The following is a 57671-nucleotide window of genomic DNA, read 5'->3' as shown; positions in this document are numbered from 1 at the left end:
TCGGACCGCACCATCGACGTGCCCTTCGTCCACCGCCCGGCTCCGGCGCACGAAGCGTCCGGGGCCGCAGGGGCCGGGACGCTGCGGGAGGTGGCGGTCTACTACCGGCGGTTGCGGCCGGGGCGGATGGTGGTGACCGGCGCGCCGGGGGCGGGGAAGACGGTGCTGGCGGTGCATCTGATGCTGCTGCTCCTGCAAGACCGCGCGCCGGGTGATGCGGTGCCGGTGCGGCTGCCGCTGACTGGCTTCGACCCCGGCCGTCACAAGCCGGAGCACACTCTGGAGGAGTGGATCGCCGCTCACCTGACCGCCACCTACCAGCTGCGGCGGCGCGCGGCTACAGCCCTGGTGGCCGCGCGGAAGATCCTGCCCGTGCTGGACGGTCTGGATGAGATGGACGCCGACCCCGAACCCGGGTTCGCATCCCGGGCGGCGCGGGCGCTGGAGGCGGTCAACGCCTACCAGCAGGGCACCACCAAGGGCGGAATCGTCCTCACTTGCCGCACCATGGCGTACTCCGCGCTGGAAGCGTTGCGGGTGTGGGCCCAGGACGCCGCCCGGATCGAGCTCCAGTCCCTGGACGCCGCGACCGCCTGGGACTTCCTGACCAGCCGCGTCACCGACACTGTCCGCTGGGAAGGCGTCCTGGACGCGCTCGTCGCCAACCCCGCCGGGGCCCTGGCGCGGGGGTTGTCGACGCCGTGGCGGCTGACGCTGGCCGCCACCGTTTACGAACAACGCGACCCCGACACCGGCACCCACCCTCGCCACCCCGACGAGCTGCTCGACCCCGCCCTGAACACCCCCGAGAAGGTCCGCGACCACCTCCTGGGCCTGTTCATCCCGTCTGCCGCCCGTGCCGCGGCTGGCAGCCGCGGCCATGACCCGGCCTCCGTGCGGGCCTGGCTGACGACGCTGGCCCGCTACCTGGACCACAACGCCACCACCGGCCGCACTCTGGGCGGTCAGGCGCTGCCAAGCACCGACATACGGCTCGACCAGCTGTGGCCCCTTGCCGACTACCGCTGGATACGTGTTGCCGTCACCGCCCTCACCGTACCCGTGACACTTGCCGTTACCATCGTCGGGCTGGTGTGGAATCCACCGTTTCCGCCACTGTTGGTCCTCCTGATCGCGCCAGCGGTCCTTGCGCTGAGAGCATGGGTGAGACCGCAGATAAAGAGATCGTCTCCGATGGCGGCCCCTCACCGGCTGGCCCTCGGAGTCGCCCGCGACGTCGCGGACTCATTCATGTGGAGTTTCGTGTTTTTCGCGTTTCTCGCGCTCCTGGGGGGATTCCTGGCCGGGCTCAACGCCCAGAGTGAACTCCTTCACGGGATCGCGATAGGTTTCCTGTTCGCACCCGTCGGTGTCTATTTCAGTATCTTGGCCGAGGCCCGGTTTTGGGTCCGAGTTGTGGCCGGAACCGTGACCGGGTGCGCATTCGGTCTCTATGCCTGGCTCGGCAGCTTCTTCGAGCTGCCCGCGAACGGGCTGGGGAGCGGGCTGCGGATCGGTGTGGAGCTCGGCCTTCAGGCGGGGGTCATGGCGGGGGTCGCGTTCGGGGCCATTGCATTGTTCGTATCCGGGGAGGCCGGCCTGTGGTACGTGGCCCTGCTGCTGTCCACAAGACAGGGCTCGGGCCGGTGGTTGCCGTGGCGGCTGGCGGGATTCCTGGACTGGTGCTGCAACGCCGGGCTGATGCGGCCAGCGGGGATCGCCTACCAGTTCCGGCACCGTGAGCTCCAGGACTTTCTCGCCCGCACCGTCCCCTGATTCCACCCCCGCCCCTCGGCGTGCCGCCGCCTGGCTTCGTACACGGCAAGGAACAGCGTTTCGACAGCAGTTCGGGCGGCACCTCGGCCGCCGCTGAGACCGTCATCGAGCTGGCGCGCACCGACCTGATCCTCTGCACCGGCTGGTACAAGGACCACCCGCTCTACGACGGCCGCGCCCTGGAGCGGTTCGCCGACCGGGCCGCACTGGAACGGGCGCAGGCCGCCGGCCGCCTCTTCATCCGGGACCAGGCGGCGGAGTACCTGGCGGTCAGGGTCTGCGATTTTACCGACCGGGTCGTAGGCGATGACTCGTCCCAGCGGAGCTGATCCACTTCACCGAATCCGTGCCTGAACCGTTTTCACCCGTCGCAGACAGTCATGGGCCGATTGTGCCAACGCGTTACATGGCTCCGCGGGTTCAGGCTGTGTCGGTCTTGAGGTTGTGGAAGACGGAGACGGCACGGGTGGTGCCGTTGGCCCCTTCCCGAAACCGGTCACCCCACAGCGACGCACCGCGCCCCCAGGGCCGGTACAGCTCTGGGGGCGCGGCGCGGTGAACTGTCTCAGCCTTCGAGCGAGACGGTGAACTTCTCCGTGTCCAGGACACGCTCGGCCTTGACGAAGTTGCCGTACTTCCCTCCGGCCTTCTCGTTTTTCGCCAGCGGGACATGGCCGCGCACGCAGGGCTCGTTGCCTGTGGGCTGGCGCCCGGCGAAGTAGTAGAGCTTCCAGCCGCCCTGCTCGAACTTCGGAAGGATCTCTGCGCACAATCCGCCGTCCGTCCCGCCCTCGAAGGTGCCGGCGAAGGGGTACTCGTCGCACGAGTCATCCTCGATGTCGTCCTGCGGATAGAAGGGGATGCTGCTGCCGCCCTCGCAGGTCCGGTACCGGTTGGCTTTATGCGCGGCCTCGTCCTTGTTCCGGGTGAGCGGACTGTCCGGCGCCCCCCAGTGGTCGGCCAGCGCGACCTGGGCGTACCAGTAGGTGGCCGCCGCCTCGCCGTACTGGGAGAGCGGCAGGTCCAGCAAAGCCCGCACCTGGCTGATCACACAGCCGTAGCCGGACAGCTCCGCATCACAGCGCACCTTGAGGGGCAGCGACCAGTTGTGATCCCAGTCGCCCGGGGTGTCGCCCGGCTGGTACAGCTTGAGCGAGTACTGCGGCGTCACCATGGTCACCGTGCCGCTGGCGGGAGAGCTGGAGTAGGTGACGTGACTGCTTATGCTCTGCCCCAGAACGAGGACCTTGGTGCCCCACGCATCAGGGTTGATCATCGCGCAGGCGTTGGTGCACGACGCCGTAAGGTTGACGGCGAGACTGCTGACATGCCCCTCCGTCTTCGTGACGGTGGCAGTGAACGATTCGTTCCACCAGCCGCTGCCCGCGTCGGGCTCGGCATAGCTGCTCAGGCTGATCTCCCCGACGCCGGTCACCGCCCCGCTGCCCGGGTCGTAGAGGGTGTAGGTGATCCTCGCGTCGGAAAGGCAGTACGAATGCCGGTCCGCACGGTAGTAGCCGGGCTGCGCGGAGCACGCCCCAGCGACCGCCCGCTCCACGACAGCACGGCCGTCAGCGTCCACGCGCTTGACCTCCGTGCACGCCCTGGCGCCGCCCTTGTGACTCTTCGAGGCGGCTATCGTGGTGCAGGTCCTTCCGGGCGGGAAAGCCTGGCTTATGAACTCCTGCCGCGCTCCCGCCGCTGCCAGCTTGTGGGGATCCAGAGTCGTGAGGAGCTTTTCCTGTACGGGAAGTGTCGTTCCGGGCGGCGCCGCTGTCGCGGTTCCGGTAAGAGCGCCGGCAGCGATGGCAAGTGACGCCATCGCCATCAGACACTTTCTGGCACGCGTCATCGGGCTCCTTCATCGTGGTGGCCCTCAGTATGTTCGGACCGCCCTGGGGCATGCGGACAGCGCGAGACGCAGCCGAGAACCGGCCAGGCGGCCAGCACCATCCAATGGGGCATGGTCCAACGAGGGCAAGCGACCGTCAATGGTCCTCAACAAGCCAGCTCATGCACTAAGTTGAGCCACCGGCTAGGCCCCGCCCCGTGATGAGCCGACAGTGCGCGCGGTGGTCCGCCAGGCCGTCCGCGACGTCCGTCCTGCCCCGCCTCCGCCGCCGATCGATCCGCCGATGGATCCCGCGCTCGCCGCGCTGCGTCGTCGACGACCTCGCCGCCAGCACGCACGCGATCGGCGAGCTGATGCTCGAAGTCGTTCTGGCCTACCTGTCGGACACCGACGCGGCCGACGTCCTGGCACTACTGTGCGAGCAGATTGGCGAGCCTCTCGAGAACGGACTCGCCGCACGCGGCCACGCCCTGTTCGGGGACCGCCGCGCCCTCCACGGCACCGCCCTCTGACCGCCGCCGCTCACTGACGCCCGGCCCCTGCTATGAGGCACACAGCCCGTTTCCCCAGGTGGGCGGGGTGCGATATGAGGGATGTGAGGTGCGTGAGGCGAGGCCTTGATGCTCTCCTGGTCGTGCCGCTCGCCGTGGTGTGCAGCAGCGTGCTGCTCGTGGTCCAGGTGGTGGTCGTTGGGCGGCAGCACGGTGGTGTCTTGAGACCATCGCGGCATTTGCATGGGGTCTCGTTGGCGACGTAGGAAGCCGCGTCCTGGCCACCGGGAGCGGTGGGTGAGGAGATCGGGCAGATCGGACCGGAGAGTTCCTGGTGTTGTTTTGGCCGGTACGCGGCTAAAGGGAACGCAGAGTGATGCGTCAGGCTAAATCCGCAGCTGTCACTTTGCAGCCTGCCTCTACCACTGGGGGAAGAACATGAAGAGCACTCTCAAATCGTTACTTGTCACTGCGGCCGTGGCGGCCGCCGTAGGGATCGCGCCCGCCACCGCGAACGCCACTGCCGCCTGGTCGTGCTCCTCCATCGGAGTTGTGTACATGAGCTTCGTGGATGGCACTCCCGTGCACGCGACGCCCTCGGGCGGCTCTGCGGTCATCGCCACCATCTCCGACGATTACCGTGCGGTCGACCAGTCATGCATCAGCAACGCCGGCCTCCAGTGGTGGCGTATAGGGGTAAGCTCCAACAACGGCTACGTCTACGACGGTTACCGGATCGGCTAACCGGCTGCCACACGACATCACGGCGCTGCAGCGGGCCGTGGGGTGCAGCGCCGTGGCGTCCAGCCGGGTGACCAGGATCAGGAGACGGCTTTGAGGGCCTGGCGCCGCTTGGCGTCTTCCCGGCGCCGACGCTTTCGCTCCGGCGACCGGCCCCGCCGCCAAGGACCCGGTCGCCCGCACCGAGGCCGCGTCCACGTCGTACAGCGCGGCGATACCGTCCACCAGACGCAGGTACTGAGCATGACCGACCCCGAAGCCCTCGGGCAGGCCACCGGCGTCTCTTGACTACGGCAGTACACGCCACAGGCCCCGGGGGAGAGATATCCCCGGGGCCCGGCGTGTGAGTCATGCTGTTCAACGACCACGCGGCGTCCGCATCACGTGGTAGCCGATGGCTGCGGGACGGTAATGCCCGTCTTGTTATTCACCATGGTCGCCACCGTCGGCATCTGGTTCATCCCTTGGGTACGTCTTCAACGTCACCTGAGGATGCCATCTGCTCTGCATCGGCATCAGGCGCATCGTGACCAGCAGTCGGTTGCGGCGCCGTGGTGGCGTTGTCGAGCTTCGGCATGGATTCGGCGAGCTCGGCGAGCCGCTGGGCGAATTGTGTCATTGGGGTGTCCATCAGAGCCTGTAGCGCCGCCGGATTTTCGGCGAGCTGCCGGGCGAATCTCGCCGGGGGGGCGAACAGGGCCTGAAGCGCTGCTTGATTTTCGGCGAGCTGCCGGGCGAGTTTGTGCGCCGGGGTGTCGAACAGGGCTTGTAGCGCGGCTCGGTCTGAGGCGAGTTTCTGAGCGAATCGTGTCGCCGGGGTGTCGATCAAGGCTTGCAGCGCTGCCCTGTCAGCAGCCAGCTTTCGAGCCAGCTGGTTGGTGGCCAGGTTGAGCTCACGCATGGAAGGCGGCAGCTGTTCGGTGACCAAGCGTTCCACAGGGGACTGCATGGCGAGGAGATTCTGCTTCATATCTGCGGCAACGCCAGTGACTCGCTTCTTGAGGCCCTGCAGAATCCTCATGCACGGTTCGTCGTCAGTGTCCGGTGGCGAGGGCTCTTCTGTTGCGAGAAGAGTTGGTGTCTCATCGCCCTCGGTTGTAGAGAAGAGGACCTTCATGTGCCACACGCAGGCGATGTAGCGGGCGCTTGCTTCCTCTCCGTTGAGGGCGAGACCGTACAGCAGCCAGCCGGCCTTGGCCGTGTACCAGACCTCGCCTTCAATCTCGTGTCCCGTCACGTCCGTGACGCTGAGGAGATCGACCTCGGGTGAGGCGAGCCACTCATGCCACTCCACCCCGACGCCGGCGGTCCCCAAGCCGGCGAATCCGGTGGGGGAGATGAGAACCTCTACGGCTGTCTGAGAAACCCGCTCCCGCACAGGCAGTGACCTCAGGAGCTCACCTGCGGCGGCCTCCGCGTCCGTCCCGGACACCTCTTTGGTGAACTGGGAGACGACCTGGTCGAAGTCCTGCAGAAAGGTGAGCCGGTGTTCCATGCCGCGGATGTCCTCGTTCATCGGGTACGGGTAGCCGGTCCCGTCGGTGAAATCCGTGCTGTTGTTCGTGACGAGGTGGACGTGTTGGTCCGGGTTCTGTTCGAGGAATTCCAGGACGGAGAACCAGATCGCCGCATCGCGGCCGCCCTCGGAGTGGGCCTTGCCTCGCTTCGTCGGAGGCAGGGCCATCGCCTCCCGCTGGAACGCCCTGCGGATGACTCCGTCGCTGGTCTCGATCACCTCGAAGATCTCTCCGTAGACCTCCCGCCAGTGATCCAGGAAGCGCTCCAGGTCCAGCGGTTCCAGCGAGTTTTCCGGCTCCCAGGGAAGGATGTCTCGCAGCTTCGCCAGGGTGTTCAGGACAGCCTGGTGCTTGACCGGGTAGAGGTGCGCCTGGTGGGCGGCCATCTCCTCCAACACCATCCACGGCACAGCCACTCTGTGATGGCGCGATTGCCGCAACTTCCGGATGATGTCTGCACGCGGTCCTTCAGGCGGCAGAAGGTTTACCGCGTTCGTATCAAAGATGATCAACCAGGCCTCCCCGTCTCAAAGAGGAGGCAGTATCTCAATCTTCGTCAACCCGTGGCCGACTCACACGCATAGCCACGGGCTCCGACGGCTACGCTGCCGCCCACCCGAGTCCGAGATCGGCGAGTGCCTGGAGCTTGGCGGTGGTGAGCTTGCCGCCCGGGCGGCAAGGATGACGCCGCCAGGGCCGCGCTGGGGCCGCCCACTTGCCCGCTCCAGCTGCGCGCCGAGCAGCCTTGCTGCGGCCAGAGCCGCGCCCGGCCCGCCACATGGCCCGGAGGAGGAGCAGCCAGGATCCCAGTGCCTACACGCACTCCAGTGCTATGCCGCTGGAGCTGGTACGTCAACTTCGAGCAGCCCACCCACCGCACGCCGGTCGGGTTCGACACCTTCGACCTGACTGTGCACCTGGTCGTCGATCCTGACCAGTGGAAGGACGAAGACGAGTATGCCCACGTGCGGCGGCTCGGCATCGTCTCCGACACCGAGCACCAGGCCGTGCACACCGCCCGCGCCCAGGTCCTCGCGATGATCGAGGAGCGCTCCGGCCCGTTCGCCGACGCCGCCGTCTGGTCGGCCTGGCGGTGGGACCCGGCTGGCCCGCGCTGCGTCTTCCGCAGCCCGCGACGGCCGCGCAGAGGGTTGCACCGGCAGGCGGCTGAACCGTTGGCCGGACGGTTGCCTCCAGCGGGGGACCGAAGGTGCGACCGGAGGTGGGAGCCCCTCAAATCAGACACTGACTGTTCTCGCAGGTCAGTCCAGGCGGGCAAGCCGTCCGGAGACGACGACACCTCTTCTCCACGCGATAGCCGAAAGGAAGAGGCCAGGTTCAAGGCAGATGCAGCGGCCGGAGGGCGTCTTGTCCGTCATCGCAACCAGCCGGAAGGATCAGGCGGAACACCGACCATCACCACCGAGGGGAAGACACGGTGAGCAACTCGCTGCTGGAACCGGACGGCTGGCTCGTACTGGGGCTGCCCTGGCCAGCGGAGACCCGCGACGGCTGGGGTGAGTGTGCCCTGGCCATCGCCCCGCAGATGATCCCCCGCAGTCTCGTCAGCAAGGGCGCCGGCATCGCGCTCGACCTCGCGGGCGCGCTGGCCCGCGAGCCCGCCGACGGGCCGGGGAAGGCGGTCTTCTTCTCCGACGTCACCCTCTGGCTCGACAAGCAGGGAAAGGACTGGGCGGACCTGGGCATCGACTATGAGGCCGCCATCGACGAGCTCGTCAACGCGCCGGTCCCGCAGCTCTACCTGACGCTGATGCAGAAGGCCCACGCCATCCTGTGCGACGCCAGCCGCCAGGGCCTGCGCCTGTACTATCCGAACGGCGACGTCGAACACGTCACCCCGCAGGTCCGCCGCGACGTCCACGTCGCCATCACAACGAGCCTGGAGCGGGACTGGCCGCTCTACATCCAGGGCCTCATAGACCGCGGCGCCCTCCAGACCCAGTAGTAGCCCTGTGCCGCACATTCGGCGGGCTCGGCCTTCACCGTGAAGGACGGGCCCGCCGCTGTTTGCGCCGACTCTGCCCACAGAGGAGCGGCCGTAAAAAGCGAACAAGACGATCCGCCGGCACTCCGAGCCAGACCATGCACTCGCGCTCTTCCACAGCTGCGCCTACGTGACGCACTGCCGCTGCCACAAGCCGATGTCGGCCCGGGCCTCCGCCCGACTCCGGCCTGCCAGGGCTCCGCGCCGGCGTACCGGCCTTCTGCCTCGGCCCGGGTATTGGCAGCGAGGGCGCGCAGGTCCTTCTGCAGTCCCTGCCGCCGGGCCGTGTCCATGGCATGGCGCTTCTCGTCAGTGATCTCAGTGGGGTACCTGTCGCTCACCGCCCCACATTGGACGGCCGCACCCGCCGATGGCCATACCTCAAGGTCGTCACTGTTCGGGCAGCTTGCGGCGGAGACTGCCCATCGACTTCTTCACGTCTTCGAACTGGTCACCAAGAACCCGCATGCGCCACTGCATGTGTTCCATCCGTGCGGACATCGCCAGCGTGGCGAACGTCTGTGCCAACTCCGCCGCCCCCGCGCGCCCCTCCTGAGCCTTCTTCGCCCAGCCGAGCGCCATCTTCTCGTACCCGATAGCACGCTTGGATGCTTCGCTCTCGGTCATCTCCAGCCCCCTCCTATGGACAACAGGATGCCCCTCCACGCCACCGAAGTGAGCTCATCGGCCGGGTCGGTGGCAGGGCTCCCCGCGCGAAAGCCAGGTCGTCCAGCAGGATCTCTTCCAATTCTCCGTCCCACACCCCCTGCAGCAGGAGCATGGTGGTCTCCAGCCGTTCGTAGATCACCAGGCTCTCGGGGCGGCATGACCCGGGTGCTCCGGTGCGGTGGTCGTCTGGAGGCCGGGGCAGAGGTGTCGCTAACCCCCTTCGGGATCCTAGGGCTGGCCCCCGTGCCGCCGGGGTGTTGACGCCATGGCGCCGCATGGCCCCCGATCCGTACGTTTAAGCAGGTCAGAGCATTGCTGACCGATTCAGGACCGGAGCCCTCCATGTCTCAGACCACCGCGCGGTCTGTGTTCACCGCACCCGTCGGCGCCACAGCGCAGCAGGGGAGTGAGTTCACTCCCCTGCTGCGGAAGGTCAGGGGTCAGGGGCTGCTGGAGCGTCGCAAGGGCTGGTACGCGCGGATGATCACCGTGAACCTCCTCGCCCTGGCCGCCGTGCTGACAGGGTTCGTCCTCGCCGGGGACACCTGGTGGACGCTGCTGCTCGCCGCGCCGCTCGCCATCCTGTCCGCCCGCACCGCCTACGTCGGCCACGACGCCGGGCACGCCCAGATCGCCGTCGGCCGCCGGGCGAACCGCACCATCGGACTCCTCCACGGCAATCTGCTCCTGGGCATGAGCTACGCGTGGTGGAACGACAAGCACAACCGGCACCACGCCAACCCCAACCACATCGAGAAGGACCCGGACGTCGGCGCCGGCGCACTCGTGTGGACCGCGGAGCAGGCCGCTGTGCGACGCGGATTCGCCCGCTGGGTCACCCGTCACCAGGCCTGGCTGTTCTTCCCGATGCTGCTGCTCGAAGGCATCGCCCTGAAGGTGAGCAGTGTCCGGGACCTGCGGCGGCAGCCAGTGCGCGAGCGGGCCGTCGAGGGCGCGCTGCTGGCGCTGCACGCGGCCGGTTATGGCGCCTTGCTGCTCACCTGCCTGCCAGTAGGCAAGGCCGTCGCGTTCGCACTGCTCCATCAGGCGCTCTTCGGGCTCCACCTGGGAATGGCCTTCGCTCCTAATCACAAGGGCATGGACATGCCCGACCCGGCGGGCGAGCGCTGGGGCCATCTGCGCCGCCAGGTCCTGACCTCGCGGAACGTCCGGGGCGGGCCGGTCACGGACTGGTTTCTCGGCGGGCTGAACTACCAGATCGAGCACCACCTCTTCCCGAACATGCCCAGGCCCCACCTCAGGCTCGTACAGCCTCTGGTCCGGGAACACTGCCGCAACCTCGGGCTCCCGTACGCCGAGACCGGGCTGATCGACTCGTACCGGCAGGGGCTGCGGCACATGCACACGGTCGGCGATGCGGCCCGGCCAGAATGAGAGCGCATCGGCTGCAGCCACGGGGGTTGGTCCGGGCTAACGTCCGCCAGCCTCGCCGTGTGGTGGCTGATCCACCCGGTGTGCATCTTCCGGTACAGGGCTGGGCCATGAACGGAGATGATTGCCAGGTCGGGAATATATCGCGGCCACCAGCACCGGCTTCACCCAGAACGCCATGACACAGGCCGCCTTTGACCCGGCACAGATCCTGGCTGCGGTCCGCCTCATCGACCAGCTGCGAACCAAGGGCCCGCAGGGGCCGGTGTGGTGGCGCTTCGGTTGCACGGCGTGGCAGTCCCTGAACGATGCCTTGACCAACACCGACACACGCCGAGTACTTCGCCCGCAGCGACGCCCGCCGGGCCGCATGGGAGGCCCAGCGCCAACGGGAGTGGGAGGAGACCCGTCGCGAATTGGAAGAGCGGCTGGCGGCCCACTGGCCGTGCCCCTCATGCGGCAGGAACGTCGACCCCGAACACACCGACACCGACGGCTGCCAGTCGGACTGTGCCCGCTGTGCGAGCGGGCCCGCCAGCCCCATGCCGGTCGCCGCGACCGTCGCATACCTCGATGCCGGATACGACGCCCCGCGCATGGCCTACCTCCTGAACGGGCTACCGGCGAAGGTCCTCGGGCGGATGCGCTCCGACCGGGTGACGTGCAAGCGGGTCCCGGTGCTATCGATCTCCCCGCCGCAGGGCGGGCGCCCGCCCAAGTACGGCAAGGAGTTCCGCTTCGCACGGCCGGCGACATGGGGCGATCCGGACGGGGCGACGATGCAGGTCACCAACGGGTACGGGACCGTTCGTGCGATGGCCTGGGACCGCATCCACCCGACCACCCGCTCCGCATCGATCGACCGGAGCGGCGAAATGCCCATGACCGAAGGACGTTGATCCGCCAGGAGGTCGATCCGCTGCCCGGCGGCAACAACCTGTCGCCGCTCTGGCTGTAGTCGTCCGCCACCGGCCTGAGCAGCGAGGACGTCGACGTGTGCTGGCAGACGTTCTTGCAGAGGTTCGACCTGGAGCACACATTCCGGCTGATGAAGCAGACGTTGGGGTGGACCTGCCCGAAGCTCCGCGCCGGTCCGATAAGCATCGCCGATCCATCGGCTGGCAAGTCCCACCGTATGCCCGAAACCGACCCTCTGGCACGCCCGAGCAGCTGTCCCGCAGCCGCCGGGACAGCTGCCCCAGCCGTGTGCGAAGCGGGCAGCCAAGGGGAAGCACGGGAGCCCAGCGGGCGCGCTCTGAGTCCGTGAACTGTTGTCACAGGCAGCCTCTAGGCTGGAACATCCGTACATTTTATGGGTACTTGGGTGGGGGAGCAGCGTGGCCGATGCCAATGCGGGTCAGGGCAATTACCTTTACGAGCGGCTGACGGAGAAGACGTTCCAGCGACTGTGCGCTGCACTGCTCACGCACGTCTACCCCGACACCCGCTGCTATCCGGTGGGGCACTCCGACGGCGGACGGGACATGACCCGCACTGAGGCTGGTGACGGGATGGTCGTCTACCAGGTGAAGTGGACCAGCAAACCCCTGCAGAATCCGGTGGCCTGGCTGAGCAGCGCTGTGGCCGAGGAAGCGGACAATATCCGCCGACTGGTGGCCGACGGCGCGACCACGTACATCCTGATGACGTCGGTGGCGGGCACAGCCGTTCCGGGCCGGGGAACAATGGACCGTCTGGACGCCGAACTGGCCCGGCACTCCCATGACTTCAGTATCCCCATGCGGGTGTGGTGGCGCTCCGACATCGACGCGCGTGTGGACGCCGCTCCCACGGAGCTGAAGTGGGCCTACTCCGACATGCTGGCCGGCCATGACCTGGTGCGGTACTTCATCCACGGCGCCGAAGCCGCAGCCCACGACCACGCACTGCGGACGCTGGTGATGAAAGTGATCGCCGCCCAGTGGGAGGAAGACGCCAAGGTCAAGTTCAAGCAGGTTGAACTGACCACACACAACCTGGACGACCTGTTCATCGACGTCGAAGCCCTCCGAGTGTCCAACCCGCAAAATTTGCGCGGGCTGCCCGAACAACTGGAGTTCGGGCAGGACCCCGACGAATTGGCTGGTGCCGCCCAGTACCTGCTGCGCGCCCGCCGCCCCTTCACCCTGGTCCGCGGGGAACCTGGCCAGGGTAAGTCCACTCTGAGCCAGTACGTATGCCAGCGCCACCGTGCCGTCTATCTGAACGAGGCCGACGGCACCGTCAGCCAGGCCACGCATGACCTCATGGCCAATCCGCGTATCTCCTTGCGTATCGACCTGCGCGACTACGCGGCCTGGCTGGCAGGACAGGATCCCTTCGGTGATGACGAGGGAACCGCCAGGAAACGTCTGCGCGCGGACGGACAACTCGAGCACTTCCTCGCCGTCTTCCTCATGGCCCGTAGCGGGGGCATGCCCGCCGACACCGCCGTCGTGCACGATCTCCTGGCCAGGCTGCCCGTCCTGCTGGTCCTCGACGGACTCGACGAAGTAGCCCGCAGCAGTACGCGCAAACGTGTCGTCGACGAGATCGATACCTTCACCGCACGGCTGCGCACTGCACTCAGCGCCCAGGTGATCGTCACCACCCGGCCCAACGCAGCCGAGCTGGCTGAACCGTCCGCCGCGCTGTTTGAAACCATCGCCCTGAGACGCCTCAGCCCCGAGCTGCGCAGCACCTACCTGAGTAAATGGGCACGTGCCCGGGGCATATCGGGCTCGGACCTTGCCGACTTGGAGCGCACGTTCAAACACCGCTCCGCAGAGCCGCATATCGCCCAGCTCGCCGACAACCCCATGCAGCTGACGATCCTGCTGTACCTCATGCAGCGACGCGCCAACTCGGTGCCCAACAGCCGGACCGCGCTCTACACCTCCTACATGGAGACCTTCTTGGACCGGGAGGCGGAAAAGACACCGACTGTGCACGAGCACCGCGCCGACCTGGAGGAGGTGACCTCGTATCTGGGATGGCATCTGCAGGCACGCGCCGAGGCCGAAAGCGGCAACGGCCAGATGCCCACCCGGGAGCTGCAGAAGGCCATCATGATCTACCTCTTCGATGTGCAAAAGGACGAGTCGATGTTCAGCGACTTGTTCACTGCCGTCACCGACCGGGTCTGGGCCCTGACCAGCAAGATGCAGGGAACCTTCGAGTTCGACGTGCAGCCGCTGCGAGAATACTTCGCAGCCCGCTACCTCTACGAGTACGCTGGCGCCGACCAGCGCGGTTTTGACACCGGAGTTGTCCTGCGCAACATGGTCAGGCGCGGATACTGGCTCAACACCCTGCGCTTTTACGCGGGATTCGCCAGCCCCAACGAACTCGGCGGCATGGTCGAGGTGCTGGAAGAGGAACGCGACGCCCGCCTGCATCCCAGCCAGGTCCGCACTGCTGCCTGGAGCTTGATGGCCGATGGCGTATTCATCGGCCGGATGCGCTCCCAGAACCGGGCGGCCGAACTCTTCCTCGACGACCTGAGTGTCCGCCTCATCCACCACGGTCTGACCCGCACCGGAGAGCTGCCCGATGTCGCCGGCGACCGCGGCGGACACCACCTGGCAGCCGAACTGAGAGCGCTTGTAGCCAAGGAACCCGCCTCCCGGGCAACCGCTGAACGTATCCGGCTCGCATGGCACCTGGACGACCCCGCGGCCTTCGACGCATGGTGGCAGACACGCATGCTCGCCGCGGCCAGCACCAACAGCGAGCGCACCTGGCTGGACATCGCCTCAGCCAGCCAGAGCCTGCACCGCACCAGCGCCGCGGTGCTGAACCATCTCGCCCTGGCGGGCACGGACACGGTGGTGGCGGCCCTCGCTGCTGGCGCCGTCCCGGAAGCCGGCTCCCCGACAGAACAGAAAATGCTCCAAGCAGTCCTCGACGGCCACGCCAGCGACATCACGAACCCCGTCCCCGGATACGCAGGCGATCTGCTGCGCGTGCTGCGGCCCGAATACTTCGTGGGCAAAGGCTCAACCCCGCAGGAAGACATGGCCGATAGGGGCGGACCCCGGAACCCCACCCACAGCCGGCCGGTGGTGTTCCGGCGCCTGCGCGAAAGGGATGCACGTCTGGGCCTCCTGCAGCAGGCGTCGAAGGCCACCCGGGGGCAAGCCGCCACGACCTCGATCTGGGGGAACACTGCCCGTGCCGTCAGCGAGTTGTTCGGGCCGTGCTGGCTGGCCGCCGAGATCGCCGTCATCGGCGCTGCCACCGATCCCCATAGGTTTCTGACCGGCGGTGACCTCACCCGTGGCTCGGAGTGCTTCGGCTCCCGACCGGACTACGGACGCCTGCTGCAGGAAGTACGCCACAACCGCGCGAACGGCCCTTGGTGGACGGACACGTTCACCACCTACGCGGACCCGCTGTCGCGTGCCGTCTGGGTGCTGGCGCTGCTCAACACCGCCGATCAGGATGTCGTCTTCGAACATCTCGAGCATGTGGACGACGCGATCAGCAAGCTGCCTGACGAGAGGCTGTCCGCACTGCGCATGAGCTCCAGCCGCCTGGGGGCTTCACCCCTCGGCCGAAGTCTGCCGGAAAGGATACTGGCCACCGCGGCCGACCGCAGCCTGGCCACCGTCAACCTCCTCACCCATTACGCCCACGACCGTCGGGCGCTGTCCGTTCTGGACGAATCGACACTGACAGACATGGCTCGCTACGGCAGCGCCGCCTGGCCCGCCCTGCGTGCCTTGTCCGACCGGATGAAAGCAACCCCCTCACCGGCCCTCCTGGAAGGCCTGAAAGCCTACGGCCCGCACGACCTCACACACGTCGCCTTCCTCACCAGCCAACCCGACACCGCTGCATCCATTCTTGATGCCCCGTTCGACTACCCCATGGGCTGGGTCCTCGCCGCCGCCAAAGAAACCGAACGATCAGCTCTGCAGTCCGACACCCCCTACCTCCACGACGTGGCCCGCGCCCAGAAGTGGTTCGCGTCCCACGACGGTTGACCCGTCCGGTGGCGATGACACCATCCCAGGGGCAAGCCAGACCCGTTCAACCGCAAGAACATCCACCCCCATAACCACTTCGGTGAGTTGACTGAACTAGTGAGGAAAAAGTGGCAGGTCAGGTGGGGTCCTGCTAGCTTCCCAGGCTATGCCTGAACCAGCACTCCCTGAGAGGGACTTGGCGGCTTTTGTGCTGCCTGAGATTGGTCGGTTAGTTGAAACGGGAGATCCGTGGGAGCCGTACCGGCTGCTCGGCCCGGAGGGCGAGCGCATCGAGGCGACCGCCGTGTACTTCGCAGACCTGCAGGCTCGGGGACTGCCGATGACGACGATCCGGTCGTACGCCTTGGACTTGCTGCGGTGGTGGCGGTTCCTGTGGGCCCTGGATGTGCAATGGGACCGCGCGACCAGGGTGGAAGCGCGGGACTTCGCCCGCTGGATGCAGATCGCCGACAAGCCGGTTCGCGTTCATTGGCGACTCAAGCAACGTGGGATCACGACCCCCAGCCCTCCGTCGGCGACGAGGCCAGAACCCGGTACGCCGAATCCCATCACCGGCAAGCCGTCACCGGGAACGAAGTATGCGCCCACCACCCGGGCGCATGCGGAGACGGTGCTGCGGGGCTTCTACGACTTCCACCTGGATGAGGGCACGGGCCCGATCATCAATCCCTTCCCCTTGGATCGGTCACACCATGGGCGTCGGGGCCATGCCCATCACAATCCTCGGGAGCCGTTCCGGGGTGAGCGACGGGGCCGCTACCGGCCGAAAGTCCCCGACCGCATCCCGCGACGGGTGCCGGATGAGATGTTCGACCAGCTCTTCGCGGGACTGAAGTATCACCGCGATCGAGCCCTGCTGGCGTTCTGGGTTTCCACCGGGGCCCGCGCCGACGAACTGCTGACCACGAGGCAGGCCGACCCGCTGCCGGGCGAACAGCTCATCGGAGTCGTCCGCAAGGGCAGCCGCGACTACCAGCAGCTTCCCGTCTCTGTCGACGCCTTCGTCTGGCTCCGCCTCTACCAGGAGGAGGCATGGCGGCGAGGGCTTCCTCGCGGCCGGCGGGAGCCGCTGTGGTGGACTCTGCGACGTCCCTGGCGGCCGCTGGAGTATCACGCCGCGCGGGCGATGTTCTTTCGCGCGAACGAGCTCTTGGGCTCGAACTGGACGCTTCACGATCTTCGGCACACCGCGTCCTACCGCATGGCTCAGGACCCGCAGATGCCCCTCGTCAATGTGCAATGGGTCCTTGGCCACCAGAGCCTGAGCACCACTCAGCGGTATCTCAACCCGAGCCAGGAAGAAGTCGTCCGCAGCGTCCTTGCCCACTTCGAGCGCCGTCAGCAGAAGCCGACTCCTCCGCCGCCAGCACCGGGCTACAACCCCGAGTCCCTGAGCGTCCTGTTCGGAGGCCGTTCATGACGACGGCCACCGCGCACACCACACGCCCGGACCCGGTGGCCATCACCGACATGACCGGGGAAGCCCAGGCTGCGCTGTTGCAGCAGTTCCCGCCGCGGAAACCAGCTGCCTGCTGGCCAGCGACGACCTGGTCCCGCGAGGAGATCATCGACCGCATGCCGCTGCCTCGCCGAGGCCAGGACGGCAGCCATAAGTGGTCGACTCGGCGGCGCGGAGCGGTCGCCATCTTGACCTGGCTGGAAAACTTCCCCGGCTCCACCTGGCAGGAACGCTGGCAGGCCAGTCCGGCCCCGAGTCTGGATCCGGCCGAGTGGATGTCCACCGGCACCGCTTGGACGGACCGTCAGGGCCGTCCGGTTTCCAGCGCCAAGCGGTCTGAGCTGGCTTCGGGCAAGCTCATTCTGTTCGCGTACGACATCATCCGCCCGGAACTCCCGTGGCTCGTCGCGATGCGGCCGTCGCTGCACCTGCGCACCGCGGTCGCCGACCACCGCGATCCCGAGGGCTTCGCCAAGCTCGCCGGTCTCCTGGGCGAAGAGGTCTGGGCTTCGACCAATGCCGCGACTGCGCAGAGCCAGATCATCCGCATCATGATCGCCAAGGGCGGCGGCATCGACGACATCACGGTCGGCGACTGCCTCGAACTCCGGCTGATCGAGCACGACGTCCGTCACAAAGGCTCTGTCCACACCCACTTCTACAGCTGGCTTCGCCAACTGGGGATCTTTCCCGAGGACGCACCGGTGAGCCTGCGTCTGCGCAACCTCCGACCGGGCCAGCTGACCGTCGAGCAACTCGTGGACCGCTTCCGACTGCGTAGCCGTCCCGTCCGCAACCTGATCGTCGACTACCTCAAGGAACGACAGCCCAGCGTCGACTACAGCACTTTGCAAAACCTCTCCCGGGCGCTGGCCCACAACTTCTGGGCCGACCTGGAACGCCACCACCCGGGGATCGACTCCATCGACCTGCCAGCTGACGTCGCCACCGCCTGGAAGGAGCGCTTCCGCACCATCACCAAGCACAGAAAACAACCCGACGGCAGCGTCATTGAGAGCACCAAGCCGAGGATCTCCTACATCTCGGTCCTGATGCTCATCCGCGCGTTCTACCTCGACCTCGCACAATGGGCCGCGGAGGATCCCGCCCGCTGGGGCCCCTGGGCCGTCCGCTGCCCCATCAGCGCGGACGAGACCCGGACGGCCAAGCACGAAAAGCAGCGACAGTCACGATCCCGGAGACGGACGCGCGAGCGGCTTCCAGTGCTGCCCACCTTGGTCGACTTCGTCACCAAGCGCCTCCACGATGCACGAGCACGGCTGGAAGCCCTGCAACAGGCCGAACCAGGTGAGGAGTTCACCGTCCTCGGCGAGACGTTCATCAAGCCGAAGTCGTCGGCCGCACGGATCACGCGGTTCACCCGATCAGCCTGGGACCAGCAAGGACGCCGCCGAAACCTCACCCAAGACGAGCACCGAGCCTTCTGGGCCTGGGCCGCAGTGGAGTTCCTCCGCCACACCGGCGTCCGCATCGAGGAAATGCTCGAAATCAGCCATCACAGCATCACGCAATACCAACTCCCCAGCACCGGAGAGATCGTCCCGCTGCTGCAGATCGCGCCCTCGAAGACCGACGAGGAGCGAGCACTGCTCGTCAGCCCCGAACTCGCCGACGTCCTGAGCACGATTGTCTGGCGCGTTCGTGACCGCACCGGAGCAATTCCCCTGGTCGCATCGTTCGATGACCGGGAGAGGCTCTGGAACCCACCCCTGCCGTTGCTATTCCAATGGGAATCCGCAGGCCGCCGCTGGCCCGTCTCACCGGCCAGCATCCGCAAGGCCCTCAACGAAGCCTTGCTCGCTACCGGCTTGATCGACGAGAACGGCAAGCCCCTGTGCTTCCAGCCGCACGACTTTCGCCGGATCTTCGTCACCGACGCCATCGCCAACGGCATGCCCCCGCACATCGCCCAGATCATCTGCGGCCACAAGGACATCAACACCACGATGGGCTACAACGCGATCTACCCCCACGATGCGATCGAAGCCCATCGAGCCTTCATCGCCCGCCGTCGGGCCCTGCGGCCGGCGGAGGAATACCGGACGCCCACCACCGAAGAGTGGGACCAGTTCCTCGGGCACTTCGAGAAGCGGAAGCTCTCGATCGGCATCTGCGGACGCGCATTCGGAACTCCCTGCATCCACGAGCACGCCTGCATCCGCTGCTCCTTGCTCCGCCCCGACCCTGCCCAGCGTGCCCGCCTGACGGAGATCCGCGACAACCTTCTCGCCCGGATCACCGAAGCCGAACGCGAAGGATGGCTGGGCGAGATCGAAGGACTCGAGGTCAGCCTCGCCGGCGCCCAGGACAAGCTCGCCCAGCTCGACGCGGAGAAGACTCGTCAGCGCACCATCGACCTCGGCATGCCCACGTTCTCCAACCTGGCAGGACGCACAGGATCCAGCCCACAGCCGGGCTTTTCTCCGCGTTGACCAGTCGCCCTGTGACGGGCCGATATGCAGTTCGGAGTCGGTCAGCCCGCATCGACTCCGAGTTCGATCACCGGTCCAACCAGGGCAAGAGCCTGATCGACGACCTCGTCTAGGCCTTCGCTGCCGTCGCTGTCCACCCAGCGGCGCAGGGCGGCTTGGAAGGCCGTCAGGGCGACACCGGCAGCGACGGCAGGACGCAGGTCGACGTCCGGGTCCAGTCCGGCGCGCAGGGCGAGGATGCCGGTCATCTCGGCCTGCCACTGGGACTGCCGCTCCAGGAAGCGGGCCAGAAGGGCCGGGGTGTCGAGGATCAGCCTGCTCACGCGCAGCATCTTGGCCGGATTGCCGACGCTCATCGAGGTGAACACCGACAGGGCACGACGCAACGCCACCGCGGGCGGCTCGTCGGCGGGCCGGGCGTTCAGCTCCGCGCACAACTTCACGCCGGCTTCCGCCAGCATGTGCACGATCACGTCTTCCTTGGAATCGAAGTAGCGCGAGAACGTACGGCGTGACATTCCCACGGCGGCCACGATCTGGTCGACCGTCGTCTCTTCGAATCCCTGGTCGGCCAGTAGCTTGACCGCGGCCTCCGCCAGTTCGCTGCGCACGAGCAGGCGCTTGCGCTCCGCCATGTTGGCCGCCGGGGCCGTCTTCGCATCTCCCACGACACCGATGCTAGTCCGAGCCAGGTGAGTCCCTCCAGGTCCTTATTGACTCACTGTGTCATGGACGGCAGTCTGGGTCTCATGTCAGACAGCAAATGGACCGCATCCCGCATCCCCGACCTGACGGGCCGGACCTTCGTCGTCACCGGAGCCAACAGCGGCCTCGGCCTGGCCACCACTCGCCACCTGGCGCGGCACGGTGCGCACGTCGTCATGGCCGTACGCAACGAGGCCAAGGGCCGCCGGGCCGTCGCCGACATCCGCGCCGCCGATCCCGACGCAAGCCTTGAGATGCGCCATCTCGACCTCGCCGATCTGGACTCGGTCAAGGCGTTCGCCGCCCGCGCGCACGACGACGCCCTGCAGGTCGACGTCCTGATCAACAACGCGGGTGTCATGACGCCACCCCGAACGCTGAGCCCCCAGGGCCACGAGTCACAGTTCGCCGGTAACCACCTCGGCCACTTCGCCCTCACCGGCCTGCTCATGGACCTGCTGCGGCAGGGGCGTGACCCGCGTGTGGTGACCGTCAGCTCGATCGGGCATCACGGCGGGCAGATCCACTTCGACGACCTCTCCGGCGCCCGGAAGTACCAGCGCGTGAAGTACTACGACCAGTCGAAGTTCGCCAACGTCCTTTTCGGTCTGGAACTCGACCGCAGGCTCCGCGCGGCCGACAGCCCGGTACGCAGCCTGCTCGCACACCCCGGGATCACAGCCACCAACCTCCAGCAAACTGGCCCGACCGGCCTGTTCCGGGTGGGAGGCGCCCTCGTCAACCGGCTGTTCGCCCAGGACGTCGAGATCGGCACGCTCCCCCAACTGCACGCCGCGACGGCACCGGACGTCGAGGGCGGGCAGTTCTTCGGCCCCGACGGATGGAAGGAGTTGCGCGGACATCCCACGGTCGTCCGCCCCGACCCTGCGGCGGAGGACCCTGACACCGCACGCCGCCTGTGGGTGCTGTCCGAGGAGCTGACCGGTGTGGTCTACGCACCCGCCCCTTCGGCATGACCCAAGGCCCATCTTCGGCCCGCATACAGCGGCAGCGGTGGGGGAGTGCCCTGAGGAGTGTGTGCTGCCGTGCCTCGGCCTCACGGCTCCGAACGGTGATGAGACTCTGAAAATCGGCCAGAGCTGCTTCTCTTCACTTGTTCCGGTTTCGGACGGTGTGGGGAGGGTGGGGAGTATGAGACATGCTTGAGGGGCCGCCGACCGTCAGGTCGGCGGCCCCTGGCCTCGGTTACGCGCTGGGCCGACGTTGCGAACGGCATCCGGGCACTTGGCTGGCGCGCCGGCTCTGATCCGACAGCTGGAGCGGCATGGCCCAGACGTTCCTGACGCGTCACGGCGGAACCGCCGTGCTCACCGGCAGGTTCGTCGGAGTCATCTGGGCCTTCCTGCCCTTCGCCGCCGGAGCGTCCGGCATGCCGTACCGCCGCTTCTTCTTCTACAGCGCGGCACGCATCGCTGGTCTGGGGCACCGGTAACGTGCTCCTCGGCTACTTCGTCGGCACGGCGGCGACCAGGGTCCTGCACTCGGCGCGGCTGATCGGCGCCGCCTTGCTTGCCGCCGTTGCTGTGGCGCTGTTCTGCGTTGTGTGGGTCCACAAGCGCCGTCGCGGCCGCGTGCAGGCCGCGAGTGCCGTGGTGGCGTCGGGCGGGGTTCCTCGAACCTCCGAACAGCGGCCAATGCGCGTCGTTCGTATTCCGAGGAGAAGTAGTCCATGGGACGCGCCGGGCAGCGCATGGAAACCGGCAGCCAGCTCGCCCACCCCGAGAACTTTCCGGCGGGACCTGCACTGACCGCGCGGCACCGACGTAGGCACGGGTCGCCCGCACCCTCGACAGACCCACGCCGCCGCACGCCAAAGGCGTCGGATTCGGCACCGACGCTGGTGATCGCCGACGTCCCGCCCGTCTCCCCCGGTACCCCAGCGGCCGCGCATGTCAGCACCCGGCGCGAACTCGGTGAGAACGGCAATGAGGCTTCTCAGCACCGCGGAGCGAGGTCGGACGGGACGACCGGGGCACTGGCGGGCGGCGGAGCAGCCGCCTCGACGCTCCCACGGACGCTGAATGCCGTCGAAGGCCAGACCGGTGTGGAGCTGGTCGCGACGATCAGCCGCCCGTCACGCCCTCGGCCCGGGCCCCCATTCGCAGGCCCCGGGCAGCGGTTCGAACCACTCCGGCGTTTCTGGTCAGGCCGTCCACCGCCACCCCGTCCTGCGTGGACGGCGGCGAACTGCCTGACCGCCACCGAAGCCCGACGGCGCGTCAGAGCACGCCGGTCCAGACCAGCTTGGCGCCCGAGTCGCCGGCCAGGTACGAGTAGACGAGATTGAGGCCGGAGAGGCCCACCACGACGACCACGAGCGCCGCAGGCGCCCAGCGTGGCATACGGGCTCCGCGCTTCGATCGAACCTGCAGCAACAACAGAATGGTCGTTATACCGAGTCCCAGACTGAGAAGCTGCAACGTGTCGGCGTAGTCCGCGTGTTGCGCCACCTTGTGAAGCACGCTGCTCGGGTAGTGCTTCTCGGTGACCACCTCCTGCAGGCTTTCACCGGACTCCCGGGCGACGATCGCCATGAGAGGAGTCACCACCGCGAGCACCCACACCACCCAGCCCAACTGGGGGCGGAACCGGGGCAGCATGGCGTATCCAGCAGCGCCCAGCGCCAGCAACGGGATGAGCACTACCGCCGCGTGCACCGCAAGCGGGTGCAGGGGGAGACCCATGATTTCTTTGAACACTGCTCGCTCTCGTTCCCTAGTGCGTGAATGCCGGCTCGGCCGTGGTCGACTCGTGCCAGCCCTCTGACGAGTCAGCCGACATGCGGACGAACGGCGGCCGTCTGCTCCACACCGGTCCCCAGCTGGACCGTGGCGACGGTGACGGCGCCGTTGGCCTGGTTGCCCGGCGAGACGCCTCGAATGGCCATGGGACCGGCCACCGCCGTGGTGACGAGGGTGTTCAGCAGGGTCTGCCCAGCGAGGCGCCCGACTGTCGGGGGCGGCTCCCGGTGCGCCGGGCGCGTCGGCGTCATGGTTGCCGAGGCCGGACAGTGCGGTGTTCGCCATCGGTACGTGCATCCGGCCCGGACCGAAGCCGCTGTCGACCCCGGTGAAGAGGACCTGGCCGACGGTCCGCTCGCTCTCGGCATGTGGCCCAACATGCATCAGATGACACAGTGTGTCAATGTTGGCCCGACGTGATCTATCTAGACGATGCGTCGGGCATCCGCGCTGCACCCGACGCCGACAGTCGATCGCTGATCCTGCGGTCAGGACCGGGCTGCTGGTGCCGCAGCGCGGGCCCGGTGCTCGCGGATCTCGTCGTGGTGGTCGGCGGCCCAGCCGATCAGGGATGTCACGATCTCGTGGAGGCCGCGCCCCAACGGGGTGAGCGCGTACTCGACGCGCGGTGGAACCTCCGCGTACGCGGTGCGGGTGATCAGACCGTCCTCCTGGAGCTGGCGGAGCGTGAGGGTGAGCATCCGCTGGGAGATTCCGGGGACCTGGCGCAGCAGGTCGGTGTAGCGCAGCGGGCCGGCCTCCACCACCGCGATGAGCAGCAGGCTCCACTTGTCGCCGACGCGGTCGAGGACCTGCCGGATGAACTCCATGTGCTCGGCGGGGATGCGGGCACACGGCCCCACCGCCGCCGCGCCGCCCGAACTGCCGGTGACCTCCATGACGCACATTCCTCTCCGGCACGAACACCGATGTGCCTTTTGTATCGACTTCCATACTGGCCCATCATGGCGCTACGAACAAAACGTAAGAATCAAAGCGCAGGCATGGGAGGCGCGTCATGAAGATCGAGGTCTGGGCCGAGGTCACCTGCCCCTGGTGCGGACTGGGCAGCCACCGTCTGGACCGGGCTGTGGAGCGGTTCGAGCACGGCGACGAGGTGGAGGTCGTCCACCACTCGTTCCCGCTGAGCAGCTCGTTCCCCGTGGATGAGACGTTCAGCGTCCGTGACGCGCTGCTGCGCCGGCACGGCATCGGCGGCTCCCAGGCCGAGGCGTCCACGCGCCGGATCGAGGCCCTGGCCGAGGCCGAGGGACTCACCCCCTACAAGGTGCTGGACAACCTGGTCGGCAACACCGACCTGGCGCACGAGTTCCTCGCCCACGCCTCCGCCGAGGGCAAGAACCGCGAAGCCTGGGACGCGATCTTCCGCGCCTACTTCGGCCAGGCCCGCCCCGTCTTCAGCATGGACGCCCTGCTCGACCTGGGCCAGGAGATCGGCCTGGACCGCGAGGGTACCCGCCGGGCGCTCACCGAGCACCGCTACCAGCGCCACGTCCGCGACGATGCCGCCCGCGCCCAGCGCCTGGGCGCCACCGGCGCGCCCTTCATCGTCGTCGACGGCACGTACGGCATCCCCGGGGCCCAGGACAGCGACGGCCTTCTCCACGTGCTGCGCACGGCCTGGGACGAGTCCCACCCGCTCACCCTCGGCACTGACGGCGACGCTGCGGTCTGCGGCCCCGACGGCTGCGCCGTACGGGCCCACAGCTGACCTCCACCGGTCACCCCCCACTTCTTACTGCTCCGCCCTGACCGCCCCACCGGCGTTGCGCAAGTGATCGAATCACGAGAAAAGGAGTTCCAAAGATGAATGCAGAGCAGACCAATTCCGATCGATCCTCGCAGAAGGCTCGATTCATCAAACTTGGACCAGGCGAGGGTCTGGAAACTCGCGTCAACATCGCACCGATCTACTTGCTCAAAGCGGGCGCCGCCCATACCGACGGCCAGTACTCAGTCCTTGAGGTCTCGGTGAACCACGACCTCCCACTCCACATCCACGACACCGCTGACGAACTCTTCTTCCTGCTGGAAGGCACGCTACGGGTGACCTTTGACGACGAGCAGCATGAGGTCGGCCCGGGTAGTTTTATGTTCCTGCCTGCAGGGATTCCCCATGCGGTTAAGACGGTAGGGGAGACCGTGCCGCGTCTTCTGCAAATCTCGGTTCCCGGAGGTTTCGAGCACTTCATCGAAGATATGGTTGAGCTTCAAGCCAAGGGTAAGGCGATGGAATTGGATTCGGAGGAGTTCCGAGAGTTCTCGCGTAAGCACGACTGGACCTTGCTCGGGTCGGCTGGAAGCGCTGATCCCAACGCTGACGAACCGCAGGCTTCGTAGCTGCTGATGCCGCCCGCGCCCAGCGCCTGGGCGCCGCCGGCGCGCCCTTCATCGTCGTCGACGGCAGGTACGCCATCCCCGGCGCGCAGGACAGCGACGGTCTTCTCGACGTGCTGCGCACGGCCTGGGACGCATCCCACCCGCTCACCCTGACGACCGGCGGCGACGCTGCGGTCTGCGGCCCCGACGGCTGCGCCGTACCGGCCCGCAGCTGACCTCCACCGTTCACCCCACGATCCGCCCCCCGACCCACCCTTGATCGTTTCGAAAGGCTGAGTTCTCCATGTCCTACCTGCTGCACATCGACGCCTCCTCGCTCGACGAGGCATCCGTCTCCCGTCAGGTCGCCCGGTCCTTCCGTGAGGAGTGGAAGGGCGCGGTCGTCCACCGCGACCTGGCCGTCTCCCCCGCCCCGCACCTCAGCGCGGCGGGCATCACCGCCCGCACCACCGACCCCGCCGAGCACACCCCCGAGCAGGCGAAGGCCCTGGAGGTCCAGGACGAGCTGATCGAGGAGTTCCTCGGCGCCGACGCCTACCTGTTCACCGTGCCGATGTACAACCTCACGATGCCGTCCGTGTTCAAGGCATGGCTGGACCAGATCATGGTCGCCGGGCGCACCCTGAGCTTCGACGGACCCCCTCCCACCCTCGGCCGCCCCGCCACGGTGATCTCCGCACGCGGCGGCGGCTACGGCCCCGGCGCCCCCAAGCACGGCATGGACCACCTGGTGCCGACGCTGGAAACCGTCCTGGGCCACCCGGCCAACCTCGGCCTCGACCTGACGACGGTCCTGCCCGAACTGACCATGGCCCCGTACGTGCCGATGATGGCCCCGCTGCTGCCGGTGCACGAGGCGTCCATGACCAAGGCGCACGACGAGGCCCGCCGCCTGGGCTCTGCCCTGACCGGCCGACAGGCCGCCTGATCCACCCCTGAACTGCCCGAAAGGCGTTTGATCACCATGAGCAACCTCCTGGTCCTCGGCGGCAGCGGCCGCACCGGCGTCCACGTCCTGGAGCACGCGGTCCGGCGCGGCCACCGCGTCCGCGCCCTGGTCCGCAACCCCGACACGGTGCAGGCACCGGCCGGCGTCGAGCTGATCCAGGGCACGCCCGCGGACATCGACGACATACGCCGGGCCGCCGAAGGCACCCAGGGGGTGATCAGCGCGCTGGCCAACGCCCGCGCCTCCGACAACCCGTGGGCCAAGCCGGTCAGCCCGCCGACGTTCATGACCGACGCCGCCCGCAACACGCTCACCGTCATGCGCGAACAGGGCATACCCCGCATCGTGCTGACGTCCACACAGGGCGCCGGCGACGACTGGACCCGGCTCAACCCGCTGGTCAAGGCGTTCATCAACCTGTCGAACATCAAGGCGGGCTTCGCGGACCACACCGGCCTCGACCAGGTCGTCCGCGCCTCGTCCGGCATCGACTGGACCCTGGCCCGCGCCGTCGCCCTCACCGACAAGCCCCTCAGTGGCCCCGTACGGGCAGCCGAGGCCGGCACCGAAAAGCCCGGCGCACGGATCAACCGCGCCGACCTCGCCCAGTTCCTCGTCCAGACGATCGAGGACGACACCTGGATCCGCAGGGCGCCCCTGGTCTGGAACACCCGTGGCTGACGCCCTCGGGCGGTCCGACATGAACCGGACCCTGTTCCACCCCACCCCACCACCGCGCCGCAATCCGAACAGTGAAGGGGAGAACATCCCATGTCCAAGGTGATCGCCATTTTCGGCGCCGGCAAGGGCCTCGGCGCCTCCGTCGCGCGCCGCTTTGCCCGCGAGGGTTTCCGTGTGGCGCTCGTCGCCCGTGGCAAGGAGCGTCTCGACGCCCTCGTCGAGGAGCTGAAGGCCGAAGGCATCGACGCGGCCGGTTTCACCGCCGACCTGTCCAAGCCCGAGCAGGCCGGCGCCACGGTCCAGGCCATCCGTGACCACTTCGGTCGCATCGACGTGGTCGAGTACGGTCCGATCAGCGGCGAGCAGGCCTTCGCTCCCGCCGCGAAGCTGGACGCGGCCACCCTGCGCAAGGACAGCCCGCTGCTCCTGCTCACCCCGGTCGAGGTGGCCCAGGCCGTGCTGCCGGAGTGGAACGAGCGCGGCGATGGCGCCTTCCTGATGACCACCGGCGCCACGGCCGGCTCCCCGCGCCCCTTCGCCAGCGGCGTCGGCCCGCTCATGGCAGCCGCCCGCAACTGGCTCTTCTCGCTCAACGGCGAGCTGGCCGACGCCGGCATCTACGCCGGCACCCTGTCCATCGCCGCGTTCATCGCCCGGAGCGAGATGGGCGAACTCGCCGCGAGGAGCCTGGCCAAGACCGGCTCCGGCACGGGCCCGCTCGTCGACCCGGACGCGCTGGCCGACCAGTACTGGGACATGTACACCAAGCGTGACCGCGTCGAGCAGCTCTTCCCCGAGTACGACGCCGCCTGAGGTAACGGCTGGGCAGGTGCTGCCCTACCGGCCCAATAGGACACCGCGCGGGGTGCGGCGCCCGGACGCACAGCCGTGCCCCGACGGTAGTCGAGCGGGAAAGCCCACGAGCCTCCGTGGCCCGGCAGCGCAGCCCGCGTTGCCGAGCCCTCAGCCGCCCCGCCATCAGCTCACCCGACCTCATCCCTGCCGTGATCCACACACTGTCAACCTTGCCTGGGGGCGAGTCGCTCCGCGAGGTCCGCTTCAAGCTGTCGAACATCGGCGGGCTTCGCGGACCACACCGCCCTCGACCAGGCCGTCCGCGCCACGTCCGGCATCGACTGGACCCTGGCCCGCGCCGTCGCCCTCACCGACAAGCCCCTCAGCGGCCCCGTACGGGCAGCCGAGGCCGACACCGAAAAGCCCGGCGCCCGGATCAACCGCGCCGACGAGCATGATCAACCTGAGCGTGGTCTGCCTCCTTGGACCGCTGCCCGGCGGGGTCGGCGCACGTCCCTGGCTTGGTCCCCGCGTAGTTCAGAGAAGTCACCGCAACATCCGGACGGCTCGGCCATCTCGTCATCCCCGACCTGCTGAAGACCACCCCGGCCAACCAGATCACCACCGTCGCCCCCACCCTGCAGATGGCCGACGACCCGGCTACCCGCCTCGTGAAGGTCGCCGCCGCTCGACCACGACTATCCCGAAACCTTCGACGACCTCATCTCCGGCGACTCCTACGACAAGGACCGTGGCGCCCAGACCGGTCCGTCGTCGACGCCGCCCAGGCAGCCAGCGCCAGCCTCATCGCCTACACCAGTGCCCTGGGCACCCTGAGCGTCTCGGCTTCGCCGACGTTCACCGGCACACCCACGCCGGGCCCCTTGATTGAGGGAGACAGGAGAGACGAGTCGGCACCTGCTGGTGCCGCGACGAGGGCATCCGTTCCAGACACGGGCAGCCGAGGAATCGACTCACGCGACAGCCCGCTACAGCGCCGGGCAGGCAAGGACATGATCGGCCGCATACGGTTGCCCTTCTGCCGACGGGAGTGCTGGCTTCCCCGACCGGTCGGCCGTGGACGTCCTCGCCTGCACTGAACGTGGCGAAACCGCCTAATAGTGATCTTCTTCTCCATAATGGGAGAGATGTGGCCAGTCTGACGGCCCCTTTGAGGACGAGGACCTCCTTCTGTGCTTGTTACCGCCGATGTCGTGCCTGCCGAGGTCGATGAGCTGGATCCGGGCCAACGCATCGCCTTGGAGGCGTGTGTCATCGCGGCCATAACGTGGTGCACGCCGGAAGGGGAGGCACGCGCACGGGCTCGACTGCTGATGGAGTGTCACGGGCGTTTTACACGTGCGTGGGGCGTACACGGCAAGGGCGCATCCTTCTCCGACTTCCTGGAGCGACTGTGCAAGGCCCCGGTCGGCGAGCTGCTGCCCGGGCCGGGCTCATGGTCGAAGCTGTGGGACGTGCGTCTGCTCGAGGACGACGGCACGGCCACACCGGTCTTGACCCGGTTGGCGATGGAGGCCTCGGAGCAGGCCCAGGAGGTGCCCGGGATGGGCGCGGACCTGCGCCACCTGCACAGCGTGCTGCGGGCCCTGGGCAAGCTGCCGACGGGCGCCCGGCTCTCGCGCATCACAGCCGAGGCAGTGCAGCATGCGGTGTTCCGGGCGCTCCAGCAGGCCGGCTTCGCCGCCTACACCGAGGGCCGCAAAACCCTGGTCACCAGGCCCGTGATGGCGCGGCGCGCCCTCGCCCGACATGCGCACCTGGTCGACCTCGGGGTGTACACGGCCATTTCGCCGATGCGACAGTTCGCCGGATGGTGGGCCTCGTGCCCGTTCTGCCAGTGGACCCTGCGCGCCGTTCCCCGGGGGCGCCACGCTGCTGATCTGCGGTGCGAGGACAGCCGGCATGTGGAGCGTGGTGCCCGGTTCAGGATGTCGCTGCAGGACGGACAGTGGCGGCTCGCCCCCGCAGGCGGAGAGATCCGCGCGATGCCCAAGCTGCAGCCGGTGGAAGGACACGTCGCGCTGTCCTACGGACTGTGGCAGTGGATCGTCCTGCCGGGCCTGCTGGAAATCGAGTTGAAAGAGCGCGCCGAGAAGGCCCGCGCGCACGTGCGCCTGTGGCCGTACGGCGACAGCTACGACCTGCACATCACGAAAAACGGCATCACCTGGCGTGTCGATGTCAAGACCTGGGCGGATCCGCAGGGAATCGCCGAACGGATGCGGGAGGACCCCGAGGGCTGCGCCGGGCTGATCGTGGTCATCCCCGAGCACCTGGGCGGATACACCGGGCTCCTCGCTCGCGCCCTGGGCCCGCACGGCGCCCGGGTGATGACGGACGTGTCCCTGATCGGCGAGGTGAGCGCAGCATGAGCCGCGTTCTGGGCGCAGCGCTCGCCCTGGCCGAGCACTACTTCCCGGCGAAGGACGCCGAGGGCCGGACGGTAGTGCGCATCGAGGATGCCCACGTCCTGCTGTCCGGGCAGGCAGCGCGCATCTGGCCGGAGTGGGACGGCCTGGCCTATGAAGAGCAGCAGCGCATCGGCCGGCTCGTCGCCCAGCGCTCGCGCGGTGAGGCCGACCTGGCCTCGCTGCAGCGGCGGGTACGCAAGGGGTTCGACCAGCAGTGGGAAGACCCCGTCGTGCAACGCTACGCGCCCGGCGCCCGCGCGGGCGGGCGCATGGTGGAGGTCTACCCGCGCCACGGGCAGCACCCACTGGAGTCGGCCGACCGGCTGCTGGTGCCCGAACAGCGCAAAGGACGCATCGAGGTGGCCACTGGCGGCACCTGGGTGGCCGCCAGCCCCCGAGGGCCGGTCCAGCTCGCCTTCGAGACGGGCAAAGTGGACTACGCGCCTCCCATCGTGACCACTGTGGACGCCACCGGGCCGATCCCCATCGACCCGAACCTGCTGGGATGGCTCACCCGCGCGGCGGACAACGCCATGAAAGGCCCTGCCTTCCGCGAACACCAGGTCGGCCTCCTGCTGAGCGGCACGATGGGGTCGGGCAAAGAACCGCCGCACTCCGCGGTCTTGATGGACCCGGGGCTGATGCGTCATCTGAGCGCACCGACCGGGGTGGGCAAGAACGTCTTCGCCCGCGCCCAGGCCAAGCAGCTGGCCCGCGACGGCCACACCGTCGCTCTGCTGGTGAGCGACAATGCCGATGTCTTCGGCGAGGTGGCCACGCTGCGCCGGGAGCTGGCAGCACTGCAGCTCAAGGTGTCCGTGACCCCGCTGATCGCACCAGGCAGTCGGCACGAGTTCACGCTGCAGACCGCGCACAAGGCAGTGGACGAGCACACACCCCTGTCGCAGATGCCGACCGAGCTCAGCGAACGGCTGTCCGAAGCCGGCTATGGCTGCGCGGCCCGAGCCCATCTGGACGGGCGCGACGGGTTCGCCGACGGCCAGGAACCATGCACGACCCTGCACCACACCGACCCCACCAGGCCACAAGGGGCGGCACTGTGCCCGTACGTGAACCGGTGCGACAAGTTCTCGCACATCCGCGCCGCATGCTCCGCCCAGATCATCATCACCACGCATGCCTGTTTCCAGCGCGGCATGGTCAAGATCCCAGTCCTGGTCGACGGCGAACTGCGCCGGCAGATGAGCGTGCGGGAGCTGCTCTTGCGCCGCACACACCTGGTGATCATCGACGAGGTCGACGCCTACCAGTCCAAAGGCTTCGATACCTCACAGAGCCTGGTACTGGCATCGGTCAGCGAACCCAACACCGCCCTGCGCAAGGTCCGCGACAACCTGCACCGCGCCCCCGCACGCCTGCGCGTGGACTCGCGCGGATCACTCACCAGAGCCGTGTGGCTCGCCGAGCAGCTGCTCGACCTCGTCAGCAGCGGCGAAATCTGCACCGAGACGCACCAGGCCCGGGCGTTGGCCGCCGGCCAGGACCCCCGCCGGATGCGGCAGATCCTGCAGGACCGACGGCGCTGGTACCAGCTCCACCGCTGGGACCGGGAACTGCTGGACAACCTGATCGGCGTCCCCGGCGACGCCAGCGCCAGTGCGGAACAGATGGACCAGTTGCAGGCGCTCCTGCCGCCGGTCGCCGCCCGGCCGGAAGACCGCGTAGCACCTGCCGTCCTGCCCCGACGGCTTCGCCCCATCCCCGACCTGCTGGAACGAATGCTCAGCCTCGACGAAAGCGGTCAGTGGGAACTCGACTCGATCAAGGAAGAGCTAAGGACGGTCGTTGAGAACGCCGTCAAACAGCTCGCCCAGCACCGCGCACATCCGCAACCGGAAACCTGCCATCCCTCGCCAGCAGATGACGACGATGGCCACAGCGACGAAGAGGCGCAACCAGACCTCCCCGCCACGGCTGTGGCAGGCGGCGTGTTCCACGCGGTGATGATGAAGGCATGGCTGAGCGCGCTGAACCACACCGTGTTCGATCTCGCCGACCGAGCGGGAGAACTCGCCGGGCACGCCATCGACGGCGCCTCTACCCTCGCCGACACCGTCGGCCACCGCGACACCGGAAACATCGTGCCCTTCGGACCGCTGGGACAGCAGATCAGCGGCTTCCGGTTCGAGGGACTAGACGACCCCACCGCCAAGCCACGCCTGCTCATGGAAGTCCTACGCGGCGATCCCCACACCGAGACCGCCTATCTGGGCGACATCGTGTCCCTGGCGCTGGCCGGCCACCGCCGGGTGGTGCTGGGGATGTCGGCCACGGGATACCTGCCGGGCGCCGCGCGCACCCATCTGCTGGCCGAACCGCAATGGGCCATGCCCGACGCCCAGCGCGGCGGGCTGAGCATCTTCCGCAGCACCCCCGCCGTCGACAACCTCCCGCTGGCCGTGGGCAGCACGCCCTACCACGAGCGCGACCTCCACGTATCCGCGCTCGCGCGCGGATACGCACCGGCCCTCGTGAAGGATCTCCAACGCCTGGCGAGCGACGCCGCAACCGCCCACCGGGCCCGCGCACTGATCGCCGTCAACTCCTACCGCCAGGCGCGCATCTTCGCCGCCGCCCTGTACGAGGCCGCTCTCACGCTCGGCCGGAAGCTGAAAATCTTCGTGGCCACCCCGGACAAACACGACCCCGACCTGCCATCGGTACCCGACGCCGTCACCCTGGTCACCCGCGACCAGTTCTCCCGGCTCGCCGACCGGGGCGGTGATGTGCTCATCTCCCCGCTGCCACGCACCGAACGAGGCCTGAACATCCTCACCACCGCGCCCTCAGGCAAACGCGAATCGGCTATCACCCTGATTGGTCTTGCCATCCGCCCGGTGATGCCGGTCGACGAACCCGCCGCCCTGTCCGCCAGCGTCGCCGCCCGCGCCTGGCGCTCCACGCCGCGCCCCCACAGCACCCCCGCTGCCCGCCTGGCCGCCATCCGCACAACGGCCCGCACACGCCTGTGGGCCATCCTCGCCGCCCCCAAGCGCTTCACGGCGCTCCCCGAGGACCTGCGCTGCGAGCTGATCGCGACGGTCCTGGGACAGTGCATCCAGCTCGCCGGACGCGGTCGGCGTGGACAGACCCACGTCGAACTCCACCTCATCGACGGCGCCTTTCATGACACCACCTGGGGCACCGACCTGCCCACCCTGGTGCGCGAACTCTACGAGAGCTACAGCCCTCGGGAACTCGCCGGCACCGGCCGCACGTACGGCTACACCGCCGAGGAGTTCCTGCAATACGCCCAAGCCCCCCACCTGCTCACCGGGCTGCGCAAGGGGTACCCCGACCACTTCGGAGCGGCCGCATGACCGTGTGTCCCGCCGGCGACGAACACCGCAAGCGCGCCGGTCTGTTGCAGTACCGCACCCATCCGAAAGTCCTGGGCAGCGTCTTCGCCTACCGACCCGGCCCGGTCGCCCTCGAACTGTGGCACGACCTGTGCCGTGCCTACAAGGAGCGGGTGGGTGACAAGAAGCAGGACGTCCAGCCTCCCTACCGCTCACTGGAAGCCATCTTGCGCGCCGTACTGGGAACATGGGCACGCTGGGACGTCAGCGACGGACGGGCACAGCTGCTCACCGGCACCGAGATGTCCAGCGAGGACCGCAGAGACGTCTTCCTCTACTGGGGCGAGGCCGTCCTCCCCAGCGAGCCAGGACACTCAGCCATCCAGCGGATGGCCGATGCGATCGCCGCCACTCCGGCCCTGCCCTATCCCGACCTGCCCCGCTCCGTGGCCGGACGGCGTTCCCTGCAATGGTGGCCGGGAGAACTGGCCCGCTGGCGCCTGGCCGAGGACCTGGCCGCCATCAACTGGCAACTCGGCGGGGAGAAACCGGCCCGTTTCGTGCTGTGCACCGATGGCACCCTCGCCGCCACCGGCCACGAACTGCCCAGCGCCCCGGACACGGAGGGGCGGGTGCGCCGGCTCCTTCCCCGCATCAAGATCGGTACCGCTGCTTCCGGGCACTCCACGCGTCATGCCGTCACCGTCAACGCCGTCACCACCTTGCTGGCCGACCGCTGGTACAAGGTCGCCACGGTCCTGCTCTCCAACCCCGATCAGCCCCTCGCCGTCGCCGCCCACACCGACGGACCGCCCTGGAAACGCCGACTCAACGTGCCCGCCGTGGCCGCCAGCCGGCGACTGGCCGGATTGCCACGCCTGACTCACCGGGTGCCGCCTTTCCCCGAGGCCCTGGAGGAGAACCTCATCGCGGCCACGGCCGATCTGGGCGCGGTGCGCGCCGTGGCTCCTGAAAGCGTCATCACACCCGGCCTGGGCCGCGGACACGGTATGGAGATGTTCCGCCGGATCGAGGCGCACATCGAGGAGCACTGCGAGCCCTATCGGGAGTCCTCCCCCCTGTACATCGAAGTGCCGGGCCTGTCGGTCCCCACGACCAATACCGGGGTGCGCACCAGCGGCCCGATCCTTCCCCAGCACCTGCCCTCCGCCATGGACGCCGCCGGCATCGGCCATCTGCTCCTGGTGGTGCTCTACCACACCGACGAAGTCCGCTCACGGGTCCAGCGCGAGATCGCACGCCAGTGGCACCTGGGCGACACCTTCGTCGCCTTCGACGGAACCGTGAAGCATGACGTCATCCCCGGCCGCGTCGACGTGCTCTTCCTGCAGGACAAGGCAGGCGCCCTCGCACACGGCCCGGCCACCGCAGAGCACCGGCAACAACAGCTCGCCGAACTCCTCGCCCCTTTCCAAAGGGAAGAGCAGGTCATCACCGCCCTCTGCGAGACGGAATGGGACCCCAACCGCAAGTACCCCACGCCCCAGGAGAAGCAGAAGGCAGAGGCCGAGGACGGCAAGTGGCCCTCCAAACAAGCACTGGCCCGGCTCGGCATCAGCTCGCAGTACATCAAGCAAGCCCCGCCGCCCGTGCCCACGCTCAAGAAGAACGGCGATCCCTGTTCGCCGTACTTCATCAAGAAGGCGACCGAAACGCGGGAGGGCGGGCTGACCAGCTCGACGGAGTACGCGCTCCGTGACATGGCCCGTGGCCTTGGAATCGTCGACCACCGCCTCGGCGCCGCGTTCGGCAAACTGCCGTTGCACCCCTGGTGGCACATCGGCATCCACATCCGGCGGCACGCCCAGCCCCGTCAGTACGGTCGGCGAAACACCAAACCCGCGCCTGTGACGATCACGCTCGCGGCCATCCGGCCCGTCGCAGGCCCGAACGAGCCGTGGACCGTGTGGGCCTACTCGGCGGTCACCTCACAGTGGGAGCCTTACCGACGCACGCGACTCGCCGTCCAGTCAGCCCACCTCGGATTCGATGTCTCGGGCTTCTCCACCATCGGCGACGAGAGCCACCAGGCGTCGGCCGGAGCGCAGATCACCGAAGCCGCGCTCATCGCCGCGCGCACTCAACTCCCCCTGCCCGGCCCCATGGTCATCTACGTCGACGGCGACACCACCGAATACATCTGGGCCGGCCTGCGGGACGAGAACCTCGGACAACAGCCCCCCGCAGACCTGCCCCGCCCCGCCTCCTGGCTGCCCGGTCACGGCTTCCCCCCAGCCCAACGGCCACTCGCCGTCGTCCGCACCATCACCGACCTCGAACGCATCGGACGACCAACCGGCGCCTATGTCCGGAACAAGAATGACCAATGGTGCCGGACCAAAACCACCGAAAGCCCATACCAGCTGGTGTCCGACGACGGCGCAGGCTACGTACCCGACTTCCTCCTCACCACCGTGCCCCGCCCCTGGGCCGCCGGACCTCCCGGCCGATTCGGCTCCGACTTCTCACGCTTCGCTCCGGAAGCCGCCAACCGGCAGGGGAAGAACGGCTACGCACACACAGCCGTGCGCCTCACCACGATCCCCACCGCAGAGAACGCCGATGCTGACCTCATCGGAAAGGCGGGCGTCGTGCTCATCAACCAGGGCGTCAGCTGGGACGGCCGGCAAACCGAGCCCACCCCCCTCCGGCTGGCAAGACAGATCGACACCAACCACCCCTACTACCGGCGCAGCTGCGAAGAGCCCCAAGACCCCACGCCGCCAGCCCAAGCCCCGGACAGTTAGTCCGAACTGTGACTGAGCGCCGTACCTGGCCAGACTGGCCAGGTACGGCGCTCAGTTAGGTGCACCAGCGCGAACCAGGTCGTTGAAAGCAGCCGGACGCGTCAGCTGCGGGACGTTTCCGAGGGTTTGGCTGGCCCTCGCAAAGCGGAGCTCCGGTGGCTTCAGCGGCAGCGCTCTTACTTCCGCTTCCGTGCCCGCTTCGGCTTCCGCTCAATGATCACCGTCTGAGGCGCGGTAGGCGCCTCGTCCTCAGAAGCCGGCTCAAAGCGACCCGGGGTGCTCCTGCGCATCGCCTCGACGTACGGCGGTAGCTCGAAGGTCCGCTGGTCTCGATCGACCGGGATCTCTCCGAGGTGCCCCGAGGCGTCCCGTGCCCCGCGGGCGCCACCTCGCCGGGTGAGCACATCAAGCGTGCCGTGGACACGGTCGACCCAGTCACCGCGGTCCAACCTGGGGTGCCAGCGCTCCTCCCCTCGCTTGGAGTCCCAGGGCGGGAACCCAAAGGCGTACGACCAGGGGACGGCCGCTGACAGGTACCTCTGTACGCGGAATCTGGCAGCGGCGGGTGCGGCGATGTCGCTGAGCTTCTTGACGTCCAGGGTAGAGATGATGGCGCAGCCGTAGTGGCGAGGCTCGGCGTGCTTGCAGTCCTTGTACGAACTCAGCCCTGGGCAGGCGTTCCACTGGGCCGGCGGCGCCCAGTACGTTCCTTCCTCGAAAGTGCCCTCGGGCCAGCCGTTATAAAAGACGTGAAACGCGTAGCGGGCCTGATCAGGGTTACATCCCTTGATCAACGTGTCGTACTGGAACGCGTCTTCGCCTGCTCCACGGTGCTTCAGCATCCGGTAGGTGTTGTCCTCGTAGACGCGCTTGGCCTGGATGCGAAGGCAGATCCACCCCGCCTGGTCGTCTCCAATCCACCACTCCCAGTCAGCGCCCGAATTCCGCTCTTGCACCTGGTTGCTTTGGTAAGTCAGCAACCCAGGGACTTGGTTCTGGAGCGTAAAGAGCAGGTTGTCCGTGACAGCCGTCTCGTCGAACCTGCGCCCGGGAAGACGCCCGAACTCGATGCGTCCCCAGGTCTCTATCGCTGCCGTGTCCATGGCCGTGCACAGGGCTCGGAGACTTTCTATCGCCATAGTGGCACTCTTCCATGTTGGACCGATCAGCACGGGGCGTTGCGTGAGTTGGACGGCGCGCTCGGCCCCCGCACATTTCTGAGGGTGTGCGGGTCCAGCAATCCCCGGCGCCGCCGTTACTGACCTTGCTGGCGTGATGTCGCGGTTGCTGACAAACGGTGGTTGTCGCGGTAGGCCGGTTACATGAGGTATCCACAAGGGGGCGGGCTGACCGCGGAGCGGCGGGCGTTTCGCGAGCACATCCGGATGCAGGCCGCCGAATTATTCGCTCTGGGACACGACAATGCCGCGGTCGCCAAGCGGTTACGTGTCAGTGTGCGGTCGGTACAGCGGTGGCACCAGGCATGGGAGCACGGCGGAACGGCAGCCCTGGAGTCGAAGAGGCCGGCGTCCACGCCCAAGCTGAGTGAGGCACTGTTCGAGGTGCTCGAGCAGGAGCTGGCCAAGGGGCCGGTAGCGCAGGGCTGGCCGGACCAGACCTGGACACTGGCGCGGATCAAGACGCTGATCGGGCGCCGGTTCCACAAGAGCATGACACTGTCGGCCATCGCGCAGATGCTGCACCGGCATGGTTTCAGTCACCAGGTCCCGGCCCGCCGCGCGGTGGAGCGCAACGCGGAAGCCGTCACCGGCTGGGTGAAGGAGACCTGGCCTCAGGTGGAAACGCCGTGGCGGCGCTCGGGGCCTGGCTCTGCTTCGAAGACGAGGCCGGCTTCTCGATGACGCCGCCCACCACCCGTACCTGGTCCCGGCGCGGGCACACACCCGTCATCCGGGTCCGCGGACGTTCCCAGCGGCGCATCTCCATCGCCGCTTTGGCCTGTTACAAGCAGGGCGAACGCTCCCGCCTGATCTACCGGCCCAAACGGCACGTCGATCACAAGCGGGGCGGCAGACGCAGTTTCACCTGGACCGATTACCGAGACCTGCTCATCGCCGCCCACCAGCAGCTCGGCGCGCCGATCGTGCTCGTGTGGGAGAAACCTGAACGTCCATAGAGACCGCCGGCTGAGGGAGTTCATCGACACCCACGACTGGATCACCTGCTACTTCCTGCCGGCCTATGCGCCGGATCTCAACCCCGTCGAGGGCATCTGGTCACTGCGGCGGCGCAGTAGCCAGGCCAACACCGCCTTCGCCGACCCCGACCACCTCATGCGTGCACTTCGGCACGGTATCCGCGCGATCCAGTACCGCAGCAACCTCATCGATGGATGCCTCGCCGAAACCGGCCTCACCCTGACGACATCACGGCAGCAAGTTCAGTAGTTGGCGAGTCCGGGCGTGAGACGGTCCCCGCCAGGCACAGCCACTGACCAGCACGTAGATGATCGCCGCGAACAGCGTCTCATCAGGCGTGTCCTGCGTCCCGCCGCCCTGTGGCCGCACCTTCGACGGCGGGATCAACAGCTTGGCGGTCTCCCACAACCCGTCCGGAACAATCCAGCACCGCCCAGCCGCGGGCGCGGCGCAGGGTCGCGGTGTCCTCTGCACCCTGCCCACACCCCGATGGCAGGGTGCAGAGGACACCGCAAGAAATACGACAGAAGATGTCGAGTTTTGTGGAGACAGTGGGGGCGCCGGTCGGTGTCGTGGTGGCGCGGGCCGGGACGACGGACAGACAAGGACCCTCATGCGTGAGACACCCGACGATCTCCACCGGCTCCAAGCCCTGCTCGACGCCTCGCTCGCCCGCTCCACGGCGCACCTGCGGTCGATCATCAGCAGCCAGCGCACGCTCACCGCCGAGCAGCTCACCGGTGTGCTCACTGGCATGTGCACGCTTGCGCTGTCCACCGTGACGGCAAAGGGCGAGCCGCGGGTCAGCGGCGTGGACGGGCACTTCTTGCACGGCAAATGGCACTTCGGCACCGCGCGCGGCGCCGCCAAGGCCCGGCACCTCGCCGCCCGGCCCGCCGTCAGCGCCGCGCACATGCGCGGGGAGGACCTGGGCGTGTTCACACACGGCACCGCGGAGGTCCTCAACCCCCGAGACGGCGAGCCGGCCGCCGACTGGCCGGACCTGCTCGCGTACTTCCGGGACTTCTATGGCGACGACGCCTTCGACTGGGACAACGACGTGGTCTTCTACCGACTGCACCCGCAGTGGATGGCCGTGTTCGCCCCCGACCTCGCCAAGCTCGGCGGGAAGGCGGACGAGGCGTGACCCCGCCCGTACCAGACACGCGCATGCCGGCCCCACACGCTGCCGGGGCCGGCAAGACGCGCGACACCATCGACGTCGTGGGCGCCCGCACCAACAACCTGCGCGACGTGTCCGTCAGCATCCCCAAAGGCCGCCTCGTCGCCTTCACCGGCGTCAGCGGCAGCGGCAAGACCTCACTCGCCATCGACACCCTGCACAGCGAGGCCCAACTGCGGTATCTGGAGGGCCTTTCGCCGTTCGTACGCCAGTACATCACCCAGCGCAACCGCCCCAAGGTCGACCGCATCCTCGGCCTCAGCGCCACACTCGCAGTCGACCAGCGTCGCCTGAACCGCAACCCCCGCTCCACGATCGCCACCATCACCGGGATCGATGGGCACCTCGGACTGCTCTACTCGCGCCTCCCGCGGATCGGCCCGGACACGGACACGGACCCGGCCGCGGACGCCGGCGCCCTGACCACTGCGCACTTCGACCGCCACACCCCCGAAGGCAGCTGCCCGGACTGCCACGGCGTCGGCGGACGCTGGCAGGCCCAGGAAGACCTCGTCATCACCCACCCGGACCTCCCCCTCTTCGAAGGCGCCTCCCCCTGGTACGCCAAATGGCGGTCCGGAGAGCACATGTTCGTCCCCGCACTCGCCGCCAAACGCGGCGTGGACCTCGACCGCCCCTGGCAGTCGCTGCCCGCAGCTTTCCAACACGAGGTCCTGTACGGCACCGGCGAGGAGGCGGTCGAGGCCACCATCGACATCCCGAACAAGAACGAGACAGCTCGTATGACCTACACCTCCAGCCAACCGCTGCGCGGCGCGCTCGCCGAGGTGGAACGGGTGTTCGTCAACGCCCAGACGGCCGACGCCAAGCAGCGCTACCTCCCGTACATGCGCAAGCAGCCCTGCGGCACCTGCCACGGCAGCGGATTCGACCGGGTCGCCCGGTCCGTACGTCTCGGCGGCCTGACCTACCCCGAGCTACTGGACGTGGATGTACGCGAGGTCCGCCGCTGGGCCGGGCACGTCGCCGACTCCCTCGACACCCGGCAGCGCACCGTCGGCGAGCCCCTGCTGCAAGACCTCGGACGCCGGATCCGCCTCCTGGACCGGCTCGGTCTGGCCCACCTGCAGCTGTCCCGCAGCGCCGCCACACTGTCCGGCGGTGAGTTGCAGCGCACCCGGCTCGTCGCTCAGCTCGGCACCGAGCTGAGCGACGTCATCTTCGTCCTGGACGAACCTGGCGCCGGGCTGCACCCGGCGGACAAGAATCACCTCCTCGGCATCGCCCTGGAGTTGCGCGAAGCTGGCAACACCGTCCTCCTCGTCGAACACGACCCCGAACTGATCGCCCGCGCCGACTGGATCGTCGATATGGGCCCCGGCGCGGGCCGCCTCGGCGGCGAGGTCCTGGTCTCTGGCTCACCCGCCCTGGCCGCCGCCAACCCCACCTCGGCCACTGGCCGCTACCTGGCCGGCAACGGGCCGCGGCTGCGCCGTACCCCCCGCCCGGTCCGCGATGACGCCGACTGGGTGGAACTGCACGGCCTGCGCGCCCACAACACGGCCGCGGAGCTGCTGCGCCTCCCTGCCGGGCGGCTCACCTGCCTGACCGGGGTCAGCGGCAGCGGCAAGAGCAGCGTCCTGGGCGCACTCGCCGCGGGCGCGGCGGCCGCCCTCAAAGGCACGGCCGCCGACACCGTGCGCGAGGTGACCGGACTCGACGGATTCGGCTGGGTCGCCGTGGTCGACCAGGAACCCCTCGGGCGCACGCCGCGATCCAACCCGGCCACGTACAGCAAGGCGTTCGACATCGTCCGCAAACTGTTCGCCGCCACCGATACGGCACGCGCGCGCGGCGTCGACGCCTCCTGGTTCAGCTTCAACACCACCGGTGGCCGCTGCGAGACCTGCACCGGCTACGGCCGCAGGCTCGTCGACATGCACTTCCTCCCCGACATGTGGGTGGTGTGCGACACGTGCGACGGCCGGCGCTACGGACCCGAGGCCCTGGAGGTCACCTACCGGGGGCTGTCCGTCGACCAGGTGCTGGACCTGACCGTCGCCGAGGCCGGGGAGGTCTTCACCGAACCCCGGCAGCTCGCGGAGACCCTCACTGCGCTCGACCGGGTCGGGCTCGGCTACCTCCGACTCGGCCAGAGCGCCACCGAGCTGTCCGGCGGCGAGGCCCAGCGTCTCAAACTCGCGTCCGCGATCCAGCGCGGCGCGGTGAGCCGCAAGGCCGGCCTCGTCATCCTCGATGAACCCGTCTCAGGCCTGCACCCGTCCGACATCCAGCGGGTCGTCGACGCGCTCGACATGCTGCTCGACTCCGGCAACACCGTCGTCGTGGCCGAACACGACATCCCCGTCGCCGCGTCCGCGGACTGGGTGATCGACCTCGGACCGGGAGCCGGCCCCAACGGAGGCGCAGTGGTCGCACAGGGCACCCCCGACACCGTCGCCGGCGCGGACACTCCCACCGCGGTATACCTGCGCCGGTACGCGGCCGGCCTGCCACTCCTGGACGCCTCGGAGGACGCACGGCGCTGACGTACGGCGTGCCGGCGCGACCGGGAGGGTCGCATGCGTGGTCCGCGGCGGCTGTCCCTTCGCCACGGGCCACACATGGCTTGCACCGGGACCGGGGCAAGCCCGAGCCGCCGCGTATCTCCGTACACGACCACAACTCACAGTCGCCAGACCACGGCTCGCCAACTACCGATCAAATCCGCCAACTACCGATCAACGTCACAACTGGTGCTATAGGGGTCGAAGCGGGCCCCCTTGTCGACTCTGGTCGGCCCGACCACGGACCCCTTGTCCGATTCGGCGTGGGCCGCCAGGAGCGGGCGTTTCTCCTAGACCAACTTCGCTACCGGCCGCCATCAGGTCGCGGACAAGGGGTGGGTGTTCACGATGGCCGCCACGCGCCCGCAGGAGGGGCATGCAGCGGCCACCGAGCCATCGGGGCACTCTCCCCCTCGCGCGGGTGCGCCACCGGCCGCCACAGGGCCGGTGGAGGAGGCCGCGACGCAAGGGAGAGACCCGGGATGATGACCGAACACAGGCGCCCGCCGTACCCTGACCGCGCCGCCGACCGGCGAGCCGCGGGCCCCGCGCCGGGAGGGATGGTCGGCTGGACAAGCCGCCGCAGTCCCCTGCTGCCGGCGCTTGCGATCCCACTGCCGTACCCACTTCCGTGCCCGGCACGAGAGCTGACCGCATTTCCCCAGGCCACCACGTCCTTTCGGTGCTGGAGCGCGCCGTCACAACCCTCTTCCCTCCTCCTCTCACTGACCAAACCCTGGGAAATAGGTGGGGGTGGGGTGTCAGTGGTGGAGGCGATCACCGGGATCAGGGCGCGCCTGGTGCCCTCTGCGGCCGGGCGGGTCCGGCGTCCGGCCGGTGGCCGGACGCGGACGACGGGAGGGCGCACCTGATGGCGGGCAATCGCAAGACGAACGAGGCAGGATCGACGACCGGGCACCGCGCCGATGCGCTGCGCGTGCTCGGGGTGCTCAAGGCAGCGACGGCAGACCAGATCCAGCGCCTGTCCTCACCGCACCTGACGTACCGGCACACCACGAAGAAGACGCCAGCCGTGCAGAAGGAGGCGCGCACCGCCTCCCATCGCGGCGCACTCAACGATCTGCGCAGGCACGGCCTGTCCGTCGACGGCGGCCGCACCCGAGGCGGGGAGGAGGTGCGCCTGCTCACCAAGGACGGGCTGGCCGCCGCCAGACTCGAGTTGTACCGGGGGCCGGAGGAGATGGGCGGCATGCCCAAGAGCGCGGGCCGCTCTGGTGCCTCGCACGCGATGACGGTCAACGAGACCGTCATCGCGATGATCCGCCCGAAGCCCGACCTTCACCTGGTGGCCGGTCAGCCGGCCGAAGCCATCGCGGCCGCCCAGGCCTGTGTCGACGCGCCCAACGGGATCGGCACCATCACCTCCTACGCCACCGAAGTCGCCCTCCCGGCGACCGGCACGTGGAAGAACCCCGGCGTGGGATGTGCCTGGGCCGACATCGTCCTCACCGCCCCAGAGGCCTGCCTGCCGCTGTTGTTCATCGAGGCCGACAACTGCACCGAGGAAGCCCCGGTCATCGCGGCCAAGTTCGACAAGTACATGCGCCACTTCCACCGCAAGGTGAAGGACACCGACGGCCAGGACAAGCCAATGTGGCGCACCCGCTGGTCCGCTCCCGATCCCCAGTGGGGCGACGCGACCCACCCGCCGGTCCTGCTCGTCTTCCACCAGGTCGGCAAGCGGACCGCGCTGAAGCAGATGGAGCGGGTCGCCGACCTCACCCGCGAGCACTGGCAGGGACGGTGGGCAGAGGGCGGCTTCCGCATCTACGACGGGAAGATGCCGATCGTGGCGACCACGCTGGAGTTGCTGCGCGAGCACGGCCCGGCCGGACCCGCGTTCTGGCGCTTCGGCCGCGAGGACCGACAGAACCTCTGGGACGCGATCGGCAACCCCCGCAGGGATGCCGCCCTCGCCCGCCGCGCCGAAGATGCACGACGCCGCCAAGCGACAGGAAGCAGCCGAACGCGAGGCTCAGCGGCCGGTGTGCGTGTCCTGCGGGACCAAGTTCACCGACGACCGGTGGAAGGCCAGCATCGCGGTCGACTGGGGCCGCGGGGACAGCCACCCGCACCTGTGCGACGACTGCAAGGCGGGGGGCACTCGAAGCGGAGCGGCAGGCGGAACAAGACGAGCGCGACCACCAGGAGCAGGACCACCAGGAGCAGGAGCGCCAGGAGGTGGAGGCGGCGCAGGCCTCGAAGGCTGGCGGCTGGTTCGGACGCTGGCGCAGCTGACCTGGCAAGTCTTCGGGCAGAGCGAGGCTTGCCCAGGGCCGCCTGGACAAGCCCTCGTTGTCGGTGGCGACTACGAGGCTGGAGGGCATGGACAGCGACGATGAGCAGCTGCTGCGCGGCCGGGCCTACGGAGCCGACCACGAACACCCGGGCCCGAAGCCGGGACGGAGCTACGCCGAACTGGTGGGCGGGCCGCTGGACGGATCGCTGCTCGACATCACTGGCTGGAGGCAGGAGGAGATCGACGACGGTGTCTCCCTCCTCACGGAGCTCGGGCAGTTCGGCCCCGGAGGCCGGGCGCTGTACGACCCACGCCCCAGCGATCCGGCCCGCTGGGACTGGTCCGGCGACAGCCCCTGACAGCCCGCCACTCGGTCGGGTGAAGACACGGCAGCGGCGGAACTCTCTCAGGGTGACCGGGCGTAGTGCCGTACATGGACCCGATCCACGAGGCGCATGTGAGCGAGCCGGGCCTTCTCGTCGTCGACGTCGCGGCCGCCGACGACGCCACTGTGCTCGCCTTCCAGCAGTTGCTCGCCGACCGGTGGGCGACGGCCATAGCGGAGCAGACGACGCGGGACGCCGGTCAGCCCGGCGTACGGCTGCGCTGCTACCTGGACCTGCGCCAGCAGCTCACCGCGGCCGACGTGGTCGGCCCAACCATGGAGCCGACCACGGCCCGGCCCTGACTCATGACAGGGCGCCGCCTTCGTCGAACAGCGGCACTTCCTGGACGTCGACGTCCTCGCGGATGCGGTGGGGGCGGACCGGGTGCCGCCACCGTCCGGCGCTGTCGCGGGCGACGTCGACGTCGACTTCCATCACGACATCCGGCCGCACCAGGACGCCATCGAGGGTGCGATGCGTTCCCCAGCCTGCCGAGAACGTCCAGCCCGTCCACGGATGCGTGCCGCGCGGCGGGTTCAGCTGGTCGGCCACAGCGCGGCCGGTGGCCCGGGACAGAGTGGTGCTGCGGCCTACGTACCGCAGACGGTTCGCCGGGTCGTAGCGGCCCAGCAGCAGCGTGCGGGGCGCGGTAAGCGACCCGGTGACCGCGCCGATCACAGCTTCAGTGGTGACCCGCACCTTGTACTTCCGCCACGACCGCACACCCCCGTGATAGGACTCGTCCAGCCGCTTGAAGCACAGTCCCTCCACCCCGGCCGCCGTCCACGACAGCCACTCCCGCGCCACGGCCGGGTCGGTCGTCGACGGGCACAGCACCCACGGCGCCGTCAGGCCGCGTTCCGCGAACAGCGCCTCCAACGCCGCACGGCGCCGGGCGTACGGCCAGCCAGTCAGGTCGTCCTCTCGGTGGACCAGGTCGAAGGCCACGAAGTGTGCCGACCACTCCCGCGCTGCCTGAGCGGCAGCTGCCCCGCGCCGGGCGAGACGCCGCTGCAGCCGCGCGAACGCCAGCCGATCGGACTCCCACACCACCAGCTCGCCGTCCAGCCCGGTGTCCGCCGGCAGCTGCGCCAGGGCCGCCGCCCGGATCTCAGGGAACGAGGCCGTCATGTCCGTGCCGCGCCGTGAACGCAGCAGCACCCGCCCGCCCGCGTACACGGCGAGCTGGGCACGGTAGCCATCCCACTTGGGTTCCGCAGCCCACCCAGTGGGCAGGGCAGGGCTGTCCACGGCCACGGTGAGCATCGGCTCGGGCAAGGACCATGTCATGCGGTGATGCCTTCCACGCCGACCACCAACAACCGGGCGGACAGCGCCCAGTCACCCGGTAGCCGGTCAAAGCCGACATTGGCTAGTCGAGGATGCCGAGCGCCGTGTCTGGTTGGCGGTGGACGTCCACGTCTTGCGGCCGTGTTCAAGTGGTTACGCACAGCTGTCGTCATGTGCTAGTTGTGGGATCTTGGTTGTCTGCGCGGAGCGGGGGGAGGATCGGGTGGCGGATTCCGGGGTGCGGCGGGCGTCGCGCGCACAGGACGCGGTGCGGCTGCTCTTCCTGTTGGATCACTGCGGCGCGCCGCGCGGCGATGACCAGGCTGGAGAGGAGCCGCAGGGAGCGGTTGCGGTGATCCGGGGGCAGAAGCGGCTGCAGGCGTTGGATTTTTGGCTGCGGAATCCCGACTACCTGGCTGATGAGCTGCTCAACCAGGTCGAGGCAGGCAAAGTCGACGACACTGCGGGGGCGCTAGAGCGAGCTGGTGCCCTTCTGGAGGGGGATGAGCCGGAGATCTCCCGCTATCCGATGCTGCGCTGGCGGTTCGGCGCCTGGGAGGCGCTGGACGATGCCTTGGGCCTTTTGTACGCACACGGCCTGATCGACATCGTGGCGGTGGGGGAGCCACCGATGAAGGTGGACCGGTGGGACTACTACCTGCTGTCCGCCGGCCGGGACCTAGCGGTGGAACTTCGGACCACTGCCTCGGACCTGGCCTGGTACGACGAGCGCGCCGCGGTCGTGCTGGCGGTGGCGGGGCAGAGCAGCGGCAGCCAACTGAAGGCCCTGCAGTACGCGCAGGCAGAGTACGAGCGCACGGTGTGGAAGGCCAGCATCAGCGGTATCACCGACCGTGTGCGGGAGCGGCTTGCGCAGATCACGGAGCAGAGGGCAGGAGCAGGCCGATGAGCGACTTCGTGGAGACGGTAGCCAGCCGTGCAGGTATCGAGGCAGGGCTGGCGGGCGAGATCCTGGCCCGGCATGGAGTGCGTGAGAGCGGCATCCTGCCCCGTCCGCGCCAACTGCTGGTCAAGCGACTGGCCTTCACTGGCGAAAAGAGCGGCAAGTCCACCGGCACCGTGGATTTCTCCTGGGATGTGGGACCCGGCCTGTGGGGTGTGACGGCGGACAACCTGCGGGGCAAGAGCAGCATCCTGGAGATCATCTGGTGGTGCCTGCGCGGCTCGGACGCTCTGCAGGCCGATGTGCGCCACTGGATCCACCATGTACGCCTCGACGCCCAGATCGACGGTGAACCATTCACGGTAGGCGTCGACACTACCGGCAGTCAGTTCACCGGCACCTTGACCGTCGGTGCCCAGGAGCACGCCACACAGTTCACGGGTGAGGCCGAGTTCGCCTCTGTGATGGACGCGTTCATGATGGACCGGCTCGGTCTGGAGTTTCTGCGCGGCTGGCGCAAGGACACCACTGCGGACACGACGGACCAGGCCACGACAGGCAGCGCCGACGGCCAGGTGGTGGTCACATCCTGGCCGGCCTTCAGTCACGCTCTTCTGTGCCGTAACCGCGAGAGCGACGCCCTGCTGGGGCAGACTGCTGGCGGCGGCACGATGGTGAGCCTTCTGCAGATGTTCGTGGGTCTGCCCTGGACGGCGACCCGTCGCGACGCCAATGCAGCCCTGGGGCTGGTTCAGCAGTCCTTGCGAGGACAGCGTCGGCGCGCGCAGCAGGATCTGGCAGCCCGCAGCACCTCTGTGCAAGAACTCCGAGACCAGTTGGCTCAAGCCCGGCAGGCGGCAGCGCAGGCGGAAGCTGGCCCCAGCTTCCAAGAGGCCGCTGAGGCCGTGGAGCGGGCCGGTGCCCGATTGGCCGAACTGACCACCCAGCACGCCCACGCAGTGCAGCAAATGCACCAAAGCCAGCAAGCCGAGCAGGAACTCCACGAAACGCTTGTCCTGGACCAGGGCCGATTGCGGGACCTGCGTGAGACCGCGGTTGCCCAGCGTTTCTTCGGCGCCCTGAAACCCACCTGCTGCCCACGCTGCTCCACCGCACTGGACCAGCTGCCCCACGCGGACCTCGACGAGGTACATTGCCGCATCTGCGGTTCCGCCCCCGCGGAAGCACCCGTCGATCCGTCGGCAGCCGACGAACTTGCCGCCTCCATACAGACCCTCAAGGATGCCCACACCGCAGCGAAGAAAGCAGCCCGACAGGCTGCCCAAGCCGTCACCGCATCCGAGGCTGGCCTGGTCCAGGCCCGCACCGACCTCGCCGCAGCTCAAGCAGCCATGCCCAGCGAGTCCGCTTTGCGCGCCCACCTTCAGGTCGCCCATGTCGAGGGTGCCCTCGCCGAACGCCAAGCCGCCGAACGCCGCGCCGAACAGCCTCATCAGAAGTCACCAGACGAAAGCGTCCTGGAGGCAACTGCCAAGGAAGCCGACAAACGCGCGAAGAAGGCCTCCGACCAGCTCTTGGGCACGCTGAGTGAGGAGATCTGCCAACTGGCCATCCGGCTGGGGATGAAAGAGCTCCAAGCCGTCAAACTACTTGGCAACGGCACGCTTCAGATCGCCAAGGGCGACAGCAAGACCACCTTCACCGCCGTCACCCCCGGCGAGCAGGTACGGCTACGCATCGCCACTCTCCTCGCCCTCCTGCGCGTCGGCAAGGAAACCGGCGTTGGCCGCCACCCGGGACTGCTCTTGCTCGACTCCGCCGGCGCGCAGGAAACCATCGACGTCGACCTGGCCGAGGTCCTCAGCCAGCTGAAGGACATCTGCGAGGAGACCTCCGGCCTGCAAGTCATCATCGCCACTGCCAAACGCGACCTGGCCACCACGGTCATCCCCGCCGACCGCCTGAAAGCCGCAGGCCCGGGTGCGCCCGTATGGTGATCGGCCCGTTAAGGTGACCGACCGTCCTTCGCCGCCTGTCCCATCGAGAAAGGCCACCCGCCGTGACCCCACTCGAGACGCTCCTCGCCCAGGATGGCGATCCGCCCACCCTCACCGACCTCGGCGGTGAGGACACCTTCTGGCAGCAGGCCGACACCCTGGCCGCCTCCCCGCTATGGTTCCGCGCCGCCGAAACCCTCCTTGCCGAATGGGACACCCTCCACAACCCCGACCAAGCGGCCGACTTCATCACCCGCGCCCTCACCGCAACCACCAGCCCCGCGGCTGTTGACGACCTCCTCGACCAGCTCGTCGAACACCCCGGCTACCTCCAGTGCGCGAGCTCCCAGCTCAACACCCTCGCCCTCGAACGCAGCCGCCACCACACCACCCCCCTGGAAGCCGAACTGGCCGGCCTCTTCCTCGAAGCCGCTCTCCGCCTCGCCCTGCCCGGAACCACCCGCCGCTACGGACTCCTCGACCGCCTCGTCGACCCCGGCGCCACCAGGGCCCCTGCCGCCTACGCCCGCCGCGTCGTCCGCGCCCTGGGCACCGCCTACGAACACTGGCGGGACAGCGACCTGCTCGCCGCGCTGCAGCACTTCACCCAGACCGCCGTCCACGGCGACGCCGCCTACGAGCTCGCCATGTGCCACCTTGCCGACGCCGCCAACGCCCCCGACCGCCCGACCCTCCTTGCAGCCTTCACCATGGCCCGCAGCTTCCTGCAACAGGCCATCGACGCCGACGAAGACCGTCCCGACGCCACCGCCTACCTTGCCGCCCTCGACGCTCTCCTCGCCTTCGACACCGGCAACACCACTACCCTCACCACAGCCACCTGCCAGCTGCGCCGCTCACTGACAGAGCACGCCATGTGGCTGACCGGCACCCGCACCCACTGGCGCGCTGGCCGCTACGACACCGAAGCGGCCTGGTACACCCTCAGCCTCGACCTCGAACACGCCGACGCTCACCTCGACCAGCGGCTGACCACATGGCCCAACCAGACCATCCAGCACATCCTTGCCACCTATACCGCCCACCGCAGCGTCCGCCTCCAGCCAGCCGGCGCCGCCTCCGGCCTGCAAGTCCTGGTCGCCCCCCGCATTGAAAACGCCTTCGCCAAACGCCAAGGCTTGCTGCTGCACCTACGCGGCCTGGTCGCCGACGCCCCCGACGACTGGGACGCCAATGCCGCCCACCAACTTCTCCAAGCCATCGACGACCGCCTACAAGCCGACGCCCCCCAGGCGCAGTCAGAAGGCCCGGGAAAAGCCACGGCGGCGGCCTCCTACCCGGAACTGGCCGCCGAACTCGGTAGCCAGCTCCTTGCCAGCCTGCCCGCACACATGCTCACCAGCCTCCAGGCTGGCCACGCAGACTGGGAAGCCACCCTGATCAGCAGGCTGCCGATCGCCCAGCAGCACATTTACAACGAAATCATCGCCGTATTGAAGGGCTGCGACGATTTCCAGCACCCCACCGTCCGGGAGCATTTCACCCACCTGATCGTCCAGACCATCCGCTTCCTGCACAGCAGGACCAATCGCGCCCGCGCCCACCACACACCGCGCTTCGCCTACCTCTTCGCCCCCAAGCCTGGCGAAAAGCTTCCCCTGGAGGAAACAGTCCAGGAGGACCTCCACGACTACCTCTACGGCAACCTGGAGGACGTCGACATCGAAGTCACCGACCGCAGCGGAGGTCGCGCCGATATCGAAGTCCGTTTCCCCGGCTTCTCTACCGTCATCGAATGCAAGCGCACAAAGGGCAAAACAACGCGCAAGGGGCTACGGCGCTACCTCGGCCAAACGGTCGCCTACCAGGCCGGCGGCATCACCTTGGGCATGCTGGTCGTCCTCGACCTGACACCCAAACCGAGCTGGGTCCCCAACATCCGCGACGACATGTGGGCAGAGCGCATCCCCTCGCCCGTCCCAGAACAACGAGACCGATGGGCCGTTGTCGTCCGTGTCCCCGGAAACCGGACCTCTCCGTACGACATGACTACGCCAGCCATGCCCTAGAGGAGATCGGGCGCGTCCTGGGCGCCACGAAGCAGTCCGCCCATGAGGGGCTGTAGTTGGCTACGCCGCGATCCCCTGCGAAAAAGCGCTGCCGTTGTGGCGGCCGGCCTGCGAACATCGGGCAAGAGTTCAACCAGGCGAGGAATGATGGCCGACTTCCAATTCGGTATGCGCGACTACAGCGTCGACGTCCAAGCGCAGCACAACGTGACTTTCACCCAGGGCTGGGACGTACACCGTCTCGCCCTGACCTTCGAGGTGACCGTCCGCGGCAACTACACCGTGGACGCGCCCTTCCTCGTCTCCGGCGACCTCTGGGTACACGAGATGCCCAACCCCGCCAGCTACATCGGCAGCCTCCACGCCCCGACGGGCCCCGTCGGGCTGAAGCCGTTCAAGACGCAGCTCACGCTGGAGACGACCGTGACGGACCGGCAGCTTCGCGGCCTGGAGAAGCTGCGCGCGGGTGCCGACCTCGTCCTGCGCGCCCAACTCGCCCTGACTGCCCTGGCAGAGACGAAGCACTGGCCCGTCGCCCAGGACCAGGAGATCATCCGTATCCCGCACGCGACGTGGAGCAACGCCCTCACTCAGCTCGATGCCGGCGCTTTCGTCGACGTTCTCATCCCGGTGACCACCGTGGAGGCCCGGGCCACCGCCGCACGTCGGATCCGCGAGGCGAAGACCGCGATCGGCGACCAGCGCTACGAGCACGCCGTGACCCTCGCCCGTCAGGCCCTCGATGCCGTACGGGAGGCCTGCAACACTCAGAAGGTTTACGACCAGGCGGTGAAGAAGAAGGCCGGAGAACGGAGTCAGGAGGAGCGCTGGGCGGTGCTCACTCAGAGCGCCTACGCCCTGTTCAGCGGTGCCCCGCACGACGATTCCGGCACCACTGAGCACTTCGCCTGGACCCGCGCAGACGCCGTCGCGGCCGTCGCCACCGCCGCGGGCCTGCTCGCCCGCCTGGAAGACCTGCCGTAGTGGTCGACGACGTAGAGATGCACGTCGTCCCAGCTCGGATCGCGCTGTCCACTGTCCTCGCGACTGAATCCGGACTCTGCCCGGCGCGACGACGGCGCCGCCGACCGGTCGACACCTGCAGCCCACCGCCATCCCGGCATGACCGGCACATTGGAGGCGATGATGACGCGAAGCCTGTTTGACCTCGCCCGGAAGCTCAAGCTGGAGAAGGCCAGCCGCGAGTTCCGCGACTTCCGTGAGGCTCATGCCTACACCGCCGCCCGCCGCCTCATGGACGAGACGTTCGCCGACTTTCCTGACGTCGACCGCAGCTTCGTCCGTGAGTTCCAGACCGCAGGCTTCTCCGCCCGCGTCCTGGAGCTTGCCCTCTTTGCCGCCCTGCGCGAACAGGGCAAGGAACTGAACCGCACCAGCCCTGCGCCGGACTTCGTCGTGGGCGGTGACACTCCCGTGGCCATCGAGGCGACCACGACCAACCCGCCCCAGGGCGAGGCGGCCGAAGACACCGATATCGCCTCAGCAGTGCGCCGTCTCATCCCCGACGACCTTGAGGCGGCCGAATCGGAGTTCGTCTTCCAGGTCGGCAAGGCCCTGCGCCGCAAGCTCGAACATCGTGATGCGCAGGGCCGCGCCTACTGGGAGCAGCAGCAAGTCGGTGGCATCCCCTTCGTGCTGGCCGTGCAGTCCTTCCACCACCCCAGCGCCCTGATTCACACCGTCGGCCCCCTGTCGACCTACCTCTACGGGATCCGGGACGTTGCCACCCGCGACAGCCACGGCTCGCTCGTGCTGAATTCCCAGGTCGTTACCGAACACCAGCACAAGGACAAGACCATCCCCAGCGGCTTGTTCGCCCAGCCCGAAGCCGAGCACCTGGCCGCCGTGATCTTCACCAACAGCGCTACTGTGTCGAAGTTCGCCCGCATGGGAACCGAACGCGGGTACGGGCCAGAAGACGTAGCCATGGCCCGCTGTGGCCTCATGTACGACCCGGACCCGGACGCGGCCCTGCCCGTGCCGTTTGGCTACGTCGTCGGTGACTACGGGCCGGAAGAACACGAGACCTTCAGCGAGGGCTTTCACGTGCTGCACAATCCGTGGGCCCGCACACCCATCGCAGTCGGCGCCCTGGACGGCTTCACCGAGCACCGCCTCCAGCTGAACGGCAGGCTGCTCACCACCTACCGTCAGCCCGACTACTTCGTCTCTCAGACCCTGATCCTCCGAGGCAGCAACGCGCTGAAGATGGCCCGCCACCGCGCACAGCAGTACCTGGCCGATATGGCAAGTCATCTATAGAGGCCTACGCCCACCGCATCCCGATCGTGGACAGCTGCTCTACCCGCTCCGGCGAGAGCGTCGCGGCCCTGCTCCGCTGGTTGCCGATCCAGACCCCAAGCCTGATGGACCGCTCCTCCTGGTCCTCGCCGTCGTCGCCGATCGCCGACGATCAGCTGCGCCGGGTCGCGCGGCTTGCTGAACTTCAGCAGCGCCTTCGTCGGAGCCGAGGGCCCACCGGCCCCTCCCCGCCACTGCTCTTCTCCTTGCCCTTCTGACCCTTCTGGACGGCTTGTAGCGGCTCGGGGCCTGCTGCTGCCAACTGCCGCACGACACGGGCGTCATGTGCCCGCAGGGCCTCGGCGGTCTCCGCGGGCCCCAGCAGGACCGGCACGACCAGGCTGGCCACTTTGCTCTCGCCCGGCTGCATTCGCAGCGCCCGGCCCACGGCCCGGACGCCTGACCCGGGCCTCGTAGTAGGTATAGCGGGCCGATCGCCTGCCAGTAAGGGAGTCGGTGAATTGCTCCTTGGCTATGGGGCGCCAGCGCCGATGTGACGCGCACCTTTTACGTCCAGGGCGTCCCGGTGGCGGACAGCTGCTCCACCGTTCCGGCGACAGTGCGGGCTGGCTCTTGACGGCGATTCATGTAGCGCGTTTCTCAAGGGGCGTCGCAACGAGGGTTCCACTTAAGCGGAACGCTGCCCGCCGGGTCCAGAGAACAGGCCGGTGATCAGCAGGAACTGATGTTTCATCCCTTTGGAGAAGTTCGGAGAAATCGTGGCATCAATCTCATTGCGAAACAACCGCTGATGGAACTTGCTGGCGTTCTGACCAGGCAAGGTGCTGTTAGATGGGGTGATTTGCGTCAATTTGGCTTGCGCGTCTTGGAAGCGCAAGCGCGCATAGGATGGCCTTCACTTCTACCGCTCGTGCCGTCCCAGCTGGAGGCACGAACACCTCCACGGCAATGGGACCGAGTCCCATGTGGACGAGACTCCCGCCGGGGGCCTCGGGAAGGAGACGGTCTTGAAGACTCTGCCTCAGAGGATGAGGGACCGTTGGCGGAGCCACTGTCGTTCGAAGTTCACGGCGGCGCGTGTGTCGGCAGCAACTGCTGTTGCCGGGCTCGCGATCACGGTGATCGAAAAGCAGCCGTGGTTCTGACAAAAAACGAAAAGCCCTAGCTGAGACATCAACTAGGGCCTTCGTTCAACGGTGCGAAGAGCTCTGTCCTGCAGTCCCGGGGGTGCGACCCCGGGGGATGGAGCTCTTCGCTATTCACCCTTCAGAGTGAATGTTCCACCCGACCGTACCACCGCATCTTCTTCCGAGCAGTGCCTTGACTCGCACTGGAGAGAAGAGTGAGACCCATCCACATCTACGCTGACCAGCATCTTTTCTCTCGTGACGGCACCCCGTTATGGAAATGGTGATTCCACTCACCAGAGTGACCCAGGCGCTCTTACGTCCAGCGCATGCCGATCTTGGATAGCTGCTCGATCCGTTCCGGGGACAGCGTCGCACTCCGCGAGCGCTGGTTGCTGATCCATGCCCCGAGCCGGAGCTCCCGCTCCTCCTGGTTCTCGCCGACGACCCGTTCGACGTGCTTCCTCGGCACCCGCAGGTGCCCCTCGCGCTCGAAGAACTGCTTGGCGGCCTCGTAGTTCATCGCCCACTTGTCGGCCTGCGTACGGCGCGGCTGCGGCTTCTCGTCCTCGGTGGCGGGCTCGATCCCGAGGACCTGCTCACACATCCACTGCTGCACGGTGGTGAGGTTGTCCCACCCGAGCCGGACCGAGCGCACCCACCGGCCAAGGTCCTCGCCCTGGTGCACGACGTCGCCGGGCTCGGTCGGCAGCGCACGGCCGGCCTCCAGGTGGAGACGGACGAGGTGGAAGGCGCGCTGCCACTCGATCGGCCAGGCCGGGCACCACGACGGGTCGATGTCCTCCAGCTGCTCGCGCCGCTCGTCCGACAGTGCGCCGGCCGACGACTCCACCGGCAGTCCCTCGGCACGCCGCTGCTCGATCTCGGCAGCCTTGCGGGCGGCGGCCCGCGCGTTCTTCAGCCAGATGCCGACCCGGGACCCCTGGTAGGTGGCGTCCAGCGGCGCGAGCAGGTGCCCATTCTCCTCGGCCCACCCGCGCGCGGCGGCCAGGCCCTCCTCCCACGCGACGTCGAAGTGCGACCAGACCATGCCCAGCTTCTCCAGCTGCGCGATGCGGTCGGTGTCCATGTCGCCGCGGGCGTAGAAGCGGCGGGCGTCGGCGATCCACTGACCCAACGGGAAATCGGCGAGCGAGGCCGGCCACCCCTCGGCTTCCGCCTCCTGGTCGTCCCCGCCGGGCACCCGGTAGGTGAAGGGCACCTTGAGGTCGCCGTGCTCGCGGGCGTAGATGACGGCCGCTTCCACCCCGCGCCGCCAGTGCTCGTGCTCGGGATTGAGGACCCGCAGGTTGATGAACGCGGCCAGCTGCGCCGGGTCACGCGGTGTGGAGAACTTCAGCAGCTTCCGCGCAGGCGCCGACGGCCCGCCGGAACCGGTCCCCTCGCCTCGGCCTTCCTGGCCCCCGCTGCGGCTTTGGACGCCCCTGACGCGGCTTGGGGCCTGTTGCTGCGCCAACTGCTCCACAACGCGGGCGTCGTGCGCCCGCAGGGCTTCCAGCAGCTTCGCCAGCCCGCCGAATGCCCGGGACGTGAGCATGTTGTCCGCCGTCTCGCCTGGTCCGAGCAGGACCGGCACGACCAGGCTGGCCACCTTCCCCTCGCCCGGCTGCATGCGCAGTGCGCGGCCCACGGCCTGGACCAGATCCGGCATGGAGCCGCGGACGTCGGCCCAGTAGACGGAGTCACAGTTCTTGGTGTCGACGCCTTCGCCGAGCACCTTCACCGAGCCAAGGTAGCCCTTCTCCACGACGGTGCCGTCCGTGGCGATCCCGTCGGCGAACTCGCCCAGCACACGGCGCCGGTGGCCCGGCTTGTGCTCGCCGCACAGCCAGTCCGCCCAGATGGTCTTGGGGTACAGCCCTGGGTCCGCGGCGTGCAGCTGAGCGGCGACATAGGGGAGGCCGGCCGCGAACGCCTCGGCCTCCTTGACGACGTGGTGGAAGACGAGCGTGCGGCGGAAGCCTTCCTCGGCCGACGCCTTCACCAGGGCAGTCTGCAGCGCCGCGAGCCGGGCCCCGCGGACCTCGTCCGAGCGGCCCTCAGCGCCCAGGAGCTGCGCGGCCTGGAGCTGCGTGTCGGTGATGTCCACGCACACCACCTGGTACGGCGCGCAGATTCCCCGGTCGATCGCCTCGGACAGCGTCAGCGTGTAGCAGCGGGCACCGAACGGCCCGTCCGGGTCGTCCTCCATCGACGCGACCAGCTCGCCCGGCGCGCCCTCGGAGTCCTCGTCCAGCTGCCACAGCCGGGGCGTGGCCGTCATATACAGGCGGCGCAGGGACGGGATCCGCTGGTTGTCGTGGACCACCGCCCACGGCTTGCCCAGCAGACCCGAAGTCCGGTGCGCCTCATCGACCACGATCAGGTCCCACCCCGGAAGGCCGGCCTTGTGCGCGCGCTCCAGCGTGCCCAGCCCGAGCGAGGCGTAGGTGGCGAACACGGTGACCTTGTCGAACGGCCGCACCCAGGCGACCAGCTCGTCCACATCCGTGGTGTTGGGGAAGGTCACGTCCTCGCCCCGCAGGGACGAGACCCCGATCATCGGCCCCCTGCGACCTGCCGAGCGCCACGCAGCCTCGGTCTGAGTGAGCAGGTCCAGGCTCGGTACGAGCACCAGCGTTCGACCCGCGTGGAACTTCTCCGCGCAGTGGGCCGCGACCCGGGTCTTCCCAGATCCAGTTGCCATGATTACCTGAGTCCGAAGCCCTCGCTCAGGCACAAGTGATCTTGCAGGTAGTTCCAGGGCACGGACAACCGCGCCAACGGCTTCCTGCTGGGCCGACTCACGCTGGTCAGCGCGGTTCGTGAACGACATTCCGTCCGCCTTCTCTTGGGTGCCATCCGGTCGATTCAAACGGCATGGAACAGGAAACCTGCACGTAGTTGAGCTAGAACCGCTACGGTCGGGCTGGGCGCGGTGACTTCCTTCTATGCCTCACTGGTGCACCGGATAGTGTCTGCGGTGAATCTCCATAACGTCCATCCCCCGCAGCAGTGCTGCGATCTTAGTCCAGAGCCTATCCCCTGCTTCAAAAGAAGCAGCCGGAAACAGATAAAATCCCTCGAAGGAGTCCGGATTCGGCTACGGCGACCTTATGGCGCCCGGGAAAGCAGTATGTCAACCCGTCACCCACTCCCTGACGTCCCTCGTTTGACCCGGCACTCCCCCGACCACTCGTCACACCCCTTACTGCTGCCGCTTTTCTCTACGGCCACCTACCGCGTGCGTGAGCTTTGGGGGCTGGAGCGCAGCGGAGGCCCCGATCCGGGCGGGAGTGGGGGCGGCCGCTGCGCGGCCGTGGCTCGTGGAGCGCAGCGGAGCGGGCCCAACTAACTTGCGGAGCAAGCGAGTTGATGTCAGGTCACGCAGTGACCTGACGGGCGCTCCCGCGGGGCGGGCGGGCAACCGCCGTGCGGTGGCAGGCCGGTGTGTTATACACCAAA

Annotated in this window: 42 protein-coding genes and 4 pseudogenes (1 of these 46 running past the window's edge); 33 read left to right on the top strand and 13 right to left on the bottom strand. The window is 68.1% G+C overall.

From position 1 onward, the window contains the following. Together ACFV2X_RS41775 and ACFV2X_RS41770 are read left to right on the top strand one after the other, a co-directional pair. Positions 1-1776, top strand: partial view of an NACHT domain-containing protein gene (locus ACFV2X_RS41775; protein WP_385626542.1) — the 3' portion only. It extends 219 nt beyond the left edge of the window; only the last 1776 of its 1995 coding nucleotides appear in the window; its start codon lies beyond the left edge, outside the window; its stop codon occupies positions 1774-1776. Between the two features lie 20 nt (positions 1777-1796). Continuing rightward, positions 1797-2105, top strand: coding sequence for a hypothetical protein (locus tag ACFV2X_RS41770; RefSeq protein ID WP_385626541.1), 309 nt, complete (start codon positions 1797-1799; stop codon positions 2103-2105). A gap of 236 nt (positions 2106-2341) precedes the next feature. Here the strand turns inward: ACFV2X_RS41770 and ACFV2X_RS41765 are convergent, their stop codons facing one another. Then, a complete protein-coding gene (locus ACFV2X_RS41765; protein ID WP_385626540.1) occupies positions 2342-3358 on the bottom strand; it encodes a hypothetical protein in 1017 nt (338 codons plus the stop codon). Between the two features lie 467 nt (positions 3359-3825). Here ACFV2X_RS41765 and ACFV2X_RS41760 point away from each other — a divergent pair, with 467 nt between their 5' ends. Together ACFV2X_RS41760 and ACFV2X_RS41755 are read left to right on the top strand one after the other, a co-directional pair. Further along, positions 3826-4140, top strand: coding sequence for a hypothetical protein (locus ACFV2X_RS41760; RefSeq protein WP_385626539.1), 315 nt, complete (start codon positions 3826-3828; stop codon positions 4138-4140). Between the two features lie 417 nt (positions 4141-4557). Next, on the top strand, positions 4558-4863 hold the full coding sequence (locus tag ACFV2X_RS41755) for a hypothetical protein (RefSeq protein WP_385626538.1): 306 nt from the start codon (positions 4558-4560) through the stop codon (positions 4861-4863). 454 nt (positions 4864-5317) lie between these two features. Here ACFV2X_RS41755 and ACFV2X_RS41750 read toward each other — a convergent pair whose 3' ends face one another. Then, positions 5318-6889: a PIN domain-containing protein gene (locus ACFV2X_RS41750; RefSeq protein ID WP_385626537.1), complete on the bottom strand. Its 1572-nt coding sequence runs from the start codon at positions 6887-6889 to the stop codon at positions 5318-5320. 926 nt (positions 6890-7815) lie between these two features. Here ACFV2X_RS41750 and ACFV2X_RS41745 point away from each other — a divergent pair. Then, positions 7816-8343 carry a hypothetical protein gene (locus tag ACFV2X_RS41745; RefSeq protein ID WP_385626536.1) on the top strand — a complete coding sequence of 176 codons (528 nt, stop codon included), beginning with the start codon at positions 7816-7818 and terminating at the stop codon, positions 8341-8343. Positions 8344-8772: 429 nt separating this feature from the next. Here the strand turns inward: ACFV2X_RS41745 and ACFV2X_RS41740 are convergent, their stop codons facing one another. Further along, positions 8773-9009 carry a hypothetical protein gene (locus ACFV2X_RS41740; RefSeq protein WP_385626535.1) on the bottom strand — a complete coding sequence of 79 codons (237 nt, stop codon included), beginning with the start codon at positions 9007-9009 and terminating at the stop codon, positions 8773-8775. A gap of 384 nt (positions 9010-9393) precedes the next feature. On the opposite strand from ACFV2X_RS41740, the gene ACFV2X_RS41735 reads away from it, so the two are divergent. The 5 genes and pseudogenes from ACFV2X_RS41735 (at position 9394) to ACFV2X_RS41715 (ending at position 19325) form a co-directional block, all read left to right on the top strand. Continuing rightward, positions 9394-10446, top strand: a complete 1053-nt coding sequence (locus ACFV2X_RS41735; RefSeq protein WP_385626534.1) for a fatty acid desaturase family protein — start codon at positions 9394-9396, stop codon at positions 10444-10446. Positions 10447-11015: 569 nt separating this feature from the next. After that, positions 11016-11662: pseudogene (locus ACFV2X_RS41730) on the top strand (transposase); the annotation flags it as partial. Between the two features lie 118 nt (positions 11663-11780). Continuing rightward, positions 11781-15410, top strand: coding sequence for an NACHT domain-containing protein (locus tag ACFV2X_RS41725; RefSeq protein WP_385626533.1), 3630 nt, complete (start codon positions 11781-11783; stop codon positions 15408-15410). 190 nt (positions 15411-15600) lie between these two features. Next, complete coding sequence (locus tag ACFV2X_RS41720) at positions 15601-16833, top strand: tyrosine-type recombinase/integrase (protein ID WP_385626532.1); 1233 nt, start codon at positions 15601-15603, stop codon at positions 16831-16833. Beyond that, positions 16830-19325: a tyrosine-type recombinase/integrase gene (locus ACFV2X_RS41715; RefSeq protein ID WP_385626531.1), complete on the top strand. Its 2496-nt coding sequence runs from the start codon at positions 16830-16832 to the stop codon at positions 19323-19325. The genes ACFV2X_RS41720 and ACFV2X_RS41715 overlap by 4 nt, the downstream gene beginning before the upstream one ends. A gap of 41 nt (positions 19326-19366) precedes the next feature. Here the strand turns inward: ACFV2X_RS41715 and ACFV2X_RS41710 are convergent, their stop codons facing one another. Then, positions 19367-19960, bottom strand: coding sequence for a TetR family transcriptional regulator (locus ACFV2X_RS41710; RefSeq protein WP_385626561.1), 594 nt, complete (start codon positions 19958-19960; stop codon positions 19367-19369). Between the two features lie 114 nt (positions 19961-20074). Here ACFV2X_RS41710 and ACFV2X_RS41705 point away from each other — a divergent pair, with 114 nt between their 5' ends. Together ACFV2X_RS41705 and ACFV2X_RS41700 are read left to right on the top strand one after the other, a co-directional pair. Next, the gene (locus tag ACFV2X_RS41705; protein ID WP_385626530.1) at positions 20075-21007 is read left to right on the top strand and encodes an oxidoreductase; all 933 of its coding nucleotides are present in this window, start codon (positions 20075-20077) and stop codon (positions 21005-21007) included. 308 nt (positions 21008-21315) lie between these two features. Continuing rightward, positions 21316-21483, top strand: a complete 168-nt coding sequence (locus ACFV2X_RS41700; RefSeq protein WP_385626529.1) for a DedA family protein — start codon at positions 21316-21318, stop codon at positions 21481-21483. Positions 21484-22270: 787 nt separating this feature from the next. Here the strand turns inward: ACFV2X_RS41700 and ACFV2X_RS41695 are convergent. The 3 genes from ACFV2X_RS41695 to ACFV2X_RS41685 form a co-directional block, all read right to left on the bottom strand. Continuing rightward, on the bottom strand, positions 22271-22750 hold the full coding sequence (locus tag ACFV2X_RS41695; protein ID WP_385626528.1) for a DUF2231 domain-containing protein: 480 nt from the start codon (positions 22748-22750) through the stop codon (positions 22271-22273). 71 nt (positions 22751-22821) lie between these two features. Continuing rightward, entirely contained in the window at positions 22822-23043 is a 222-nt protein-coding gene (locus ACFV2X_RS41690; protein ID WP_385626527.1) for a hypothetical protein, read from the bottom strand. 237 nt (positions 23044-23280) lie between these two features. Further along, entirely contained in the window at positions 23281-23691 is a 411-nt protein-coding gene (locus ACFV2X_RS41685; RefSeq protein ID WP_385626526.1) for a winged helix-turn-helix transcriptional regulator, read from the bottom strand. Between the two features lie 119 nt (positions 23692-23810). Here ACFV2X_RS41685 and ACFV2X_RS41680 point away from each other — a divergent pair, with 119 nt between their 5' ends. From ACFV2X_RS41680 to ACFV2X_RS41640, 9 genes are all read left to right on the top strand, one after another. After that, entirely contained in the window at positions 23811-24524 is a 714-nt protein-coding gene (locus ACFV2X_RS41680; protein ID WP_385626525.1) for a DsbA family protein, read from the top strand. A 95-nt stretch (positions 24525-24619) separates the two neighbouring features. Further along, positions 24620-25153: a cupin domain-containing protein gene (locus ACFV2X_RS41675; RefSeq protein WP_385626524.1), complete on the top strand. Its 534-nt coding sequence runs from the start codon at positions 24620-24622 to the stop codon at positions 25151-25153. Positions 25154-25436: 283 nt separating this feature from the next. Then, positions 25437-26081 carry an FMN-dependent NADH-azoreductase gene (locus ACFV2X_RS41670; protein ID WP_385626523.1) on the top strand — a complete coding sequence of 215 codons (645 nt, stop codon included), beginning with the start codon at positions 25437-25439 and terminating at the stop codon, positions 26079-26081. 36 nt (positions 26082-26117) lie between these two features. Continuing rightward, positions 26118-26783 carry an NAD(P)-dependent oxidoreductase gene (locus tag ACFV2X_RS41665; protein WP_385626522.1) on the top strand — a complete coding sequence of 222 codons (666 nt, stop codon included), beginning with the start codon at positions 26118-26120 and terminating at the stop codon, positions 26781-26783. Positions 26784-26873: 90 nt separating this feature from the next. Further along, positions 26874-27596, top strand: a complete 723-nt coding sequence (locus ACFV2X_RS41660) for an SDR family NAD(P)-dependent oxidoreductase (RefSeq protein ID WP_385626521.1) — start codon at positions 26874-26876, stop codon at positions 27594-27596. Positions 27597-27812: 216 nt separating this feature from the next. Continuing rightward, a complete protein-coding gene (locus ACFV2X_RS41655) occupies positions 27813-28175 on the top strand; it encodes an NAD(P)H-binding protein (RefSeq protein WP_385626560.1) in 363 nt (120 codons plus the stop codon). A 617-nt stretch (positions 28176-28792) separates the two neighbouring features. Continuing rightward, on the top strand, positions 28793-29971 hold the full coding sequence (locus ACFV2X_RS41650; protein ID WP_385626520.1) for a hypothetical protein: 1179 nt from the start codon (positions 28793-28795) through the stop codon (positions 29969-29971). Next, complete coding sequence (locus tag ACFV2X_RS41645; protein ID WP_385626519.1) at positions 29968-33351, top strand: hypothetical protein; 3384 nt, start codon at positions 29968-29970, stop codon at positions 33349-33351. The genes ACFV2X_RS41650 and ACFV2X_RS41645 overlap by 4 nt, the downstream gene beginning before the upstream one ends. After that, on the top strand, positions 33348-36098 hold the full coding sequence (locus ACFV2X_RS41640; protein WP_385626518.1) for an RNaseH domain-containing protein: 2751 nt from the start codon (positions 33348-33350) through the stop codon (positions 36096-36098). Before ACFV2X_RS41645 ends, ACFV2X_RS41640 begins: the two co-directional genes overlap by 4 nt. A 176-nt stretch (positions 36099-36274) precedes the next feature. Here ACFV2X_RS41640 and ACFV2X_RS41635 read toward each other — a convergent pair whose 3' ends face one another. Beyond that, positions 36275-37201, bottom strand: coding sequence for a DUF6615 family protein (locus tag ACFV2X_RS41635; protein ID WP_385626517.1), 927 nt, complete (start codon positions 37199-37201; stop codon positions 36275-36277). 219 nt (positions 37202-37420) lie between these two features. Between ACFV2X_RS41635 and ACFV2X_RS41630 the strand changes: the two genes are divergently transcribed. Next, positions 37421-37960: a winged helix-turn-helix domain-containing protein gene (locus ACFV2X_RS41630; protein ID WP_385626516.1), complete on the top strand. Its 540-nt coding sequence runs from the start codon at positions 37421-37423 to the stop codon at positions 37958-37960. Continuing rightward, a pseudogene (locus ACFV2X_RS41625) lies at positions 37957-38506 on the top strand (transposase). The gene ACFV2X_RS41630 and the pseudogene ACFV2X_RS41625 overlap by 4 nt, the downstream one beginning before the upstream one ends. A 27-nt stretch (positions 38507-38533) precedes the next feature. On the opposite strand, the pseudogene ACFV2X_RS41620 reads toward ACFV2X_RS41625, so the two are convergent. Further along, a pseudogene (locus ACFV2X_RS41620) lies at positions 38534-38731 on the bottom strand (transposase); the annotation flags it as partial. 139 nt (positions 38732-38870) lie between these two features. Here ACFV2X_RS41620 and ACFV2X_RS41615 point away from each other — a divergent pair. The 5 genes and pseudogenes from ACFV2X_RS41615 (at position 38871) to ACFV2X_RS41595 (ending at position 44916) form a co-directional block, all read left to right on the top strand. Then, positions 38871-39404: a pyridoxamine 5'-phosphate oxidase family protein gene (locus ACFV2X_RS41615; protein ID WP_385626515.1), complete on the top strand. Its 534-nt coding sequence runs from the start codon at positions 38871-38873 to the stop codon at positions 39402-39404. Between the two features lie 23 nt (positions 39405-39427). Continuing rightward, positions 39428-41950 (top strand): excinuclease ABC subunit UvrA, encoded by a 2523-nt coding sequence (locus ACFV2X_RS41610; RefSeq protein ID WP_385626514.1) that lies wholly within the window; start codon positions 39428-39430, stop codon positions 41948-41950. An 889-nt stretch (positions 41951-42839) separates the two neighbouring features. Continuing rightward, positions 42840-43484 (top strand): annotated as a pseudogene (locus tag ACFV2X_RS41605) (hypothetical protein); the annotation flags it as partial. Between the two features lie 830 nt (positions 43485-44314). Then, positions 44315-44587 (top strand): hypothetical protein, encoded by a 273-nt coding sequence (locus ACFV2X_RS41600; RefSeq protein ID WP_385626513.1) that lies wholly within the window; start codon positions 44315-44317, stop codon positions 44585-44587. A gap of 74 nt (positions 44588-44661) precedes the next feature. After that, positions 44662-44916: a DUF6207 family protein gene (locus ACFV2X_RS41595; RefSeq protein WP_385626512.1), complete on the top strand. Its 255-nt coding sequence runs from the start codon at positions 44662-44664 to the stop codon at positions 44914-44916. Between the two features lies 1 nt (position 44917). Here the strand turns inward: ACFV2X_RS41595 and ACFV2X_RS41590 are convergent, their stop codons facing one another. Further along, a complete protein-coding gene (locus ACFV2X_RS41590) occupies positions 44918-45904 on the bottom strand; it encodes an ATP-dependent DNA ligase (RefSeq protein ID WP_385626511.1) in 987 nt (328 codons plus the stop codon). 223 nt (positions 45905-46127) lie between these two features. On the opposite strand from ACFV2X_RS41590, the gene ACFV2X_RS41585 reads away from it, so the two are divergent. The 5 genes from ACFV2X_RS41585 (at position 46128) to ACFV2X_RS41565 (ending at position 53079) form a co-directional block, all read left to right on the top strand. After that, on the top strand, positions 46128-46814 hold the full coding sequence (locus ACFV2X_RS41585) for a hypothetical protein (protein WP_385626510.1): 687 nt from the start codon (positions 46128-46130) through the stop codon (positions 46812-46814). After that, on the top strand, positions 46811-48766 hold the full coding sequence (locus ACFV2X_RS41580) for a hypothetical protein (RefSeq protein ID WP_385626509.1): 1956 nt from the start codon (positions 46811-46813) through the stop codon (positions 48764-48766). The genes ACFV2X_RS41585 and ACFV2X_RS41580 overlap by 4 nt, the downstream gene beginning before the upstream one ends. A gap of 62 nt (positions 48767-48828) precedes the next feature. Beyond that, positions 48829-50796: a hypothetical protein gene (locus ACFV2X_RS41575; RefSeq protein WP_385626508.1), complete on the top strand. Its 1968-nt coding sequence runs from the start codon at positions 48829-48831 to the stop codon at positions 50794-50796. A 147-nt stretch (positions 50797-50943) separates the two neighbouring features. Next, on the top strand, positions 50944-51780 hold the full coding sequence (locus tag ACFV2X_RS41570) for a hypothetical protein (RefSeq protein WP_385626507.1): 837 nt from the start codon (positions 50944-50946) through the stop codon (positions 51778-51780). Positions 51781-51918: 138 nt separating this feature from the next. Then, entirely contained in the window at positions 51919-53079 is a 1161-nt protein-coding gene (locus tag ACFV2X_RS41565; protein ID WP_385626506.1) for a hypothetical protein, read from the top strand. A gap of 4 nt (positions 53080-53083) precedes the next feature. On the opposite strand, the gene ACFV2X_RS41560 is transcribed toward ACFV2X_RS41565, so the two are convergent. The 3 genes from ACFV2X_RS41560 to ACFV2X_RS41550 form a co-directional block, all read right to left on the bottom strand. Beyond that, positions 53084-53167, bottom strand: coding sequence for a hypothetical protein (locus ACFV2X_RS41560; protein ID WP_385626559.1), 84 nt, complete (start codon positions 53165-53167; stop codon positions 53084-53086). Positions 53168-53746: 579 nt separating this feature from the next. Beyond that, the gene (locus tag ACFV2X_RS41555) at positions 53747-53956 is read right to left on the bottom strand and encodes a hypothetical protein (RefSeq protein ID WP_385626505.1); all 210 of its coding nucleotides are present in this window, start codon (positions 53954-53956) and stop codon (positions 53747-53749) included. Positions 53957-54522: 566 nt separating this feature from the next. After that, positions 54523-57042 (bottom strand): Helicase associated domain protein, encoded by a 2520-nt coding sequence (locus ACFV2X_RS41550; protein ID WP_385626504.1) that lies wholly within the window; start codon positions 57040-57042, stop codon positions 54523-54525. Positions 57043-57671 lie beyond the last annotated feature (629 nt).

Source organism: Streptomyces sp. NPDC059679 (genome assembly GCF_042734105.1).
GTDB lineage: Bacteria > Actinomycetota > Actinomycetes > Streptomycetales > Streptomycetaceae > Streptomyces.
The sequence above is the reverse complement of the archived record's forward strand: the minus strand, read 5'-3'. Positions and strand labels throughout refer to the sequence as shown.

What these genes read in the sequence shown, in the direction of transcription:
- ACFV2X_RS41675 (WP_385626524.1), top strand. Translation starts at nt 24,620, where the DNA reads ATGAATGCAGAGCAGACCAATTCCGATCGATCCTCGCAGAAGGCTCGA.
- ACFV2X_RS41735 (WP_385626534.1), top strand. Translation starts at nt 9,394, where the DNA reads ATGTCTCAGACCACCGCGCGGTCTGTGTTCACCGCACCCGTCGGCGCC.
- ACFV2X_RS41600 (WP_385626513.1), top strand. Translation starts at nt 44,315, where the DNA reads ATGGACAGCGACGATGAGCAGCTGCTGCGCGGCCGGGCCTACGGAGCC.
- ACFV2X_RS41630 (WP_385626516.1), top strand. Translation starts at nt 37,421, where the DNA reads ATGAGGTATCCACAAGGGGGCGGGCTGACCGCGGAGCGGCGGGCGTTT.
- ACFV2X_RS41715 (WP_385626531.1), top strand. Translation starts at nt 16,830, where the DNA reads ATGACGACGGCCACCGCGCACACCACACGCCCGGACCCGGTGGCCATC.
- ACFV2X_RS41705 (WP_385626530.1), top strand. Translation starts at nt 20,075, where the DNA reads ATGTCAGACAGCAAATGGACCGCATCCCGCATCCCCGACCTGACGGGC.
- ACFV2X_RS41595 (WP_385626512.1), top strand. Translation starts at nt 44,662, where the DNA reads ATGGACCCGATCCACGAGGCGCATGTGAGCGAGCCGGGCCTTCTCGTC.
- ACFV2X_RS41680 (WP_385626525.1), top strand. Translation starts at nt 23,811, where the DNA reads ATGAAGATCGAGGTCTGGGCCGAGGTCACCTGCCCCTGGTGCGGACTG.
- ACFV2X_RS41615 (WP_385626515.1), top strand. Translation starts at nt 38,871, where the DNA reads ATGCGTGAGACACCCGACGATCTCCACCGGCTCCAAGCCCTGCTCGAC.
- ACFV2X_RS41580 (WP_385626509.1), top strand. Translation starts at nt 46,811, where the DNA reads ATGAGCGACTTCGTGGAGACGGTAGCCAGCCGTGCAGGTATCGAGGCA.
- ACFV2X_RS41710 (WP_385626561.1), bottom strand. Translation starts at nt 19,960, where the DNA reads ATGGCGGAGCGCAAGCGCCTGCTCGTGCGCAGCGAACTGGCGGAGGCC.
- ACFV2X_RS41685 (WP_385626526.1), bottom strand. Translation starts at nt 23,691, where the DNA reads ATGGAGGTCACCGGCAGTTCGGGCGGCGCGGCGGCGGTGGGGCCGTGT.
- ACFV2X_RS41690 (WP_385626527.1), bottom strand. Translation starts at nt 23,043, where the DNA reads ATGACGCCGACGCGCCCGGCGCACCGGGAGCCGCCCCCGACAGTCGGG.
- ACFV2X_RS41670 (WP_385626523.1), top strand. Translation starts at nt 25,437, where the DNA reads ATGTCCTACCTGCTGCACATCGACGCCTCCTCGCTCGACGAGGCATCC.
- ACFV2X_RS41610 (WP_385626514.1), top strand. Translation starts at nt 39,428, where the DNA reads ATGCCGGCCCCACACGCTGCCGGGGCCGGCAAGACGCGCGACACCATC.
- ACFV2X_RS41635 (WP_385626517.1), bottom strand. Translation starts at nt 37,201, where the DNA reads ATGGACACGGCAGCGATAGAGACCTGGGGACGCATCGAGTTCGGGCGT.
- ACFV2X_RS41645 (WP_385626519.1), top strand. Translation starts at nt 29,968, where the DNA reads ATGAGCCGCGTTCTGGGCGCAGCGCTCGCCCTGGCCGAGCACTACTTC.
- ACFV2X_RS41640 (WP_385626518.1), top strand. Translation starts at nt 33,348, where the DNA reads ATGACCGTGTGTCCCGCCGGCGACGAACACCGCAAGCGCGCCGGTCTG.
- ACFV2X_RS41700 (WP_385626529.1), top strand. Translation starts at nt 21,316, where the DNA reads ATGGCCCAGACGTTCCTGACGCGTCACGGCGGAACCGCCGTGCTCACC.
- ACFV2X_RS41565 (WP_385626506.1), top strand. Translation starts at nt 51,919, where the DNA reads ATGACCGGCACATTGGAGGCGATGATGACGCGAAGCCTGTTTGACCTC.
- ACFV2X_RS41590 (WP_385626511.1), bottom strand. Translation starts at nt 45,904, where the DNA reads ATGACATGGTCCTTGCCCGAGCCGATGCTCACCGTGGCCGTGGACAGC.
- ACFV2X_RS41660 (WP_385626521.1), top strand. Translation starts at nt 26,874, where the DNA reads ATGTCCAAGGTGATCGCCATTTTCGGCGCCGGCAAGGGCCTCGGCGCC.
- ACFV2X_RS41740 (WP_385626535.1), bottom strand. Translation starts at nt 9,009, where the DNA reads ATGACCGAGAGCGAAGCATCCAAGCGTGCTATCGGGTACGAGAAGATG.
- ACFV2X_RS41755 (WP_385626538.1), top strand. Translation starts at nt 4,558, where the DNA reads ATGAAGAGCACTCTCAAATCGTTACTTGTCACTGCGGCCGTGGCGGCC.
- ACFV2X_RS41570 (WP_385626507.1), top strand. Translation starts at nt 50,944, where the DNA reads ATGGCCGACTTCCAATTCGGTATGCGCGACTACAGCGTCGACGTCCAA.
- ACFV2X_RS41665 (WP_385626522.1), top strand. Translation starts at nt 26,118, where the DNA reads ATGAGCAACCTCCTGGTCCTCGGCGGCAGCGGCCGCACCGGCGTCCAC.
- ACFV2X_RS41550 (WP_385626504.1), bottom strand. Translation starts at nt 57,042, where the DNA reads ATGTCGTTCACGAACCGCGCTGACCAGCGTGAGTCGGCCCAGCAGGAA.